This window comes from Sphingomonas sp. PP-CE-3G-477 (genome assembly GCF_003050745.1).
GTDB lineage: Bacteria > Pseudomonadota > Alphaproteobacteria > Sphingomonadales > Sphingomonadaceae > Sphingomonas.
In genome coordinates this window covers 1-55,897 of record NZ_QAOF01000012.1, presented here as the reverse complement: position 1 = coordinate 55,897, position 55,897 = coordinate 1, and the positions used below count along the sequence as shown (strand labels likewise).

57 protein-coding genes are annotated in these 55,897 nt (G+C 66.3%); 26 read left to right on the top strand and 31 right to left on the bottom strand.

Annotated features, from left to right (window positions below; translation table 11 throughout):
- The first annotated feature begins 146 nt into the window (after window positions 1-146).
- The 5 genes from C8J45_RS17135 to C8J45_RS17115 all read left to right on the top strand — a co-directional run bounded on the left by C8J45_RS17135 (window position 147) and on the right by C8J45_RS17115 (window position 5,094).
- The gene (locus C8J45_RS17135; protein WP_056066456.1) at window positions 147-449 is read left to right on the top strand and encodes a YggT family protein; all 303 of its coding nucleotides are present in this window, start codon (window positions 147-149) and stop codon (window positions 447-449) included.
- Window positions 450-560: 111 nt separating this feature from the next.
- The gene (gene crtY / locus C8J45_RS17130) at window positions 561-1,727 is read left to right on the top strand and encodes a lycopene beta-cyclase CrtY (RefSeq protein ID WP_107964322.1); all 1,167 of its coding nucleotides are present in this window, start codon (window positions 561-563) and stop codon (window positions 1,725-1,727) included.
- Window positions 1,724-3,202, top strand: coding sequence for a phytoene desaturase (locus C8J45_RS17125; RefSeq protein WP_056487654.1), 1,479 nt, complete (start codon window positions 1,724-1,726; stop codon window positions 3,200-3,202). The genes crtY and C8J45_RS17125 overlap by 4 nt, the downstream gene beginning before the upstream one ends.
- 196 nt (window positions 3,203-3,398) lie before the next feature.
- Window positions 3,399-3,980, top strand: a complete 582-nt coding sequence (locus C8J45_RS17120; RefSeq protein ID WP_107964321.1) for a TIGR00730 family Rossman fold protein — start codon at window positions 3,399-3,401, stop codon at window positions 3,978-3,980.
- A 166-nt stretch (window positions 3,981-4,146) separates the two neighbouring features.
- Window positions 4,147-5,094 (top strand): phytoene/squalene synthase family protein, encoded by a 948-nt coding sequence (locus C8J45_RS17115; protein ID WP_107964320.1) that lies wholly within the window; start codon window positions 4,147-4,149, stop codon window positions 5,092-5,094.
- Window positions 5,095-5,166: 72 nt separating this feature from the next.
- Here C8J45_RS17115 and C8J45_RS17110 read toward each other — a convergent pair whose 3' ends face one another.
- Window positions 5,167-5,397 (bottom strand): hypothetical protein, encoded by a 231-nt coding sequence (locus tag C8J45_RS17110; protein WP_107964319.1) that lies wholly within the window; start codon window positions 5,395-5,397, stop codon window positions 5,167-5,169.
- A gap of 121 nt (window positions 5,398-5,518) precedes the next feature.
- On the opposite strand from C8J45_RS17110, the gene C8J45_RS17105 reads away from it, so the two are divergent.
- Window positions 5,519-7,348, top strand: a complete 1,830-nt coding sequence (locus C8J45_RS17105) for an ABC transporter ATP-binding protein/permease (RefSeq protein ID WP_107964318.1) — start codon at window positions 5,519-5,521, stop codon at window positions 7,346-7,348.
- Between the two features lie 232 nt (window positions 7,349-7,580).
- Here C8J45_RS17105 and C8J45_RS17100 read toward each other — a convergent pair whose 3' ends face one another.
- On the bottom strand, window positions 7,581-8,552 hold the full coding sequence (locus C8J45_RS17100; RefSeq protein ID WP_107964317.1) for a hypothetical protein: 972 nt from the start codon (window positions 8,550-8,552) through the stop codon (window positions 7,581-7,583).
- 140 nt (window positions 8,553-8,692) lie between these two features.
- On the opposite strand from C8J45_RS17100, the gene recQ reads away from it, so the two are divergent.
- The 4 genes from recQ (at window position 8,693) to C8J45_RS17080 (ending at window position 13,223) form a co-directional block, all read left to right on the top strand.
- Window positions 8,693-10,462, top strand: coding sequence for a DNA helicase RecQ (recQ, locus tag C8J45_RS17095; RefSeq protein ID WP_107964316.1), 1,770 nt, complete (start codon window positions 8,693-8,695; stop codon window positions 10,460-10,462).
- Window positions 10,459-10,887 (top strand): TIGR01244 family sulfur transferase, encoded by a 429-nt coding sequence (locus C8J45_RS17090; RefSeq protein ID WP_056064377.1) that lies wholly within the window; start codon window positions 10,459-10,461, stop codon window positions 10,885-10,887. Before recQ ends, C8J45_RS17090 begins: the two co-directional genes overlap by 4 nt.
- Entirely contained in the window at window positions 10,884-11,282 is a 399-nt protein-coding gene (locus C8J45_RS17085; protein WP_056064374.1) for a hypothetical protein, read from the top strand. The genes C8J45_RS17090 and C8J45_RS17085 overlap by 4 nt, the downstream gene beginning before the upstream one ends.
- Before the next feature lie 84 nt (window positions 11,283-11,366).
- Entirely contained in the window at window positions 11,367-13,223 is a 1,857-nt protein-coding gene (locus C8J45_RS17080) for an AsmA family protein (protein WP_107964315.1), read from the top strand.
- Window positions 13,224-13,314: 91 nt separating this feature from the next.
- Here C8J45_RS17080 and C8J45_RS17075 read toward each other — a convergent pair whose 3' ends face one another.
- The 10 genes from C8J45_RS17075 to C8J45_RS17030 form a co-directional block, all read right to left on the bottom strand.
- Window positions 13,315-13,974 carry a cell wall hydrolase gene (locus tag C8J45_RS17075; RefSeq protein WP_107964314.1) on the bottom strand — a complete coding sequence of 220 codons (660 nt, stop codon included), beginning with the start codon at window positions 13,972-13,974 and terminating at the stop codon, window positions 13,315-13,317.
- Window positions 13,975-14,127: 153 nt separating this feature from the next.
- A complete protein-coding gene (locus C8J45_RS17070; RefSeq protein WP_107964313.1) occupies window positions 14,128-14,454 on the bottom strand; it encodes a DUF1491 family protein in 327 nt (108 codons plus the stop codon).
- Window positions 14,451-14,924 (bottom strand): PaaI family thioesterase, encoded by a 474-nt coding sequence (locus C8J45_RS17065; RefSeq protein WP_107964312.1) that lies wholly within the window; start codon window positions 14,922-14,924, stop codon window positions 14,451-14,453. The genes C8J45_RS17070 and C8J45_RS17065 overlap by 4 nt, the downstream gene beginning before the upstream one ends.
- Window positions 14,914-15,381 carry a PTS sugar transporter subunit IIA gene (locus C8J45_RS17060; protein WP_107964311.1) on the bottom strand — a complete coding sequence of 156 codons (468 nt, stop codon included), beginning with the start codon at window positions 15,379-15,381 and terminating at the stop codon, window positions 14,914-14,916. Before C8J45_RS17060 ends, C8J45_RS17065 begins: the two co-directional genes overlap by 11 nt.
- 101 nt (window positions 15,382-15,482) lie before the next feature.
- Entirely contained in the window at window positions 15,483-16,082 is a 600-nt protein-coding gene (gene hpf / locus C8J45_RS17055; protein ID WP_107964310.1) for a ribosome hibernation-promoting factor, HPF/YfiA family, read from the bottom strand.
- Between the two features lie 61 nt (window positions 16,083-16,143).
- Window positions 16,144-16,836 carry a DNA polymerase III subunit epsilon gene (gene dnaQ / locus C8J45_RS17050; RefSeq protein ID WP_107964309.1) on the bottom strand — a complete coding sequence of 231 codons (693 nt, stop codon included), beginning with the start codon at window positions 16,834-16,836 and terminating at the stop codon, window positions 16,144-16,146.
- A gap of 15 nt (window positions 16,837-16,851) precedes the next feature.
- Complete coding sequence (gene coaE, locus C8J45_RS17045) at window positions 16,852-17,427, bottom strand: dephospho-CoA kinase (protein WP_107964308.1); 576 nt, start codon at window positions 17,425-17,427, stop codon at window positions 16,852-16,854.
- The gene (locus C8J45_RS17040) at window positions 17,424-18,236 is read right to left on the bottom strand and encodes a shikimate dehydrogenase (protein ID WP_107964307.1); all 813 of its coding nucleotides are present in this window, start codon (window positions 18,234-18,236) and stop codon (window positions 17,424-17,426) included. The genes coaE and C8J45_RS17040 overlap by 4 nt, the downstream gene beginning before the upstream one ends.
- 245 nt (window positions 18,237-18,481) lie before the next feature.
- Entirely contained in the window at window positions 18,482-19,072 is a 591-nt protein-coding gene (locus tag C8J45_RS17035; protein WP_107964306.1) for a nucleoside triphosphate pyrophosphatase, read from the bottom strand.
- A complete protein-coding gene (locus tag C8J45_RS17030; protein ID WP_107964305.1) occupies window positions 19,069-19,902 on the bottom strand; it encodes a pyruvate, water dikinase regulatory protein in 834 nt (277 codons plus the stop codon). The genes C8J45_RS17035 and C8J45_RS17030 overlap by 4 nt, the downstream gene beginning before the upstream one ends.
- 340 nt (window positions 19,903-20,242) lie before the next feature.
- Between C8J45_RS17030 and hemE the strand changes: the two genes are divergently transcribed.
- The 4 genes from hemE (at window position 20,243) to C8J45_RS17010 (ending at window position 24,248) form a co-directional block, all read left to right on the top strand.
- Entirely contained in the window at window positions 20,243-21,280 is a 1,038-nt protein-coding gene (gene hemE, locus C8J45_RS17025; protein ID WP_107964304.1) for a uroporphyrinogen decarboxylase, read from the top strand.
- Complete coding sequence (locus C8J45_RS17020) at window positions 21,277-21,738, top strand: CopD family protein (protein WP_107964303.1); 462 nt, start codon at window positions 21,277-21,279, stop codon at window positions 21,736-21,738. Before hemE ends, C8J45_RS17020 begins: the two co-directional genes overlap by 4 nt.
- A 302-nt stretch (window positions 21,739-22,040) precedes the next feature.
- Complete coding sequence (gene rho / locus C8J45_RS17015) at window positions 22,041-23,297, top strand: transcription termination factor Rho (protein ID WP_031395107.1); 1,257 nt, start codon at window positions 22,041-22,043, stop codon at window positions 23,295-23,297.
- Window positions 23,298-23,528: 231 nt separating this feature from the next.
- Window positions 23,529-24,248: a TerC family protein gene (locus C8J45_RS17010; protein WP_181321263.1), complete on the top strand. Its 720-nt coding sequence runs from the start codon at window positions 23,529-23,531 to the stop codon at window positions 24,246-24,248.
- A 182-nt stretch (window positions 24,249-24,430) separates the two neighbouring features.
- On the opposite strand, the gene C8J45_RS17005 is transcribed toward C8J45_RS17010, so the two are convergent.
- Window positions 24,431-25,132, bottom strand: coding sequence for a dienelactone hydrolase family protein (locus tag C8J45_RS17005; RefSeq protein ID WP_107964302.1), 702 nt, complete (start codon window positions 25,130-25,132; stop codon window positions 24,431-24,433).
- On the bottom strand, window positions 25,129-25,599 hold the full coding sequence (locus C8J45_RS17000; RefSeq protein WP_107964301.1) for a methylated-DNA--[protein]-cysteine S-methyltransferase: 471 nt from the start codon (window positions 25,597-25,599) through the stop codon (window positions 25,129-25,131). The genes C8J45_RS17005 and C8J45_RS17000 overlap by 4 nt, the downstream gene beginning before the upstream one ends.
- Before the next feature lie 56 nt (window positions 25,600-25,655).
- Here C8J45_RS17000 and C8J45_RS16995 point away from each other — a divergent pair, with 56 nt between their 5' ends.
- The 6 genes from C8J45_RS16995 to C8J45_RS16970 are packed head-to-tail and all read left to right on the top strand — an operon-like array spanning window position 25,656 to window position 31,356.
- The gene (locus tag C8J45_RS16995) at window positions 25,656-25,889 is read left to right on the top strand and encodes a DUF6489 family protein (protein ID WP_056053820.1); all 234 of its coding nucleotides are present in this window, start codon (window positions 25,656-25,658) and stop codon (window positions 25,887-25,889) included.
- A 7-nt stretch (window positions 25,890-25,896) separates the two neighbouring features.
- Entirely contained in the window at window positions 25,897-27,174 is a 1,278-nt protein-coding gene (gene mnmE / locus C8J45_RS16990) for a tRNA uridine-5-carboxymethylaminomethyl(34) synthesis GTPase MnmE (protein ID WP_107964300.1), read from the top strand.
- A gap of 54 nt (window positions 27,175-27,228) precedes the next feature.
- Complete coding sequence (gene mnmG, locus C8J45_RS16985) at window positions 27,229-29,064, top strand: tRNA uridine-5-carboxymethylaminomethyl(34) synthesis enzyme MnmG (RefSeq protein ID WP_107964299.1); 1,836 nt, start codon at window positions 27,229-27,231, stop codon at window positions 29,062-29,064.
- Window positions 29,061-29,681, top strand: a complete 621-nt coding sequence (gene rsmG, locus C8J45_RS16980; RefSeq protein ID WP_107964298.1) for a 16S rRNA (guanine(527)-N(7))-methyltransferase RsmG — start codon at window positions 29,061-29,063, stop codon at window positions 29,679-29,681. Before mnmG ends, rsmG begins: the two co-directional genes overlap by 4 nt.
- Window positions 29,678-30,460: a ParA family protein gene (locus C8J45_RS16975; protein WP_055874932.1), complete on the top strand. Its 783-nt coding sequence runs from the start codon at window positions 29,678-29,680 to the stop codon at window positions 30,458-30,460. Before rsmG ends, C8J45_RS16975 begins: the two co-directional genes overlap by 4 nt.
- On the top strand, window positions 30,457-31,356 hold the full coding sequence (locus C8J45_RS16970) for a ParB/RepB/Spo0J family partition protein (RefSeq protein WP_107964297.1): 900 nt from the start codon (window positions 30,457-30,459) through the stop codon (window positions 31,354-31,356). Before C8J45_RS16975 ends, C8J45_RS16970 begins: the two co-directional genes overlap by 4 nt.
- 300 nt (window positions 31,357-31,656) lie before the next feature.
- On the opposite strand, the gene holA is transcribed toward C8J45_RS16970, so the two are convergent.
- From holA to C8J45_RS16950, 4 genes are read right to left on the bottom strand one after another with little or no spacing between them, the layout of a single operon-like run.
- Window positions 31,657-32,676 carry a DNA polymerase III subunit delta gene (gene holA / locus C8J45_RS16965; protein WP_056053835.1) on the bottom strand — a complete coding sequence of 340 codons (1,020 nt, stop codon included), beginning with the start codon at window positions 32,674-32,676 and terminating at the stop codon, window positions 31,657-31,659.
- Window positions 32,673-33,203, bottom strand: coding sequence for an LPS assembly lipoprotein LptE (gene lptE / locus C8J45_RS16960; RefSeq protein ID WP_107964296.1), 531 nt, complete (start codon window positions 33,201-33,203; stop codon window positions 32,673-32,675). Before lptE ends, holA begins: the two co-directional genes overlap by 4 nt.
- Window positions 33,200-35,881 carry a leucine--tRNA ligase gene (leuS, locus tag C8J45_RS16955; protein ID WP_107964295.1) on the bottom strand — a complete coding sequence of 894 codons (2,682 nt, stop codon included), beginning with the start codon at window positions 35,879-35,881 and terminating at the stop codon, window positions 33,200-33,202. Before leuS ends, lptE begins: the two co-directional genes overlap by 4 nt.
- Window positions 35,882-35,892: 11 nt before the next feature.
- Window positions 35,893-36,324 carry a DUF3576 domain-containing protein gene (locus tag C8J45_RS16950; protein WP_056053843.1) on the bottom strand — a complete coding sequence of 144 codons (432 nt, stop codon included), beginning with the start codon at window positions 36,322-36,324 and terminating at the stop codon, window positions 35,893-35,895.
- Between the two features lie 291 nt (window positions 36,325-36,615).
- On the opposite strand from C8J45_RS16950, the gene C8J45_RS16945 reads away from it, so the two are divergent.
- Window positions 36,616-37,323, top strand: a complete 708-nt coding sequence (locus tag C8J45_RS16945; protein WP_181321262.1) for a hypothetical protein — start codon at window positions 36,616-36,618, stop codon at window positions 37,321-37,323.
- 80 nt (window positions 37,324-37,403) lie between these two features.
- Here the strand turns inward: C8J45_RS16945 and C8J45_RS16940 are convergent, their stop codons facing one another.
- The gene (locus C8J45_RS16940) at window positions 37,404-37,964 is read right to left on the bottom strand and encodes a thiamine phosphate synthase (protein WP_308811361.1); all 561 of its coding nucleotides are present in this window, start codon (window positions 37,962-37,964) and stop codon (window positions 37,404-37,406) included.
- A 22-nt stretch (window positions 37,965-37,986) separates the two neighbouring features.
- On the opposite strand from C8J45_RS16940, the gene C8J45_RS16935 reads away from it, so the two are divergent.
- Both C8J45_RS16935 and C8J45_RS16930 read left to right on the top strand, forming a co-directional pair.
- Complete coding sequence (locus C8J45_RS16935; RefSeq protein WP_107964293.1) at window positions 37,987-38,661, top strand: YggS family pyridoxal phosphate-dependent enzyme; 675 nt, start codon at window positions 37,987-37,989, stop codon at window positions 38,659-38,661.
- Entirely contained in the window at window positions 38,658-39,338 is a 681-nt protein-coding gene (locus C8J45_RS16930) for an HAD family phosphatase (RefSeq protein WP_107964292.1), read from the top strand. The genes C8J45_RS16935 and C8J45_RS16930 overlap by 4 nt, the downstream gene beginning before the upstream one ends.
- Before the next feature lie 136 nt (window positions 39,339-39,474).
- Here the strand turns inward: C8J45_RS16930 and C8J45_RS16925 are convergent, their stop codons facing one another.
- The 7 genes from C8J45_RS16925 to C8J45_RS16900 all read right to left on the bottom strand — a co-directional run bounded on the left by C8J45_RS16925 (window position 39,475) and on the right by C8J45_RS16900 (window position 46,693).
- Window positions 39,475-39,957, bottom strand: coding sequence for a YdcF family protein (locus tag C8J45_RS16925; protein ID WP_181321261.1), 483 nt, complete (start codon window positions 39,955-39,957; stop codon window positions 39,475-39,477).
- A gap of 29 nt (window positions 39,958-39,986) precedes the next feature.
- Window positions 39,987-41,033, bottom strand: a complete 1,047-nt coding sequence (gene ribA, locus C8J45_RS16920; RefSeq protein WP_107964290.1) for a GTP cyclohydrolase II — start codon at window positions 41,031-41,033, stop codon at window positions 39,987-39,989.
- Window positions 41,030-41,812, bottom strand: coding sequence for an exodeoxyribonuclease III (locus C8J45_RS16915; protein WP_107964289.1), 783 nt, complete (start codon window positions 41,810-41,812; stop codon window positions 41,030-41,032). Before C8J45_RS16915 ends, ribA begins: the two co-directional genes overlap by 4 nt.
- A 344-nt stretch (window positions 41,813-42,156) precedes the next feature.
- Window positions 42,157-42,786: an outer membrane lipoprotein carrier protein LolA gene (locus C8J45_RS16910; RefSeq protein ID WP_107964288.1), complete on the bottom strand. Its 630-nt coding sequence runs from the start codon at window positions 42,784-42,786 to the stop codon at window positions 42,157-42,159.
- Between the two features lie 82 nt (window positions 42,787-42,868).
- Window positions 42,869-43,942, bottom strand: a complete 1,074-nt coding sequence (locus tag C8J45_RS16905) for a carbohydrate porin (protein ID WP_258191512.1) — start codon at window positions 43,940-43,942, stop codon at window positions 42,869-42,871.
- A gap of 25 nt (window positions 43,943-43,967) precedes the next feature.
- A complete protein-coding gene (locus C8J45_RS18970) occupies window positions 43,968-44,180 on the bottom strand; it encodes a hypothetical protein (RefSeq protein ID WP_146168640.1) in 213 nt (70 codons plus the stop codon).
- 200 nt (window positions 44,181-44,380) lie between these two features.
- Window positions 44,381-46,693, bottom strand: a complete 2,313-nt coding sequence (locus tag C8J45_RS16900) for a DNA translocase FtsK (protein ID WP_107964286.1) — start codon at window positions 46,691-46,693, stop codon at window positions 44,381-44,383.
- 143 nt (window positions 46,694-46,836) lie between these two features.
- Here C8J45_RS16900 and C8J45_RS16895 point away from each other — a divergent pair, with 143 nt between their 5' ends.
- On the top strand, window positions 46,837-48,051 hold the full coding sequence (locus tag C8J45_RS16895) for a UbiH/UbiF/VisC/COQ6 family ubiquinone biosynthesis hydroxylase (protein ID WP_107964333.1): 1,215 nt from the start codon (window positions 46,837-46,839) through the stop codon (window positions 48,049-48,051).
- Here C8J45_RS16895 and C8J45_RS16890 read toward each other — a convergent pair.
- The 5 genes from C8J45_RS16890 to C8J45_RS16870 all read right to left on the bottom strand — a co-directional run bounded on the left by C8J45_RS16890 (window position 48,041) and on the right by C8J45_RS16870 (window position 53,504).
- Window positions 48,041-48,655, bottom strand: coding sequence for a DUF2238 domain-containing protein (locus tag C8J45_RS16890; RefSeq protein WP_107964285.1), 615 nt, complete (start codon window positions 48,653-48,655; stop codon window positions 48,041-48,043). The genes C8J45_RS16895 and C8J45_RS16890 overlap by 11 nt on opposite strands.
- Window positions 48,656-48,706: 51 nt before the next feature.
- A complete protein-coding gene (locus C8J45_RS16885; RefSeq protein WP_107964284.1) occupies window positions 48,707-49,366 on the bottom strand; it encodes an alpha/beta fold hydrolase in 660 nt (219 codons plus the stop codon).
- Window positions 49,367-49,406: 40 nt separating this feature from the next.
- A complete protein-coding gene (locus C8J45_RS16880; RefSeq protein WP_107964283.1) occupies window positions 49,407-50,708 on the bottom strand; it encodes a CitMHS family transporter in 1,302 nt (433 codons plus the stop codon).
- A gap of 229 nt (window positions 50,709-50,937) precedes the next feature.
- Window positions 50,938-52,425, bottom strand: coding sequence for an OprO/OprP family phosphate-selective porin (locus C8J45_RS16875; RefSeq protein ID WP_107964282.1), 1,488 nt, complete (start codon window positions 52,423-52,425; stop codon window positions 50,938-50,940).
- Entirely contained in the window at window positions 52,422-53,504 is a 1,083-nt protein-coding gene (locus tag C8J45_RS16870) for an ABC transporter substrate-binding protein (RefSeq protein WP_107964332.1), read from the bottom strand. Before C8J45_RS16870 ends, C8J45_RS16875 begins: the two co-directional genes overlap by 4 nt.
- 110 nt (window positions 53,505-53,614) lie before the next feature.
- Here C8J45_RS16870 and C8J45_RS16865 point away from each other — a divergent pair, with 110 nt between their 5' ends.
- Both C8J45_RS16865 and C8J45_RS16860 read left to right on the top strand, forming a co-directional pair.
- Window positions 53,615-54,280 carry a response regulator transcription factor gene (locus C8J45_RS16865; RefSeq protein ID WP_200912584.1) on the top strand — a complete coding sequence of 222 codons (666 nt, stop codon included), beginning with the start codon at window positions 53,615-53,617 and terminating at the stop codon, window positions 54,278-54,280.
- Complete coding sequence (locus C8J45_RS16860) at window positions 54,270-55,679, top strand: sensor histidine kinase (RefSeq protein ID WP_107964281.1); 1,410 nt, start codon at window positions 54,270-54,272, stop codon at window positions 55,677-55,679. The genes C8J45_RS16865 and C8J45_RS16860 overlap by 11 nt, the downstream gene beginning before the upstream one ends.
- Window positions 55,680-55,897 lie beyond the last annotated feature (218 nt).

Genomic DNA, 55,897 nt, shown 5'->3' with positions numbered 1-55,897 from the left:
ACACCACGCCGTCATTCAAGCGAAAGCTGGGATGACGATCGTTGGTTGGGCACGAGAGAGCGGCGGCGGAAACGAGCCGCATCATAGGGGTTATCGTTCTCTCCCTGCGCCCTTATATCCGGACCACACCAGCGGAGACCCACGCCTTGATCGCCCTTCTTCAGATCGTCCAGTTGCTGCTCACCGTCATCTGGTGGATCATCGTCGTGCAGGCGATCCTGTCATGGCTGATCGCGTTCAACGTCATCAATACGCACAGCGATTTCGTCCGCACCGTGTGGACCGCGCTGCAGCGCATGACCGAGCCGATGTACCGCCCAATCCGCCGCGTGCTTCCGGATTTCGGCGCACTGGACCTGTCGCCGCTCGTCGTGCTGCTGATCCTCTACATCTTGAGCAACATCGTCATTCCGAACATCGCGCAGAACTACCTCGTCGCGACCTATTGAGGTCGGCGTCTGAGGCTTATGTCACCGCCACCGGCAATGCAGGTTGTCTTCGCCCGTGATTGCGCGGGAAAGGCGGTTTTCGGCCGCGTGACTTTGCGCTAGTCCGAGCGGATGGCATCGACGATCTCCTGCGACGTTGCGATCGTTGGCGCGGGTTTGGCCGGCGGGATGATCGCGCTGGCGCTCAAGGCCAAGCACCCGGCGCTCGACGTACGGCTGATCGACTCGGCGTCGGTCGTCGGCGGCAATCATCTCTGGTCGTTCTTCGGGAGCGACGTGGCGCAATATGATCGCTGGATCGTCGCACCGCTCGTGGTGCATGCTTGGCGTGGCTACGATGTGCATTTTCCGGCGCATGCGCGGACGATCGACGCGACCTATTATTCGATCGAGAGCACGCGGCTCGACCGCGAGGTTCGCCGCGTTTTGCCGCCGCATGCTTTGATGCTGGGCCGGAAGGTCTCGGGGGCTAGTGCGACCGCCGTGGTGCTGGCGGATGGCGACCGGATCGAGGCGACCGGCGTGATCGACGCTCGGGGGGCGGGCGACCTGTCTCTGCTCGACCTCGCATGGCAGAAGTTTCTCGGGCGCGAACTGGCGTTGAGCGTGCCGCACGAGGCGCCAAAGCCGATGGTGATGGACGCCACCATTCCGCAGATCGACGGGTATCGCTTCGTCTATTGCCTGCCGTTCAGCGCGGACCGGATGTTCGTCGAGGACACATATTATAGCGACACGCCCGATCTCGATATCCCGGTGCTGGGCGCGCGGATCGATGACTATGTCACGGCGCGCGGCTGGTCGGTCGATAGCGTCGTGCGCGAAGAGTCTGGCGTGCTGCCGGTGGCGATGGGTGGCGATTTCGAGGCGTATTGGCGGTCGGGCGGCGCGCATGTCGCCAAGGCCGGGATGCGCGCGGGGATGTTCCATCCGACCACGGGGTACTCGCTGCCCGATGCGGTGCGGACCGCTTCGATGCTGGCGGGGCTCGATGATTTCTCGGGCGCGAAACTCCATGACGCGACGCATGCGATGGCGCGGGCGACGTGGAAGTCGCGCGGTTTCTACCGGATGCTCGACACGATGTTGTTCCGCGCCGCCGAGCCGGAGGAACGCTACCGCATCCTCGAGCGCTTCTACCGTCTCTCCCCATCGCTCATCGGCCGTTTCTACGCCGGACGCTCGACGCTTTCCGACAAGGCGCGCGTTCTGACCGGCAAGCCCCCCGTCCCCATCGTGCGCGCCGTCCGCGCCATCGCAGGCAGTATGTCATCATGAAGACCGCAATAGTCATCGGCGCAGGTTTCGGCGGGCTGGCGCTCGCGATCCGGCTGCAATCCGCGGGCGTGCAGACGACGATCGTCGAGAGCCGCGACAAGCCGGGCGGGCGCGGGTATTTCTGGGAGCGCGACGGCTTCACGTTCGATGCGGGGCCGACGGTCATCACCGATCCGGATTGCCTGCGGGAGCTGTGGGCGCTGACCGGGCGCGACATGAGCGAGGACGTGACGCTCGATCCGGTACTGCCGTTCTACCGGCTGAACTGGCCCGATGGGACGAATTTCGACTATACCAACGACGACGTGCAGATGCGCGCCGAGATCGAGAAGCTGCATCCGGGCGACTGGGCGGGATACGAGAAGTTCCTGCAATATTCGGCGGGGGTGTTTCACGAGGGCTATGAGAAGCTCGGCCATGTCGCGTTCCTCGACTTCGGGTCGATGATCAAGGCGGCACCGGCGCTGGCGAAATACCAGGCGTGGCGGTCGGTCTATTCGATCGTGTCGAGCTTCGTGAAGTCGGAGAAATTGCGCGAGGCGTTGAGCTTCCATACGCTGCTGGTCGGCGGCAATCCGATGACGACGAGCGCGATCTATGCGCTGATCCACAAGCTGGAGCGCGACGGCGGGGTGTGGTTCGCGCGCGGCGGGACCAATCGTCTGGTGGCGGCGCTGGTGACGCAGTTCGAGCGGCTGGGCGGCGTGTTGCGGCTCGACGATCCGGTGACCTCGATCGAGACCCTGGGCGATCGCGCGACCGGCGTGACGACGGCGAGCGGCTGGTCGGGTCAGGCGGATGCGATCGCGGCGAACAGCGACATCATGCACACGTATCGCGACCTGCTGGCGACGTCGCGCAGTGCGAAGCGCAAGACGGGGTCGCTCGAGCGGAAGAAATATTCGCCGTCGCTGTTCGTGGTGCATTTCGGGATCAAGGGCACGTGGCCGGGTATTCCGCACCACATGATCCTGTTCGGGCCGCGCTATAAGGGGCTGCTCGAGGACATTTACGACCACGGCGTGCTGAGCGAGGACTTTTCGCTGTACCTGCATCATCCGACCGTGACCGATCCTTCGCTGGCGCCGGAGGGGCATTCGACCTTCTATGCGTTGGCGCCGGTGCCGCATCTGGGCAAGTTCCCGGTGGATTGGGACGAGATCGCGCCGATCCTGGAGAAGCGCATCCTCGACGAGATCGGGCGGCGGTTGATCCCGGACATCCACGAGCGGATCGTGACGAAGTTCTCGTACGCGCCGAAGGATTTCGCGGAGGATCTGAATGCGCATCTGGGTAGCGCGTTCTCGCTGGAGCCGGTGTTGACGCAGAGCGCGTATTTCCGGGTGCACAACCGCGACGAGCATATTCCGAACTTGTACTTTGTGGGTGCTGGGACTCATCCGGGGGCGGGCATTCCTGGGGTCGTCGGGAGTGCGAAGGCTACGGCTCGGTTGATGCTGGAAGGCGAGAAGTAAGGTTTGTTCACGCGGAGGCGCGGAGACGCGGAGGTGTCGCGCTTGTCGCGTAGCGAGCGTGTCTCCAACGATTTGCGGAACTTGCGTGAAGACAGCGCGAACGCTATCCGGAACGCAACACCTCCGCGTCTCCGCGTCTCCGCGTGAACCCATTCTTTCCTTGCGGCACCCCGCGCCCTTCCCCTAGCGGTGCGGGATGAAGAGACTTGCTGTGTATTGCGGGTCGGCTACGCCGGCTGATCCCACTTATATCAAAGGCGCTCGGGCGCTGGGGCTGGCTTTTGCCGAGCGGGGGATTGGCCTCGTTTATGGCGGCGGGCGGACCGGGCTGATGGGCGCGATCGCCGATGGGGCACTTGAGGGCGGTGGCGAAGTTATCGGGGTCATTCCGCAGGCGCTGGTCGATGCGGAGGTCGCGCATCGGGGGCTTACCGAGTTGCACGTCGTCAGCGGCATGCATCAGCGCAAGCAGATGTTCACCGATCTTTCCGATGGGTTCGTGACGATCCCGGGGGGCACGGGGACGATGGATGAGCTGTGGGAGGCGCTGAGCTGGGCGCAGCTTGGCTATCATGCGGATCCGGTCGGGTTGCTGAATACCGCTGGGTATTACGATCACCTGATCGCGTTCTGGGCGAAGATGGGCGAGGTCGGGTTCTTGCGGCCGCAGCACCGGGATCTGCTGATCGTGGCGGATACGCTGGACGTGCTGCTCGACCGGATGGGGCGCCACGTCCCGACGCAGCCGATCGTGCGGATGAACGCGTCGGATTTGTGAGCTTCGAACCACACCCCGACACCATGCACCACCCCGGCGGAGGCCGGGGGCCAATTGGGGAACGTGAATTGGTTTGCGTTGCGCGTCGTTACTTCAACCTTTCCAATTGGGCCCCGGCCTTCGCCGGGGTGGGGCCTGCAATGGTGGTAGCGTTGGGGGGCAGGTCGTGAGTCAGCCTCTCCCATCGCGCGAGGCGATCGTGGCTACCGCGCATGAGTCGATCTCGCGCGGGTCGAAGAGCTTTGCCGCTGCCAGCTTGTTGTTCGACAAGCCTACGCGCCAGCGGGCGTGGCTGTTGTATGCGTGGTGCCGGCGGTGCGACGATATCGCCGATGGGCAGGACCATGGCCATGGGATGACCGTGGTCGACGACGCCCCAGCCCGGCTGTTGGCTCTGTCGGCCATGACCGAGCAGGCACTCGCGGGCGAAGTGGTCGGCGAGCCGGCGTTCGATGCGCTGCGGATCTTCGCGGCCGAAACGCGGCTGCCGAAGCGGTATGCGCGCGACCTGGTCGAGGGGTTCGCGCTGGATGCGCGCGAATGGCGGCCGCGGTCGGAGAACGACCTCTACAAATATTGCTACCATGTCGCGGGTGTCGTCGGGTGCATGATGGCGATCGCGATGGGGGTCGATCCCGAGGACGAGGATACGCTTGACCGCGCGTGCGACCTGGGGATGGCGTTCCAGCTTGCCAATATCGCGCGCGATGTCGAGGAGGATGACCGGGTCGGGCGGTGCTATCTGCCCGAGGACTGGCTGGTCGAGATGGACTTTCCGCCGGGGCAGCACATGAAGCCACCGTTTCGCTCGCGCCTTGCGGTGTTGACGAAGCGGATGGCGGATCGGGCGGCGGCGTTCGAGGCTAGCGCGCGGCAGGGGACGCCGGCGCTGTCGTTCCGTTCGGCTTGGGCGGTGCTGTCGGCAGCGGGGATCTATGGGGCGATCGGGCGGACCGTGGCGGCGCGGGGAGAGCATGCGTGGGATCACCGGGTGACGACGTCGGGGATGCAGAAGCTCGGGTTTATCGTGACGGCGGCGCGTGAGGCTGCTCAGCGGGGTACGCTGTATCCGCGGACGGTACGGGATGCACGGTTGTGGACGCGGCCTAGGTAATCATCAACGTTAGCTTGTTCTCCCGCGAAGGCGGGAGTCCAATCTGGGTCCCCGCCTTCGCGGGGAAACAGTTTAACCCTGTGGCTTAGCCTTGCCGGTCTTCGCCATCTGGTTGCCCTGCGCACGGCAGTTAGCGCCGATCATGGGATACGGAACGTCGGTGTTCTGCGCCAGTTGATCGGGAAGCGCTGCACGGCACTGCGCCATCGTCTCATAGCGTGCCGGGATGACCCGTGCCTCGGTGCAATTCAAATTGCCATCACCGCAGCCCATGATGGCCATGACGTAGAACAGCGGTTCCATTTCATTCTCCAGTGGCTCGCGGTGTCCGACGTTGGACACGGTAACAAAAGCGACGAAGTGGCAGGATTGTTCCCCCAACTGCTTTCGCCGGGGCTTGACTGCGCCTACATCGCATCGATCCATGCCACCTGACACCTACACCTCCACCCGCGCGGACCAGCCGTTGCTGCCGACGCTCCGCCGTTTCCTGCCGTTCCTGTGGCCGGCGGGGCAGCCCAAGCTGAAGGCGCGGATCGTCGTCGCGATGCTGCTGGTGATCGCGTCGAAGCTGATCCAGGTTTTCGGCGCGGCGTTCACGTTGAAATACGCGGTCGACCGGATGGCGGGGAACGATCGCGGGGCGCTGACGCTCGTCGTGCTGCTGGTGGTCGGGTACGCGGCGTCGCGGTTCGGGACGACACTGTTCGATAATTTGCGCAATGCGGTGTTCGAGCGTGTCGGGCAGGACGCATCGCGGCGGCTGGCGGCGCAGGTGTTTCGCCATCTGCATGCGCTGAGCCTCGATTTTCACCTGTCCAGGCGGACGGGTGCGGTCACCAAGGTGGTCGAGCGCGGCACCAAGAGCATCGATACGATGCTGTATTTTCTGCTGTTCAATATCGCGCCGACGGTGTTCGAACTGGTGCTGGTACTCGGGCTGTTCTGGACCAAGTTCGGTTGGCCGCTGGTCGTGGCGACCGTGGTGATGGTGGTCGGCTATATCGCGTTCACGCGGATGGTGACCGACTGGCGCAATGCGCTGCGCGCGCGGATGAACGACCTCGATACCGGGGCGGTCGCGCATGCGGTGGATTCGCTGCTGAACTTCGAAACGGTGAAGTATTTCGGCGCGGAGGAGCGCGAGGCGCGGCGCTACGACAGCGCGATCACCGCGTATTCCGAGGCGGCGGTGAAAAGCGAGAATTCGCTCGCCTGGCTCAACCTCGGCCAGGCGCTGATCACCAACGTGATGCTGGCGGGCGGCATGGGGTTCGTAGTGTGGCGGTGGAGCCGCGGCGAGGCGTCGGCGGGCGACGTGGTGTTCGTGTCGACGCTGCTGGCGCAGCTGTTCCGGCCGCTCGATCTGTTGGGGATGGTGTATCGCACGATCCGGCAGGGCGCGCTCGACATGGCGGCAATGTTCGACCTGATCGATACGCCGGCCACGGTCGTCGATGCGCCGGGGGCGCCTGCGCTGGCGGTGAGCGCGGGGCATGTCCGGTTCGAGGGGGTGTCGTTCGGCTATGACGCGGGGCGGCCGATTTTGCGCGACCTGGAGCTGGACGTGCCGGCGGGATCTACGCTGGCGGTGGTGGGGCCGTCGGGTGCGGGCAAGTCGACGCTCGCCCGGTTGCTCTACCGGTTTTACGACCTGACGGGCGGGCGGATTACCGTCGATGGGCAGGATATCGCGCAGGTGCGGCAGGCTTCGCTGCGGGCTGCGATCGGGATCGTGCCGCAGGATACGGTGCTGTTCAACGACACGATCGGGTACAACATCGCCTATGGCCGTGAGGGGGCCGAGATGCCCGAGGTCGAGGTTGCGGCCAAGGGTGCGGCGATCTCGGGGTTCATCGAGCGTCAGCCCCTGGGGTATGAGACGCGCGTCGGCGAGCGTGGGCTGAAGCTGTCGGGCGGCGAGAAGCAGCGTGTGGCGATTGCGCGGACGCTGCTGAAGAACCCGCCGATCCTGATCCTGGACGAGGCTACGTCGGCGCTCGATAGCCGGACCGAGGCGGAAATCCTCGATACGCTGGAGGCGATCGAGCGCGGGCGCACGACGATCGTGATCGCGCACCGGCTCTCCACGGTGGTGCATGCGGACCAGATCGTCGTACTGGAGGCGGGGAGGATCGTCGAGAAGGGGACGCATGCGGACTTGCTGCGGCAGGGCGGCGTGTATGCGGAGATGTGGAACCGGCAGGCGCAGGAGCGGGCTGGTGATGACGATGGGGCGTTGGCGGCGGAGTAGGCACGGGCAGTGCGTCGTCATCGATGATGAACGCTCGCCATAGTTTCTGTGATGTCAGACGCGTTCGGGGCCCCCCTAGATACGGCCCCGGACGAAATCGAAGGACTGCTCAGCCTTCCTTGTTCTCCCGCGAAGGCGGGAGCCCAGTCTGGGTCCCCGCCTTCGCGGGGAAACAAGGTTGGCGACGGCGTCTTAGAAACTTGTGCGTTCCCCCACCATCAACCGACCGAGCCTACCCGCAGGTGAGGCGGATCTGCTTGGCGGGTTTGTCGAAGACGATGGCGGAGCAGCGGTCAAGCAGGTCGGCGCCGATCGTCAGGCGATCGCGGTTGGCGTCGCGCTTGCCCTTGGCGACGACGACGATCTCGTCGGGGTCGGGTGGCGGCGCGTCGGCATCCGGAATCGCGGCGGCGTTGCCGACGTCGGTGGTGCGGACGCCGAGCGACGATAGCGCGAGCGGGCCGACCAACAGCGGGGTGGCGAGCGTCATCATGCGGACAGGTCGGGCGATACCGAAGGCGATCTCGACCGGTGCGGTGAGGCCGGCCAGCGTGCCGCGCTGCGCCTGCGCGATCAGCGTGGCGGCGTTGGCGGTGACGGTCGTGCGTGGATGATAGGGATCGAAGCGGACCCGGATCGGCTGGCCGCCGATCGTGATTTGCGCGAAGGTCCCGGAGAGCTTGCCCAGCAGGCCGCCGCCGTCGACCATCGGCAACGCGACGGTCCGTTCGCCAGCCCGCGGCGCGTTCAGGAGGATTCGTACGACGGGTTCGGGTAGCGACGCCGGGCCGATGGTGCCGTCGCCGACATCGGCATAGGGCCGCCCGACCCAGCGCGGGTCCGCAGCCTTCCCCTTGGTCTCGTGCTTACGGCTCGGAAAGCCGATCCGCCGCTTCACCGCGTTGGTCCCGAACGTCATCGGGCGGACCGTCGTCGCCTGCATCGCGCCTTGCCCGCCGACCGAATAGCCGAGTCCCAGCGCACCGCCCTTCGACGCAAGTCGCTCGGCGACCGCGGTCGTGACGAAGACCAGGCCGGGCGCGGCGGGGTCGACGCGCAGCGTGACGGGCTTGCCGTCGATCGTTGCGGCGATCATCCCGCCGACCGGTACGTCGCGGATGGCCGTGACCGTGTCGCCGGCTAGCGCGACGCTGCTCACGAGCACCGATGCCGCCACGCCGGTTCTCAGGATATTGGCGATCATCGTGAAGTCTCCGGCGTCAGGCGCCGCGATCTTGGCGCGTCATATCGTATTCGCAACGAATTTATGATCGGTAATGATTGGATAACCAATGCAGGCTCGCCTCTCGACGGGCGACTGCGCGACGCCTAGATCGCATGGCAATGGCACTCGACCCCCTTCCCGATCTCCAGCGCATCTTCGGCTTTCCTGATTTTCGTGGCGTGCAGCGCGATGTCGTCGACCGGGTGCTCGCGGGGCAGCGGACGCTGGCGGTGATGCCGACGGGTGCGGGCAAGTCGCTGTGTTACCAGTTGCCGGCGACGATGCTGGAGGGGACGTGCGTGGTCGTGTCGCCGCTGATCGCGTTGATGCATGACCAGTTGCGGGCGGCGACTGCTGTCGGGATCAAGGCGGCGACGCTGACGTCGGTCGATACCAATCGAGAGGAGACGATCGCGCGGTTCCGGGCTGGCGATCTCGATTTGCTGTACGTGGCGCCGGAGCGCGCTTCGAACGAGAGTTTTCGCAATCTTCTGTCGCAGGCCAAGCTCAGCTTGTTTGCGATCGACGAGGCGCATTGCGTCAGCGAGTGGGGGCATGATTTCCGGCCGGACTACCGGTTGCTGCGGCCGTTGCTCGACAGTTTTCCGGATGTGCCGCGCCTCGCGCTGACGGCGACCGCGGATGCGCATACGCGGGCGGATATCCTTGAGCAGTTGGGGATCTCGCAGGAGGGGCTGATCGTGTCGGGGTTCGACCGGCCGAACATCCGCTATGCGATTTCGGGGCGCGACAACGTCAACCGGCAGATCGCGGACATCCTGGAGAAGATTCCGGGGCCGGGGATCGTCTATGCGCAGACGCGCGCGGCGACCGAGAAGCTGGCGGAGGCGCTGGGGCGGAGCGGGCGGCCGACGCGGGCGTATCATGCCGGGCTCGATCCGCAGGTGCGCGCGAAGAACCAGGCGGATTTCGTCGCGAGCGAGGACATGGTGATCTGCGCCACGGTCGCGTTCGGGATGGGGATCGACAAGCCCGACGTGCGGTTCGTGGCGCATGCCGGGCTGCCGAAATCGATCGAGGCCTATTACCAGGAGACCGGCCGCGCGGGGCGTGACGGCGATCCGGCGATCGCGCACCTGTTCTGGGGTGCGGAGGATTTCGCGCGTGCTCGGCAGCGGATCGGCGAGGTCGAGCCCGAGCGGCAGGCGGGCGAGCGGCAGCGGCTGACCGCGATGGGCGGGCTGGTCGAGACGGCCGGGTGCCGGCGGCGGATCCTGCTCAAGCATTTCGGCGAGGAGCAGCTGGAGGATTGCGGCAATTGCGACAATTGCCTTGGTAACGTCGATGCGGTCGACGCGACCGAGACGGCGCGGAAGTTCCTGTCGGCGGTGTTTCGGACCGGGCAGATGTACGGCGTGGGGTATATCGAGGGCATCCTGACGGGGGTGTCGTCGGAGCGGAGCCTGATGAACGGGCACGAGGCGCTGTCGGTGTACGGGATCGTCGAGGGCGACGAGGTGGCGTTGCTGAAACCGGTGTCGCGGGCTTTGATGCTGAAGGATGCGCTGCGCACCAACCCGCATGGCGGGCTGGAGTTCGGGCCGGCGGCGAAGGCGATCCTCAAGGGCGAGGCGGCGGTGTCGATCGTCGTGCCGCCGAAGCGTGAGCGGCGGCGCAAGGGCGCGGTGGGCGTCGTGCCGAACCCCGTGGACGATCCGCTGTTCGAGGCGTTGCGCGTGCGGCGGCGCGATCTGGCGAAGGAAGCGGGCGTTCCACCGTATGTGATCTTCCACGATTCAGTGTTGCGTGACATTGCGCGGCAGCGGCCGGCGTCGCGTGCCGAGCTCAGCTTGTTATCAGGCATTGGCGCGCGCAAGCTCGACGCCTATGGGGATGCCTTCCTCCAGGTCATCCGCGAGTCCGCATGATACGGCAAATAAACGAAAGTATTTCGGTCGCGCCACAGATCGCGGTCGAGCAAGTTGCGGAAATCGCTGCGGCGGGGTTCAAGACGATCGTCAACAACCGACCCGACGACGAGGATGCGGGGCAGCCTTCGGGTGATGCGATCCGCGCCGCGGCGGAAGCGGCCGGGCTGAAATACGTCTCGATTCCGGTGACGCATGCGGGGTTCTCGCATCCACAGATCGACGCGATGACGCAGGCGCTGACGGATTCGGACGGGCCCGTGCTGGCGTATTGCCGGTCGGGGACGCGGAGCTGCAACCTGTGGGCGCTGGCGGCGGCGAAGGCGGGGCGCAACCCGAACCTGTTGCTCGCGCAGGCCGAGGACGCCGGGTATGACCTGCGCGGAATCCGACCGATGCTGGACGCGCTCGCAGGGCCGCGATGACGCCTGCCATCGTCGGCGGCATCGTGGCCGTCGTTGTGCTGCTGCTCGCTGGCCTGGCCTGGGTGGTCGTGCGGATGCGGCGGGTCGTGAAGATCGAGACTCCGGAAGAGGCGGCGGACGCGGCGCAGGCGCAGCTTCGCGGGTTTGCCGTAGCGGGTGCCGTTGTCGGTGCGGATGGGCAGGGCGCGCTGGCGATCGCGGATGACGGGCGTGTCGCTGCGGTGAAGCGGATCGGCAAAACCCTGACGGTCCGCGAGGTATCGTGGCGGACGGTGCGCGCGACGCACGAGGGGATATTGGTCGAGACCGGGGACAAGGCGCTGGGCGCGGTGATGCTCGCGCAGGTCGACGTCCTCGATATCCGCCGGTTGGCGCCGAAGAGCGTGCGGGTCTAGCGAGCCAAACGCGCCGCGGTCATTCTGCGGCAGCGGTCCTGACGCTTGCGGAACGTTTCTCGTTTCGACGCGTCGCCGCAGTAGATGAGAACATGGGTCGCCAAGCGCTGGGTGAAAGTCACCGGCATCGTCGTCGTGGCCGTGATGGCTACGGTCATAATCGGGCTCGCCGTGTTCCCCTGGGGATCGCTGAAAGGCGTGATCGAGCGGCAGCTGACCGCGCGCTTCGGGCGGCCGGTAACGATCGGCGGGATCGAGCGCGTCGACGGGTTCGGTTTCTCGCCGACGATCCGCATCACGCAGGTCCGTATTCCGCAGGCAACATGGGCCGGGAGCGGTGATTTCGTGCGGTTGCGCGAGGCGGAGGCGACGTTCTCCGCGCTGTCGCTGTTAAAGGGCGGGTTCGGGCCGCGCGACGTGAAGGCGTCCGGGCTGTATCTCGCGCTGGTGCGTGACAAGCAGGGGCGGACCAACTGGGATCGGCCGGGCAAGGCCAAGAGCGGCGGCAGTTCGAACGACCTGCAAGGGCTCGTCATCCGCGACAGCGTAGTCTCGTACCGCGATGCCAAGCAGGGGCGGCAAGTCACCGCGCGGTTCTCATCCGATCCGGTTACGGGCATCCGTGCGAACGGCACCGGCACCGTGCGTGGCGCGGCGGTGCGGATCGCGGTCTCGGGGCCGTCGATCGAGCGATCGCAGGGCAAGCCGTGGCCGTTCACCGCGTCGATCGACGGGGACAAGCTGTCGATCTCGGCGAAGGGCGTGATGGACCGGCCGCTCGATACCGACGCGATGACGCTCGACGTGACGGCGCGCGCGACCGACCTGAAGCTGATCGATGCGGTGATCGAGGCGGGGCTGTTCCGGACGCAGCCGGTGTCGTTTAGCGCGCACGTCCGCCACGATGCGCCGAAATGGACCATCACGCAGCTGAAGGGCGTGGTCGGGCGGTCGGACTTTGCGGGTCACGTGACCGTCGACAAGCGGGACGAACGGAGCAAGGTGAAAGGCGATATCGTGTCACGCCAGTTCGACTTCGCGGACCTGTCGTCGGACGAGACGCAGGCCAAGGGCGCTGCGCTGGAGCGGGCGATCGGGCCGAGACTGGTGCCGAATACGCGGATCGACATCGGCAAGATCGACAGCACCGACGCCGAGTTCGGGTTCCGCATCCAGCATATCGTCGCCGCCAAGGGCAAGTCGCCGATCGTCTCCGCCAAGGGGACGATCGCGATCGATCACCAGCTGCTGACGCTGGATCAGCTGGTCGCGAGGCTGCCGCAGGGGACCGTTACGGGCAAGGTCACGGTCGACCAGCGAGGCGATCGCAAAACGCCGACCGTTGCGATCGATCTGCGGTTGCGGGGTAGCAGCGTGCAGGCGCTGGCGGGCGGAAGCGGCGACTTCAGCGGGAATGTGAGTGCACGGGTAAGACTGAAGGGGCCGGGGGAGACGATCCGGGCTGCGGTAGGGAATGCCGATGGCAGCATCGGGTTCGTCGCGCGGGACGGGCAGTTGCCGCAGGGGATCGCCGCGGCTTTGGGGTTCGATGCGGCGCGGGCGTTGCTGGCGAAGGATGGCGAGCGCGCGGGTCTGCGCTGCGTGGTGGTGAAACTCGCCGTGACGCAGGGGCGAGGGCGCGTCGATCCGATGATCGTCGATACCACCGCCAGCCAGTTGCGCGGGCAGGGGAGCGTGGTGTTTCCGTCCGAAGCGCTCAACATTCGGCTGAGTGGGTCGCCGAAGCAGCACGCGCTGCTGCAATTGCCGGGATCGGCGTACATGACCGGGACGATCCAGCAGCCGCACGTGACGATCCCGCCGGAGGTGAAATCGGTGGGGAATATCTTCAAGGCGATCGGGCGTGCTATCACCGGCAAGCAGGGTCCGACGGCTAGCGATGCGGACTGTTCGGGGTTGGCGGCGCGGGTGCTGCGATAGGCCAAGGCGATAGACTGGGCGTTGGCGGATATGAGAAACCCCGCCCCGCTGGGTGCGGGACGGGGTCGGACTTCAGCGATATCCGGGGATATCAGCGATAGAAGATGTGGTTGCCGATCGAGGCGACCTTGATCGCGCGGACGCTGGGGCGGCGATCGGGGGTGTTGAAGTAGAGCGCCTTGTCGGCCGGGCTGTTCCACGCATCGGCGAGGGCGACCTTGGCGACTGCGATCGCGGTGCGGTAGGCGGTGCCGGCGTTGATGTTGGGGATTTGGCCACCGCGGACGAAGCTGAACTGGCCGCGCTGCTTGACGACGGCGCAGACGTTGGCGGGGAAGCGACCCGACTTGGCGCGATTGATGATGACTTCGGCGACGGCAAGCTGGCCGGTCAGCGGCTCACCCTTGGATTCGAAATAGATCGCGCCGGCAAGGCACTGGAGCGCTTCGTCGGCGGCGGCGCTATCCTGCGCGGCAACGGCCTGGGCGAGCGTGTCGAATTCTTCGGCTTCTGCGACGGCAGGGCTGACTGCGGTGTTCTCGGCGTTCGTCTCGACAGGTGCGACGGTGGTGGCAACTGGAGCGATCTGCGGAACATTCTGCGGCGAGAGCGCGTTTAGATTGGCGAGAGCAGTGAGATTGGTGGTCGAGCGATCAATACCGGTTGCCTGACCGGGAGCGCTGTTGCCGAGCAGGCCGGCGAGAGAAAACGTCATGACCGCGATCGTCGCAGCCCGCTGAAGAATCGTCATTCAAACTTATTCAGATGCGGTTGGACCACGGAACCAATCGTACTAGCCGATCGTCCGGGCATCCCCCCGACTGCGTAACCGATCCGGATCGCACCCGTCCCAGCACAACGCCAATCAATGTTGCAATTCCCCTCTATGGGGGGGGCTTTCGAGTCAATCGTCGAGGATCGTTTCAGCGGCGAACCGTTCCACCGCTGCGATGTCCACCTCAATTACCCATAGATCCGGGTCGCTTGCGCGGCGACGACGCCAATATCCGTCGAGGTCCTCAAGCGGGGTGGAGTCGATCAGCGCGGTCCGGCCGTCGGGTCCGATGCCGCGTTCCAGCAGTCGGGGAGGGGCGCCCTTGTCGACCGCGATGACCAGGATCGCGCCACCTTGCGGGTCGCCTTTCGCCATCACCGCGCCGAAGCCGCCGGCGTCGTTGATGCGTCGCAACAGCGCGCTGACGAGGACTCCGCTGGGGAGACGACCGCTCATGCCGCGCTGCGGTATCCGGGGAGGCCGGCGAGCGCGATCCGCGAGCGCATGAACGTACCGGTGCCTCTTGCCGCTTCTTCGCCGTCCGCATCGATCAGTCGCGCGTCCGCGACGAAGACGCGTCGCTTGCCGCTGATCCAGCGTCCCTCGGCGATCACGGGGCCGATCTTCAGCGGGCGCGTGAGAAGGAGATTGAACGCGGTGGTGAGCAGGAAGCGGTCGGTGACTAGGCTGTTGCAGGCGTAGAAAGCGGCGTCGTCGAGCATCTTGAAATAGCTCGTGCCGTGCGCGGCGCCGCCGGCGTGGTAATGGCGCTCGTCGATCGTGAAATGGATGCGCGCGACGCCGGCTTCGGGGATTTCGAGCGAGGAGTCGAAGAAGCGGTTGATCGGCGCTTGAGCATATAGCGACACCAGCGCGCGGAAATGCGCGTCTGCGCCTGCCGAGTTAGGGGCCGACTCAGGCTGCATCGCGGACCTCGTCGGCGGTGAACAGCGCGTAGACCGCATCGGGCGAACCACCGCCGCGCAGTTTTTCCAGGAACGCCTTGTCGCGCAGCCGTCGCGAGACGCGAGCGAGCGCCTTCAAATGAACCGCGCCGGCGTCGGTGGGGGACAGCAGCATGAACACGAGGTCGACAGGGAGATCGTCGACCGCCTGGAAATCGACCGGCTGCGCGAGCCGTGCGAAGACACCGGTTACCTGCGCAAGCCCTTCGAGCTTGGCATGCGGGATTGCGACACCGCCACCGAACCCGGTCGAGCCGAGCTTTTCCCGCGCGGCCAGCCGGTCGGCGACCATCTTTGGGTCGGAATCGAGTATCTCCGACGCGATCGTGGCGAGATGCTGGAACACCGCCTTCTTGTTGGTGGCGATCACGCCCGTCTGCACTGCGTCGGGACGCAGCATATCGCTGAAATCAGTCATTGTGTTCAATGTCTCAAGCGCCCCCGCGCGCGTCCGCCTTAGCGGGTTGCGCGGGGGCGTAAAGGCGCGGCCTTGAGACCCGCGCCTTTATGGACCCTTCGTTACTGGTGAGGGGGGGCCGCCACGCGCTGTGGCTCGACCCAGCCGATCGTGCCGTCACCGCGCTTATACACCATGTTGTGCGCGCCGGTGCCCGCATTCATGAACAGCAACGCGGCGGTGTTGCGCAGATCGAGCATCATCACCGCGTCGGACACGCTCGCCTCGGGAATATCGACCCGCGTCTCGGCGATGATCAGCGGTGCGTCCGCGACGTCGTCTTCCTCGATGCTTTCCTGGAACAGCGTGTAGCCGGCATTGTCGTAGCCGTTGCTCTCGGCGATCGCGACCGCTTCGCCAGCGTGGCGATCCTTCAGGCGGCGCATGTAGCGGCGGAGTTGCGTCTCGATCTTGGCGGCGGCGGCATCGAATGCGGCGCGCGCGTCATAGGCATCGCCATGCCCCTTGATCACGAGGCCCTTCATCACGTGCGAGACGATGTCGCATTTGAAGCCGGCGTCGTGCGGGCCCTTGCCGAACGTGACTTCGGCCGAGATGGCGCGCGAGAAATACTTGTCGGCGATACCCTGGAGTCGGTCTTCCACGTGGCTGTTGAGTGCTTCGCCAGTGTCAACCTGATGACCAGAAATCCGGATATCCATTGTCGTCTCCTTGTCGGCGTTACAGTCTTCGGGCGGTCCTATTGGCTCCACCCTGCCAGCGTCATCCGGACGCCACGGCCCCCCAGATCGGATCCTTGATCCCCTTCATAAACGCAGCATGAGCCGCAAGGTCTCCCTCGCTCACCGCGAAAACGCGCGCTGGGCGAACGACCCGAGGCGCCTGTGCGACGATCGGAGTCGCGGCGGTGCTGCCGGTATCGCCGAGCAGGCCGAGGCCGATCTGGCGACCGCCCATCAGCTCGACATAGACCTGCGCGAGCAACTGCGCGTCGAGCAGCGCGCCGTGCAGGACGCGGTGGCTGCGATCGATTCCGAAGCGCGAGCACAGCGCGTCGAGCGAATGCTTGGCGCCGGGGTGACGGCTACGCGCGATCTGCAGCGTGTCGACCATCCGCTTCATGTGGATGATCTGGCGGCCGCACTTGGTCAGCTCGCCGTTGAGGAACGAGAAGTCGAAGCCGGCATTGTGCGCGATCATCGGCGCGTCGCCGACGAATTCGAGCAGGTCCTCGACCGCGTCGGCGAACTTCGGCTTGTCGGAGAGGAATGCCTGGCTCAGCCCGTGGACGTTGAACGCCTCGACCGGCATGTCGCGTTCGGGGTGGTAATAGGCGTGGAAGGTGCGGCCGGTCTCGACCCGGTTGAGCATCTCGACGCACCCGATTTCGACCATGCGGTCGCCGCCGGAAAAACTGAGGCCGGTGGTTTCGGTATCGAAGACGATCTCACGCATCCCGATGGTATCGGCTCAGATTTCCAATGATGCAAGCACCGCCCGGACTTGCGCGCGCGTTGCGTCGAAGCTGGTGTCGGTGTTGATGACGTGATCCGCGCGGGCGCGTTTTTCGGCGTCAGGGGTCTGGCGAGCAAGGATCGCGGCGAACTTGTCCGCGGTCATGCCGGGACGGGCGAGGACGCGGGCGCGCTGGACGTCGGGGGCGGCGGAGACGACGACGATCAGGTCGACGTTGCGGTCGCCGCCGGTCTCGAACAGCAGGGGGACGTCGAAGACGACTCGCTTTCCCGTGTGCTTGGCGAGGAAGGCGGCGCGTTCTTCGCCGACGGCGGGGTGGACGATCGCTTCGAGTCGCTTGATCGCGGCGTCGTCGCCGAACACCGCTGCGCCCAGTTTCGTGCGGTCGACTGCGCCATTGGCGGTGGTGCCGGGGAAGGCAGTTTCAATTGCGGGGACCAGTCGCCCGCCGATGCCTTGCAGTCGGTGGACGGTTGCGTCGGCGTCGAACACGGGGACGGCCTCGTCGGCGAACATCGCAGCGACAGCGGATTTGCCCATGCCGATCGAGCCGGTGAGGCCGATGATCATTTGACCAGCGACGCGCGGAGGTCTTCGTCGCGATCGCGCGGTGGTTCCACGTGGAACAATATCTCGAACGCGACGGCGGCTTGGCCGATCAACATCTCCAGGCCATCGACGGTTTCGAGATCGCGCGCGCGCGCCGCTTTGAGCAGACCGGTTTCGAGCGGGGAGTAGACGATGTCGTAGACCAGCGAGTCGGGTTCGAGCGCGCCGAGATCGATGTAGAGCGGTGGTTGGCCGGCCATGCCGAGTACACTGGCGTTGACGAGCAGGCGCGATGGCGGGGCGGCGGGGCCGATCGGGAGCGCCTGACCCTTGAGGCCGAACGTTGACAGCAGCGCCGCGCCCTTCAGCGGATTGCGGTTCAGGATCGTGACGGGGCCGACGCCCATTCGCGACAGCGCGAACAGGATCGCGCGGGCGGCACCCCCGGCGCCGATTACGGTGACGGGCTGGCCGGCGATGTCGAGGTCGTCGATTGGCGCCCAGAATCCGGCGGCGTCGGTGTTGGTGCCGACGCAGTCGCCCGCCTGGTTGCGGAACACGGTGTTGATCGCGCCGATCGTCCCGCGGACGTTGCCGGGGTCGGAGACGTGGTCGAGTGCTGCGAGCTTGTGCGGCATCGTGATGTTGCACCCTCGCCATGCGGGGTCGGCTTTGCGTTCGGCGAAGTACGCGGGGAGGGCGTCCGGGGTGACGAGCTTGTGGCGGTACTCCGCGTCGATCCCGAGCGCGTCTAGCCAGAAGCCGTGGATCAGCGGCGATTTCGACTGCGCGATCGGATCGCCGATCACTTCTGCATAGGGGCGGGTCATTCGAAGCTCCGTGTTTCCCCGCGGGGGCGGGGATCCAGTCTGGGCACCCGCCTTCGCGGGTGAACGGGATTTAGTCTAGCGCGAGTGAATGCGCGAAGGTGCATTCAATCCTTCCCCGCAAGGGGGAGGTGGCGCCGAAGGTGACGGAGGGGGAGGATACGGAACAGCGGTTGTCCCTTACCTCCCCCTCCGTCTGGCAATCGCCAGCCACCTCCCCCTGGCGGGGGAGGATTGAGCGCTTCGAATTACGTCGGCAACTCGCCACGTACGCGGAGGAAATCGAGGACGTTGAGTAGCGGCATGCCGAGTACCGTGAACTGGCTTCCTTCGATCTTGGCGAAGAGTTGCGCGCCGGGGCCCTCGATTCTGTAGCACCCGACACAGCCGGCAATCGCCGGCCACTCCGCATCGAGATACGTCTCGATGAACGCCTCCGACAGCGGCCGCACGTGCATCTTCGCGCGTTCGACGTGGCGCCAGATCGCCTGGCCGTTCTCAGCGACGACCGCGGCACTCCAGAGGTCGTGTCGCTTGCCCGACATCAACCGCAGATGCGCCGCCGCATCGTCTCGGTCCACGGGCTTGTCGAGGATACTGCCGTCTTCCAGTGCGACCAGCGAGTCACTGCCGAGGACGAGATAACCGGGCATCCTTGCGGAAACCTTGAGCGCCTTCAGTTCGGCCAGCGCATCGGCGAGATCGCGCGGCGGCAGGTCGCGAAGCGCCGCCTTCGCCGCATCCTCGTCGACGCCGGCAAAGGTCGCCTCGAACGGTACGCCGGCGGCGGTCAGCATCGCGCGACGCGAGGCGCTTTGCGAGGCGAGGATCAAGCTCATAATTCGACCTTCGGAGCGGCGTCGGCGCGGCGCTGGTTGCACAAGGCGATGATCGCCGCCGCGGTTTCCTCGATCGAACGCCTGGTGACGTCGATCACCGACCAGCCATTGTCGGCGAACATCCGGCGCGCAAAGGCTAGTTCGCGCATCACCGCTTCTTCCTCGACATACGACGTGTCGGGCTGCTGGTTGAGCGACAGCAGGCGATTGCGGCGGACCTGGATCAGGCGGTCGGCGCTGGTCGTGAGGCCGACGATCAGTGGGTTCTTAAGCCCGTAGAGGATCTTCGGCGGCGGGCTTTCGACCACTATCGGGATGTTGGCGGTCTTGTAGCCGCGGTTGGCGAGATAGATCGAGGTCGGCGTCTTCGACGAGCGCGACACGCCCGCGAGGACGATATCGGCCTCCTCCCATTCCTCCCACGCGATCCCGTCGTCATGCGCGATCGTCCACTGGATCGCGTCGACGCGCGCGAAATACGCGGCATCGAGCACGTGCTGGCGTCCCGGCCGCGCCTTCGCCTGCTGCCCGAGCAACCCGGACAGCGCGTCGTTGACCGGGTCGAGCGGGGCTACCGCGGGCAGCCCCAACGCGAGGCACCGTTGCTCAAGAATCCGGCGCGTTGCGGGGTTCACCAGCGTGAAGACAACCAGCCCCGGGTTCTGCGCGATCTCCTGGAGAATGCGCTCGAGATGCGCCTCGGTCCGGACCATCGGCCAGAAATGGCGGACCGTCTCGACGTCGTCATATTGCGCCAGCGCCGCCTTCGCGATGTTCTCCAGCGTCTCGCCGGTTGAATCCGACAACAAATGAAGGTGGAGCCGCATCATCGGCGTTTTATCCCCAGCGGGCGGGCCTGTGGGCGTGAATCTGTGGATAACATGGGGAGAACGGCTAGCGTAACTCGTCCGCCTCGCCAAGCGAGGGGTGTGCCGTGGATAACACCGATTCTATCCACACCGCCACGCACAGGGGCGGATTTTATCCACAGGCTGTGGGTAACGGGGAGCCTTGAATCGAATCAGCGCGTTTGTGGCGGTGCGCGAGGGTCAAGCTGTTGGCAATTTGGGGATCACCGCATAAGTCCCGGGTTCAACCGCCCAACCACTGCAACAACCTATTTCTTGAATCTTCTTATAGTAGAAGAAGGGTGCTCCGCTGACCGATCCGATCCCCAACTCGCCTCCCATCAAGCCTCTCCTGGCGACTCTTCGCGGAGAGCGTCAGGCCGTACCGCCGCTATGGCTCATGCGGCAGGCGGGGCGGTATCTCGCCGAATACCGCGAACTGCGTGCGGAGAAGGGCGGGTTCCTCGCGCTCGCCACCGATCCTGACGCGGCGGCCGAAGTCACGCTCCAGCCCATCCGTCGGTTCGGGTTCGACGGATCCATCCTGTTCTCGGACATCCTGATGATCCCCTGGGCACTCGGGCAGGATTTGAGCTTCGGGGTCGGCGAGGGGCCACGGCTCGAGCCGGCGTTGGTTGACCATGCGCTCGATCGGTTGCAGCCGGTGATGGGGCGGCTGGAGCCGGTCTACGGCACCGTCGCGAAGGTCGCGGCTGCACTGCCTCCCGAGACGACGTTCCTGGGCTTTGCGGGGTCTCCCTGGACGGTCGCGACCTATATGGTGGCGGGGAAGGGCTCGAAGGACCAGTCCGAGACGCGGCGTTTCGCGTATCGTGACCCCGAGGCGTTCGGTGCGATCATCGATGCGATTGCGGACAATACGGTCGAGTATCTCGCGCGACAGGTCGAGGCCGGTGTCGATGTGGTGCAACTGTTCGACAGCTGGTCGGGGTCGCTATCGCCTGCGCAGTTCGAGCGCTGGGTGATCGCGCCGACCGCGTCGATCGTCGAGCGCCTCCACGCGCGGTGCCCCGGCGTGCCGATCATCGGCTTTCCGAAGGGGGCAGGGGGCAAGTTGCCGGCCTATGCGCGCGAGACGGGGGTCGATGCGATCGGGCTGGACGAGACGGTCGATCCGGTCTGGGCGCACGCGTCGTTGCCCGTGGACATGCCGGTGCAGGGCAATCTCGATCCGCTCGCGTTGATCGCGGGCGGGGCGGATCTCGATGCGGCGATCGACCGGATCCTGGCGGCGTTCGTCGAGCGTCCGCACGTCTTCAACCTAGGCCATGGCATCCTGCCCGACACGCCCATCGCGCATGTCGAGCAGCTGATCGCCCGCGTAAGGAGCACGACATGAGCGGATTTCTGGGCGCTGCGTACGACTGGGTGAAGGCGGCGCATCTGATCTTCGTGATCTTCTGGATGGCGGGGCTGTTCATGCTGCCGCGCTATCTCGTGTATCATCAGGAGGCGCTGGCGGCCGGCAACACGAGCGAGGCGGCGAACTGGATCGAGCGCGAGAGCAAGATCCGCCACATCATCCTGACACCGGCGATGATCGTCGTCTGGGTGCTGGGGATCGCGCTGGCGCTGAACCTGGGGCTGGCGGACGGCGCGCCGGGGTTGGGGTGGCTGCACCTGAAGCTGCTGATCGTATTTCTGCTGACGGGATATCACGGCTGGGCGGTCGGCTATGCGAAGAAGCTCGCCGCGGGGAAGCCGACGCTGGCGGGGAAGCAGTTGCGGATGCTGAACGAGGTGCCTGCGCTGGCGGTGACGCTGATCGTCGTGCTTGTGATCGTTAAGCCGTTCTGACTTCCTGATCCTCCCCCGCCAGGGGGAGGTGTCGCCGGAGGTGACGGAGGGGGAGGAACGCGCAACAACCGTTGTCCTTTCCTCCCCCTCCGTCTGGCAAGTGCCAGCCACCTCCCCCTGGCGGGGGAGGATTGAAGGGGCCGCTTGACTAACCCGCCCCCCAATTCTAACCCCTTCTCCCAACACGGCCTCCTGGCGTCCTGCCCGGTCGTGGGTTCCAGCAGACTCGTCTCGCCCAGTTCCGCTTCCCAAGCGCACCGCCGACCGAGCGTTCTCCCGTTGATTGCTATCCGGAAATCCCCATGCATCTCAAAGACCTGAAGAAAAAGAAACCCGCCGAGCTGGTCCAGCTGGCCGAGGAACTGGGGGTCGAGAGCGCCTCGACGCTGCGCAAGCAGGACCTGCTGTTCGCGATCCTGAAGGTTCAGGCGGACAATGGCGACCAGATCATGGGGCTCGGCACGATCGAAGTGCTGCCCGACGGCTTCGGCTTCCTGCGCTCGCCGGAATCGAACTATCTGGCGGGGCCGGACGACATCTACATCTCGCCGAACCAGGTCCGTAAGTTCGGCCTGCGCACCGGTGATACGGTCGAGGGCGAGATCCGCGGGCCGAAGGACGGCGAACGCTATTTCTCGCTGGTGAAGCTCACGGCCGTCAATTTCGATGACCCCGACGTTGTCCGCCACCGCGTCAATTTCGACAACCTCACGCCGCTCTACCCCGAGAGCAAGCTGACGCTCGATCCCGCCGATCCGACCGTCAAGGACAAGTCGGCGCGCGTGATCGACATCGTCTCGCCGCAGGGCAAGGGCCAGCGTACGCTGATCGTCGCGCCGCCGCGCGTCGGCAAGACGGTCATGTTGCAGAACATGGCCAAGGCGATCACCGACAATCACCCCGAGGTGTTCCTGATCGTCCTGCTGATCGACGAGCGGCCTGAGGAAGTCACCGACATGCAGCGCAGCGTGAAGGGCGAGGTGGTCAGCTCGACCTTCGACGAACCCGCGCAGCGCCACGTGCAAGTCGCTGAAATGGTGATCGAAAAGGCCAAGCGCCTGGTCGAGCACAAGAAGGACGTGGTGATCCTGCTCGACTCGATCACGCGTCTGGGGCGCGCCTACAACACCGTCGTGCCGTCGTCGGGCAAGGTCCTGACCGGCGGTGTCGATGCGAACGCGCTGCAGCGTCCGAAGCGCTTCTTCGGCGCCGCACGCAACATCGAGGAGGGCGGTTCGCTCTCGATCATCGCGACCGCGCTGATCGATACGGGCAGCCGCATGGACGAGGTGATCTTCGAGGAGTTCAAGGGCACCGGCAACTCGGAAATCGTGCTCGATCGCAAGGTCGCGGACAAGCGCATCTTCCCGGCGCTGGACGTCGGCAAGTCGGGTACCCGCAAGGAAGAACTGCTGGTCGACAAGGCCAAGCTCAGCAAAATGTGGGTCCTGCGTCGCATCCTGATGCAGATGGGCACGATCGACGCGATGGAATTCCTGCTCGACAAGATGAAGGATTCGAAGACCAACGAGAATTTCTTCGATTCCATGAATCAGTGATCGAACGAGTCCCGCCGCAGGCTGCAGCGGGACTCGCATCGATCCGGCCGGCGGGGCAGGGCCCCGACCGACGACATGGGCTTTGCCCATGTCCGCCAAGCAGACCAAAGCGGCACGCGAGAGCAATGGCTTTCGCGTGCCGTTTCGCTATTAAACGCCCTATAATCCGTCACCATCGCTCGCCGCTGGTGACCCACGTCACCGGGAGCTGACATCTTGAGTATCATCGCCATGCTGGCCGCCGCCGCATCGAGCACCGCGGGCCCCGGCTCGCCGCTGGAAATCTGGCAGCATATCGTCGCCGACTTCTCCAACCTCGGCGACCCGAAGGCGCTCGCCGCGTTCGGATCGGTCCTGATGATCGACCTCGTCCTGGCGGGCGACAACGCGATCGTCGTCGGCGCACTCGCCGCTGGCCTCCCCGCCGACCAGCGCAAGAAGGTCATCCTGATCGGCATCGGCGCCGCGCTGGTGCTGCGCATCTTCTTCGCGTTGATCGTGACGTGGCTGATGGGCATCGTCGGGCTGATCTTCGCGGGCGGTCTGCTGCTGCTCTGGGTAAGCTGGAAGTTCTGGCGCGAAATCCGCGAGGGCGCGGAGAACGCAGGCTCCGAGGAGATCCAGGGCGACGAGCGTTCGGGTATCCGCTCGTCCAAGGGTTTCGCGAGCGCGGCCTGGGCCGTCGCGGTCGCCGACGTCTCGATGAGCCTCGACAACGTCCTGGCGGTCGCCGGCGCGGCGCGCGAGCATCCCGGCATCCTCGTCATCGGCCTGCTGCTGTCGGTCGCGATGATGGGCTTGGCGGCGAACTATATCGCGCGCGTCATCAACAAGTATCGCTGGATCGCATATATCGGCCTCGCGGTGATCCTCGTGGTCGCGCTGAAGATGATCTACGAGGGCTGGGTCGGCACCGGCGAGACGCTCGGGATCATCTCGCTGCTGCGCTGATCGCGGTGCGAGTGGGATAAGGAAAAGGCCTCGCCGGGATCGTCCGGCGAGGCCTTTTTCATGTCTCCGTCCATACCCCCGTCATGCCGGGCTGGTTCCGGCATCCACCGTTCCGCACGCTCGATAGTCGTGAGTACGCGGAACCGTGGACCCCGGAACTAGTCCGGGGTGACGGAGGGGTTTTAGGCGAGATTCTCTGCGAAGAACTTGGCCGTCCGCTCGTCCGCCAGCTTGGCCGACGCATCCGAGCGACGCTCGCCGAACTCGGTCGCGAAGCCGTGATCCTCGCCCGCGTAATCGTAGATCGTCACCTTCGGATGATCGTCGAGTCCTGCGTGCATCGCTGCCTGCGCGTCCTTGTCGACGAAGTGATCCTCCTCCGGCACGTGCAGCAGCACCGGGTGTGCGATCGCATGCTTTTCGCCCAGCAGACCGTCGATCCCGACGCCGTAATAGCCGACGCTCGCATCGACGTCGGTACGTGCCGCGGTCATGAACGCCAGGCGCCCGCCGAGGCAGTAGCCGACCACGCCGACCTTTGTGTCGTCACCGAGTTCCGACCGGACCGCGCGGATGCTCGCCTCGATATCGGCGATACCCTTGTCCTGGTCGAACTGGCCCATCAGTTCGAGCGCACGGTCGAACTCGGGCTTGATGTCAGGATCGAGCTCAATGCCGGGCTCCAGCCGCCAGAACAGGTCGGGCGCGATTGCGAGATAGCCGGCCTCGGCGAGCGTATCGCACTTGCGGCGGATCCCTGCGTTCACGCCGAAAATCTCCTGGATCACGACGATCGCCGCCTTTGGCGTGCCTGCCGGAGTCGCGCGATACGCGATGAATTCGCCATCGCCCGCGAGCGTGGCGATCTTGGTAGTGTTCGTCATAGCAGTCCTCCTGGCGGCCGCTCATGGTCGAGCAGCCGGGATTTGGTGATCGGGCCTTCCCCCGCGGAGTACGCACCAAGCGCTCCGCCGGCTCCAAGGATTCGGTGGCAGGGGACGATGATCGGAAAGGGATTGCGTGCGCACGCCTGGCCGATCGCGCGCGGGCTGGAGCTGATCGCCTTGGCGAGTTCGCCGTAACTGGCCGTCGTGCCGTAGGCGATGTCGACGATTGCCTGGCGGAGGTCGGCACCGCGCGGGGTAGGCGAGGGCGCTAGTGGCAGATCGAACTCGGTCAGCCGTCCGGCGAAATATGCGTCGATCTGGCGGAGTGCTTCCACGATCGCGGGGGCATCGCTGGTCGAACCATTATCCACGCCGATATCGATCGCGTCGATCCGGTCCCCGGTGCCGGTCACGCGGACCAGACCGATAGGCGTTGCGATCGAGGCGGCATCGCGCGCATACATTCCCCCGCTATGCAGCGCCGCGATGGACCGCTCAAGCGTCATCGAGGGTGCGTCACATGAAGATGAATATCGAGATCGAATGCACCCCCGAAGAAGCGCGCCGCGCGGTCGGGCTGCCCGACCTGACGCCGATCCACGACCGCTATATCGCAATGATGATGGAGGCGATCCCGGACGGCCAGATGAAGCCCGAGATGCTCGAATCGATGATGCGCGGCTGGCAGCCGATGGGCGAGGCGGGGATGGCGATGTGGAAACGCCTGTTCGACAGCGCGACGAAAAGCGGCTGAGTTTCCCGTGAAGACGATTTTCGCGGTATCGAGCGGACGGCCGCCAGCGGCGATCGCTGTCGTTCGGGTGAGTGGGCCCCAGGCATTTGCTGCGGCCGAGGCGCTGGCGCGACCTTTGCCGGCACCGCGCCATGCCAGCCTCCGGGGACTGCGGGACACCGATGGGGCGCTTCTCGATCGCGCGTTGGTCATCGTGTTTCCCGGACCCGCGACGGCTACCGGCGAAGATCTTGTCGAGTTTCACTGCCACGGTGGTCGGGCAGTGATTGCGGCGGTGGAGCGTGCGTTGTCGGGGATGCCCGGCCTTCGTCATGCCGAGCCGGGCGAGTTCACGCGTCGCGCGCTGACCAATGGCCGCATCGACCTGACCGAAGCCGAAGGGCTTGCCGATCTTCTCGAAGCCGAGACCGAGAGCCAGCGGGTAGCGGCGATGACTGCGGCGGAGGGGCGGGTGAGCCAGGCGGTTCGTGGCTGGATGGACTCGGTCGCGATGCTGTCCGCGCGGATCGAGGCGATGCTCGACTTCGCCGACGAGGATGACGTCGCGAGCGATACCGCGGCGTTCGATGCGATCGTCTCGGAGATCGCTGCGCTCGCGGCGCAGATCGAGGCAGTGGTCGACGCCCCGCCGGTCGAGCGGCTGAAGGATGGGCTGCGGGTCGTCATTGGCGGCCCACCCAACAGCGGCAAGTCGACGTTGCTCAACCTGCTCGGCGAGCGCGATGCGGCGATCGTTTCGCCGATCTCGGGAACGACGCGCGACCGGATCGACGTTCCGGTGACGCGGAACGGTGTCGCCTATGTGCTGACCGATACCGCGGGTCTGATCGATACGCTCGACCCGATCGAGGCGATCGGTGTCACGCGGGCGGAAGGTGCGCTCGCCGCAGCGGACATCGTGATGTGGCTGGCCGATACCGCGCCGTCCCGCGCCGATGCGATCTGGATTCATGCGCGCGCGGATCTGCCGGGGCGGCGAGAGTTGCCGTCTGGTCGGACATTGGCGGTCTCGCAGAACGACCGGGAATCGCTCGATTTCCTGTGGGGTGAACTGCATCAGCGGGCGATTGCGATGCTGCCGCGTGGCGATGAGATCGCATTGAAACAACACCAGCGTCGGCAGTGCGCTTCGGCGGTAGAGGCGCTTCGGTATCGAAGCTCGGACGCGCTTATCGTCGCGGAACACCTCCGACAGGCTCGCGCGATTCTTGCTGGCGTGCTGGGGCTCGACGCGACCGGGGAAATGCTCGACGCGCTGTTCGGACGTTTCTGCATCGGGAAATGATGTTCCACGTGGAACATCTTTGACGCGTCGGTCGCGGCGTTCTACGGCCGTGACATGTTCGATGTAGTGGTGGTTGGCGGTGGCCATGCCGGAACCGAAGCCGCAGCCGCGGCGGCGCGGAGGGGCGCGCGTACTGCGATCGTGTCGTTCGACGCGCGGCATATTGGCGCGATGTCGTGCAATCCGGCGATAGGCGGCCTGGGCAAAGGGCACATGGTTCGCGAAGTCGACGCATTCGACGGGCTGATCGGACGCGCCGCCGATGCGGCTGCAATCCACTATCGCATGCTCAATCGCAGCAAGGGTTCGGCGGTGCAGGGGCCTCGGATCCAAGCCGATCGCCGTCTCTATTCCGGTGCGATCCAGGCGATGCTTGCGGCCACGGAAGGGCTGTCGATCGTCGAGGGCGAGGCGACGGCGTTGCATTTCGACGGCGATCGCGTGGCGGGTGTCGTGCTGGCGGATGGCGCGATCGTGGCGGCCCGAGCGGTCGTGCTAGCGACCGGCACGTTCCTCGGCGGACGGATTTTCCGGGGGGATGACCGCGAGGAAGGGGGCCGGATTGGCGAGCGTGCGGCCAAGCCACTCGCCGACCAGTTGCGCGTGCGGGACCTGCCGATGGCGCGGCTCAAGACGGGGACGCCACCGCGGCTCGATGGTCGGACGATTGACTGGGGTGCGCTTGCGGAACAGCCGTCGGACCTCGATCCCTGGACGATGTCGCCGATGACTCGCGCGCGCCCGCTTCCGCAGATCGCGTGCGCCATCACCCGCACGACCGACCGGACGCATGTGATCATCCGCGAGGCATTCCATCGGTCGCCCCTGTTCACCGGTGCGATCGAGGCGGCGGGGCCGCGTTACTGTCCGTCGATCGAGGACAAGGTTCATCGGTTCGGTGACCGCGACGGGCACCAGGTTTTCCTCGAACCCGAGGGCCTCGACGATGCGACAGTTTATCCAAATGGGCTGTCGACGTCGCTGCCGGTCGAGGCTCAGGCGGCGATGCTGGCTAGCATTCCGGGGCTCGAGCGCGTGACGATGACCATGCCCGGCTATGCGGTGGAGTATGATTATATCGACCCGCGGGCGCTCGATACGCGGCTTGCGCTGGGTGCGATCGAGGGCGTGTTTTGCGCGGGGCAGATCAACGGTACGACCGGGTATGAGGAAGCGGCGGGGCAGGGGTTGGTCGCTGGGCTCAACGCGGCGGCACATGCGTGCGATCTGGCGCCGGTGATCCTCGATCGCGCGTCGAGTTATCTTGGGGTGATGATCGACGACCTCACGCTGCAAGGGGTGACCGAGCCGTATCGGATGCTGACCGCACGCGCCGAGTTTCGGCTGTCGTTGCGTGCGGACAATGCCGAGACGCGGCTGGGTGGAATTGCGGAGGCGGCGGGGTGTCTTGGACCCGAACGGTTGGCACATCAGCATGCACTGGCCGAAGACCGTGCCCGCTTCCGGTCGGCGCTCGATTGTGAGCGGACCGCTACCGAGGTTGCCGATCAGGGCGTTGCGATCGGTCGAGATGGTGCGTGGCGGACGGCGTTCGACTGGCTCCGGTTTGAGGGGGTCAAGCTCGCGCACGTCGCGCCGGACGCGGCGGAAGGCATCCCGGCGGCAGTCGTTGACGAAGTGTTAGAGGACGCGCGCTACGCACCGTATATCGAACGGCAGGCGCAGGAGGTCGCGCGGTTGCGGGCCGACGAGGCGATCCGTTTGCCCGAGGACCTTGCCTATGACCGCGTGCCGGGTCTGTCGAACGAGATGATCGACCGCCTGAGCGCGGCGCGGCCGACGTCGCTGGCGGCAGCGGCGCGGGTGCGTGGGATCACACCGGCGGCGTTGTCCGCGGTATTATTGCATACGAAACGAGTGCCAGCATGACCGAAGACGACGCACAGAGCTGGACCACCGAACGGTTCGGGGCGGAGGCTACCGAGCGGTTGACCGCATTCGTGGCGATGGTCGTCGAGGAAGCGCCGCACCAGAATCTGATCGCACCGTCGACGATCCCGACGATCTGGGATCGGCATGTGGTCGATTCGCTTCAGCTTGTCGCTCTCGCAGGGGCGGATACCTCGTCGAAGCGCTGGCTCGATATCGGCACTGGCGGGGGGTTTCCCGGCATGGTCGTCGCGCTGGTTCGCGAGGGGCCGGTCGATCTGGTCGAGCCTCGGCGTCGTCGTGCGGACTTCCTCCAATTGTGTGTCGCTCGACTTGGGCTCGGCGAACAGGTCCGCGTTCACGCCTCGAAGGTGGAGAATGCCACGGCCGACGCATCGATCATTTCCGCCCGCGCGGTCGCGTCATTGCAAAACCTTTTGCGTGGTGCGGCGCACTGCGCCACAACGGAGACGCGGTGGTTGCTTCCTCGGGGGCGTTTTGACGAGGAGGAGCTGGCCGCGCTCAAGCAGCATTGGCGGTTTATGTTCCACGTGGAACAAAGCGTCACGAACCCGGAGTCGTCGATCGTGGTTCTGGATCGGGTAAGCGCGCGATGATCACCATCGCGGTCGCCAATCAAAAGGGTGGGGTGGGCAAGACCACCAGCGCCATCAACCTCGCGACCGCGCTCGCGGCAACGGGCATGCGCGTGCTGCTGGTCGATCTCGATCCACAGGGCAATGCGTCGACCGGACTCGGCATCGGCCATTCACAGCGCGAGCGGTCGAGCTACGACGTGCTGGTCGGCGAGACGTCGATCGAGGAAGCGGTGGTGCATACGCGCGTGCCGCGGCTCGATATCGTGCCGGCTACGGTCGACCTGTCGGGCGCGGAGATCGAGCTGGTCGATTTCGATGCGCGCACGCACCGGCTCGATCGCGCCGTGAAGGCGGCGCAGGGGCCGTGGGATATCGCGCTGATCGATTGCCCGCCATCGCTCGGGCTGCTGACGATCAACGCGATGGTCGCGGCGGACTCGCTGCTGGTGCCGCTGCAATGCGAATTTTTCGCGCTCGAGGGGTTGTCGCAGTTGTTGAGTACGGTCGAGCGCATCCGCCAGCGGTTCAATCCTGGGTTGTCGATCCTCGGTGTCGCGCTGACGATGTTCGATCGGCGAAATCGGCTGACCGACCAGGTTTCGGCGGATGTCCGCGCGGTGCTCGGCAAGGTCGTGTTCGAGACGGTGATCCCGCGCAACGTGCGGCTGTCGGAGGCGCCAAGCCACGGGTTGCCCGCGCTGATCTACGATCACCGGTGTTCGGGGTCGCAGGCGTATATCGCACTCGCGCGTGAGTTGATCGGCCGGCTCCCCGCTACCGCGCAGGCTGCGGCATGAGCGAGAACAAGCGCGGCCGGCCGGGGCTGGGCAGGGGCCTCAACGCGCTGCTCGGCGAGATGGCGCGCGAGACGCCGGTGTCCGCCGATGGCGCGTCGGCCCCGCAGTCGTCGGGTGTGAGGATGCTGCCGGTCAGTTCGCTGTCGCCGCATCCCGATCAGCCGAGGCGGCATTTCGACGAGGCGATGCTCGACGAGCTGGCCGCGTCGATCGCATCGCGCGGGTTGATCCAGCCGATCGTCGTCCGGCCGCATGGGCATGACTTCCAGATCGTCGCGGGTGAGCGGCGCTGGCGGGCGGCGCAGCGTGCGCGGCTGCACGAGGTGCCGGTCGTCGTCCGCGACTTCGACGATGCCGAGACGCTCGAGATTGCGCTGATCGAGAATATCCAACGCGAGGATCTCAACGCGATCGAAGAGGCTCAGGCGTATCAGCGGCTGGCGGGCGAGTATGGGCATACGCAGGAGGTGCTCGCCAAGATCGTCCACAAGTCGCGCAGTCATGTCGCGAACCTGCTGCGGCTGCTGGAGCTGCCGGCGCAGGTGCAGTCGCAGGTGGTCGATGGATCGCTGTCGATGGGGCATGCTCGGGCTTTGCTCGGGTCACCCGACGTGGAATCGCTGGCGGACCAGGTCGTGGCGCGGGGGCTGTCGGTGCGCGAGACCGAGAAGCTGGCGCGCGATGCGAAGCCTGGGCGGAGCCGTGGCGGCGGTGGGGCGTCCGAGCCTCGGGTGCCGGATGCGGATATTGCGGCGTTGGAGCGGCAGTTGGCGGACTTGTTGGGGTTGCAGGTGAAGGTGGCGCATTCCGAGACTGGGGGAACGCTGACGTTGAATTACTCGACGTTGGACCAGCTCGATATGGTTTGTCAGCGGTTGACGGGTGGGGCGATCTAGGGCGCAGGCTCACGCTGAGCCAATCGCACCCCGCCCGTTCGTGCTGAGCGAAGTCGAAGCACCTGCCTCCCGGACCATCCTTCGACTTCGCTCAGGACGAACGGGGGATAGGAGGGCGTGAAGGGTGGAGGATGGACCACAATCTCCGTCATCCCGGCGGAAGCCGGGACCCACGGTTGCGGTGCGCTTCATGAGCCAATGTCCCGCGTCCATGGGTCCCGGCGTGCGCCGGGATGACGGAAGGTGGGAGGTCGGGAAGAGGGAAGCGGATGCAGACGCAGACGCAGACGCGGGTGCGCGTTAGTTCCGCCGGGCGATCGCTTGGGATAGCGCCACCACTGCTGCCTCCGCCACCACACCGCCAGCATTCCCCGACGCCATGATCGCCCGCTCGGCGGTTCGGACGCGCTGGATCGCGGTGGCGAGCATTACCGGCGACCAGCGGCGTAACGACCTAGCCGTGCTGGCCTCTTCCTTGAAGAACACGCGATGGCGTTTCATCACAGCGTCGACCGCTTCGCCGCGGTCGATTTCGCCGCGCATGTCGGCGAGCGCGATCAGGCGGCGGACGAGTTGGCGGAGCCACGGGATCGGCGACGTGCCGGCTTCTTCGAGCACGGCGAGTTCGGCGCCGAGATCGTCGACCCGGCCTTCGATGACGGCATCGATCGCACGGCTCATCTCCGCATCGCCGAGGTCTGCACCGACTGCATCGAGCGCGTGATGATCAAGGTCCGCCGGCCGATCGGGCGCGGCGTCGAGGTATAGCGCGAGCTTCTCTATCTCGCGAGAGATGACGGCGCGATCGCCTCCGGTCGTATCGACCAGGCGGCGGGCGACGCCGGGGGCGGGTCGAAGGCCGTTCTCGTTGGCGATCGTCGTGGCGAGGCGTTCGGCGTCCTGCGCGGTCGGGGCGTAGCAGGCGAACGCCATCGCGCGCGGGGAGTCGATCGCGAGCTTGACGATCTTGGCGGTCGATTTGACGGTCGGGGCGATCGCGACGACCGGGTTGCCGACGCGTTCAGCCGCGAGCAGGTTGGTGAACGCTTCGAGGCTTTCCTCGCCGGCCGACGCGACGCGGACGAACCGGGCCCCGGCGAACAAGGATAGCGACGCGGCTTCGTCGGTCAGCCGGCCGGGGTCGCTCTTGAGCGTCGACCCGTCGAGATCGACGCGTTCGGCATCCGCGCCCATCGCCTTGGCCAGTACGCGGGCAAGGTCGCTTGCGCCGGCCTCGTCGGGGCCGTGGAGCAGGTACAGGCGGATGTCGCCGCCCGGCTTGGCCAGCGCACCGCGGATCTGGCCGGCGCTGGCCTTCACTTGGCGGGCGAAGTGGCCTGCGCCGCGGCGACCGTAGGCGTGTTGCGTGCATACAGCGCAACGCGCGCGACGATCTGGTCGGCGACGATCTGCGACAGGCGTTCGAGCGCGGTGTTCTCCGCCGCGATCGTCGCATATTCGGAGCGGACGACGTCGATGCCGGCGTCGGAGCCGGCGGTCGCGTCGAGCAGCACCGAATTGTCGCCGATCCGCACGAGTTGATAACGCGCGCGCAACGTGCGGCGTTCGCGCGAGACGCTGTCGTCGGTGCGGACGCCGAGGCCGCTGATCGTGTCGTCGAGACGGATGTCGATCCGGTAGAGCGCCGGTGCGCCGTTCGAGGGCAGGCGATCGCGCAGCGCGGTGGCCATCAGCCAGCCGTTCTTCCCCGCGATCGGTGCGATCTCGACCTGACCGAGCGCACCCGCGACCGGACCGCTGCTGCCGCCTGCATAGAGCGGATGCAGGCCGCAGCCGGATAGTGCGGGGGCCAGCGCGAGCGCGCCGAGGATCGCTAGGCGCTTCATACGACGATGTTCACGAGACGGTCGGGCACGACGATCACTTTCCGGGGCAGCTTGCCCTCGAGCAGGCGGACGATCTTTTCGGAGGCGAGCGCGGCGGCTTCGACCTCGTCCTTCGGTGCGCCCTTCGGGAAGACGAGCGTGTCGCGCAGCTTGCCGTTGACCTGCACCGCGATCGTGACCTCGTCGTCGACCAGCATCGCCGGGTCGACGATCGGCCACGCGGCGTCGGCGATCAGGCCGTCATTGCCAGCGGTCGCCCATGCTTCCTCGGCGACGTGCGGGACCATCGGGCTGACGAGCAGCAGCAACGTGTGGATCGCCTGTTCGCGGTCTGCGGAGGGCGCTGCCTTCTCGATCGCGCTGCACAGCGAGTAGAGGCGTGCAACGGCCTTGTTGAACTGCAAGGCGTTGATATCGCTCTCGATACCTACCGTCGTGCGGTGGCAGAGTTTGCGTAAGGCGATGTCGTCGCCCTCGGCCTTGGCGGCGTCGTCGGACTCGATCAGGCGCCAGAGACGCTGGACGAACCGCCACGCGCCTTCGATGCCGGACTCGCTCCAGGGGAGATCGCGCTCGGGGGGCGAGTCGGAGAGCACGAACCAGCGCACCGCGTCTGCGCCGTACTGATCGACGATCGGCTCGGGATCGACGGTGTTCTTCTTCGACTTCGACATCTTCGTGACGCGACCGACCGTCACGGGGCCGCCGGTCGCGATCTCGATATACCCTGCATCGGTCTTGCGGACCTCGTCGGGAGACAGCCACTTCGTCTTCACCGGCGCGTCGCTCGAATCGTCGTCGTCGGTGTCGGCCTCCGGCTGCGCGTCGCCGGCGTCGCCTCGGCTATACGTCTCGTGCGTGACCATCCCTTGCGTGAACAGCCCGGCGAATGGCTCGGCGATGTCGAGCATGCCGATATGCTTCAGCGCGCGCGTCCAGAAGCGGGCATAAAGCAGGTGCAGGATCGCATGCTCTACGCCGCCGATATACTGATTGACCGGCAGCCACTTCTCCGCGCCCGACCGGTCGAACGGTTTAGCGTCCGGCTGGCTGGCGAAGCGGATGAAATACCACGACGAATCGACGAACGTGTCGAGCGTATCGGTCTCGCGGCGGGCAGGGCCTGCGCAAGACGGGCAGGGGACGTGCTTCCAGGTCGGATGACGATCGAGCGGGTTGCCTGGGACGTCAAAGCTAACGTCCTCAGGCAGGACGATCGGCAACTGGTCCTTGGGCACCGGCACCGCGCCGCACGCGTCGCAGTGGATGATCGGGATCGGCGTGCCCCAGTAACGCTGGCGGCTGACGCCCCAGTCGCGCAGGCGGAACACGGTCGTGCCCTTGCCCCAGCCTTCGCCCTCGGCGCGCTCGATCACGACGCGCTTGGCGTCCTCGATGTCCATGCCATTGAGGAAGTGCGAGTTCACGATGGTGCCCGCGCCGGTCCAGGCGGTGTCGCCGGCGAACACGGGGGCTTCGTCATCGCCTTCGCTGACGACGCGCTTGACGGGCAGATCGTATTTGCGCGCGAAATCGAGATCGCGCTGGTCGTGCGCGGGCACGCCGAACACAGCGCCGGTGCCGTATTCCATCAGCACGAAGTTCGCGATGTAGACGGGGAGGTGCCATTTCTTGTCGAGCGGATGCACCGCGCGGAGGCCGGTGTCGAAGCCGAGCTTTTCCTGCGTATCGAGCTCGGCCGCAGTGGTGCCGCCACGCTTGCACAGTTCGATGAAGGCCGCGGCGTAGGGGTTCGTATTGGCGATCGCGCGCGCGATCGGGTGATCGGCGGCGACGGCGACGAAGCTGGAGCCGAACATCGTGTCGGGGCGGGTGGTAAAGACCTCGACGCTATCTATTCCCCTTCCGCTTGCGGGAGGGGTTAGGGGAGGGGAGGCATCCTCGGACGCTGCCGCCGCGTTCGTGTCAGGCCCTCCCCCGACCCCTCCCGCGAGCGGGAGGGGAGCAGTGAGGTCGAACTTGAACTGCAGGCCCTGGCTGCGGCCGATCCAGTTCTCCTGCATCAGCTTGACCTTGTCGGGCCAATGCTCGAGCGCGCCCAACCCGTCGACCAGCTCGTCGGCGAAGTCGGTGATCTTCAGGAACCACTGCGACAGTTTCCGGCGCTCGACCAGCGCGCCGGAGCGCCAACCGCGACCGTCGATCACCTGCTCGTTGGCGAGCACGGTCATGTCGACCGGATCCCAGTTCACCGCCGATTCCTTGCGGTACACAAGGCCCGCCGCGAACAGGTCGAGGAACAGCGCCTGCTCGTGGCCGTAATATTCAGGCTCGCACGTCGCCAGTTCGCGCGTCCAGTCGAGCGCGAAGCCGAGGCGCTTCAGCTGCGCCTTCATCGTCGCGATATTGGCGCGCGTCCAGGTACCCGGATGCACGCCCTTTTCCATCGCCGCGTTCTCCGCGGGCATGCCGAACGCATCCCAGCCCATCGGATGGAGCACTTCCATGCCCTTCATCCGACGGAACCGCGCGAGCACGTCGCCCATCGTGTAGTTCCGGACATGCCCCATGTGGATGCGCCCCGACGGATAGGGGAACATCTCGAGCACGTACGAACGCGGCTTGGTCGACAGATCGTCGGCGGCGAACGTCTTGCGCTCGTCCCAGACCTTCTGCCACGCCGCGTCCGCCTTCAACGCATTGAAACGCGACGCCATTATATCAGTCCTCAGCCCGCGATCGAGGCGCGGCGCAGGTCGCGGGCCTTGGTCAGGATGATGTCCTCAAGCTTCTGCGTGGTCGCGGCCTGCACCGGCGACGAGACCCACTGGCCGTTGCGGTTGACTTCGCGGAGGGCGGCGACGCGCAGCGCATCGGCGCGCAGATCCTGGTCGAGGATCGACACGGTGACCTTCATGCGCTCGGTCGGGGTCTGCGGATTGATGTACCAGTCGGTGACGATCACGCCGCCGTTGGAGTCGGTCTGCAGCAGCGGCATGAAGCCCAGCGTGTCGAGGCTCGCGCGCCACAGATAGCTGTTCACACCGATCGTGGTGATCTTCGACGCGGCGAGATCCGCCTTGGGACGCGCCGATCCGCCGCCGCAAGCGACGAGAGGCAGGGCAAACAGCACGACTGCGATACGCGAGCGGCGGAACATGGGCATCATCCTGGCAAGAAAATCAGCCCTTGCTCTACAGGCGTGCCCGCGCGCCCGCAAGCAGACGCCGGCGTGCGCGACGAGCGTATGCGCGGAGGGCTGGCCCGACCGTGAGAGCAATCGATTCGGTAGCGCTATCGCGGCGATCTGTGTGCTGATTGCAACACTGTCCGACAATTCGGCGACGAAGGGTGGGAATGGGCGGTTCTGCGGCCTTTGCTGTGGATCAATTCATGTTAGATGAGGTTTAACAGGATCCGATTACGGGATTCGAAGGACAGATTCGTTGTGATGACGCGTGGGGGAATAGTTGGGGTGGTTGCCGGGGCGCTTGTCGCCACCGCCGCAATCGTCGCGCCTGCCTTCGGCGCCAGCGAACAGCCCGCCCGGATCGCCAAGCATAACGCCGCTGCGGTCCGCGGTATCGGATCGTTCACTCCCGCCGCCGCCGACCCCCGCCTTGCCGCGATGTTCGCGCGCGGTGGCTTCGACGCTGGCAGCTTCCGCTTCACGCCCGCCGAAACGCGGCAGGACAACCGTGCGGTGACCGTCGCGGTCCGTGCGCAGACCAACCGCGGTGTTGCGAACACGGCCAGCCTCGCTTCGACCACGCCGACCGTCGGTATTGCGCCAATCGCCTACAACCTCGGCATGTCGGTGGGCTGGAAGCGGTTCGCGATCTCGGGCGACGTGAACAAGCTCGATCTCGGCGCAATGCCGGGTGGGCGTGAGGCGGCTGACCTTGCGGTGAGCTACAGCGCCAAGCGGTTCAGCGGGACGGTGAAGGCTGCGGCAGATCGTCCGCTGTCGAGCGCACCACGCCTCGTCGAGGATGCGCCGAGCTATTCGGTCGATCTTGGCGGGTCTTACGCTCTGACGCGTAGCCTCGCGGTGACCGCGGGCGTGCGGTACCGGTCGGACCGCGAGCGCTTCGTAAAGGTCGATGACGACCGCCGCGACAGCCAGGCCGTGTATCTGGGCACCGCCTTCCGCTTCTAGGCGTCAGGCGGAGCGATGCTCGGCTTTCCTTCCCGTCATCCTGACGAACGTCAGGACCCAGAGTTACTGATCGCTGCGTCTCATGGGACTGGATCCTGACTTTCGTCAGGATGACGGCGTATTTTAGGCATCCAGGCGTCTATCGCGGCCCAGCCGTCGAAGCCGAACCGCTGGATGCGCCGCCAGCGCGACTCGGTCATTCCGCCGAGCGCGATCACCGGTATCCCAAGCCCTCGTCCGATTCGTACGGCCTGCGCCGGGCCTATGCTGGCCGTACCTTGGTGCGACCGGGTAACGTGGATCGGCGACACAAATAGAGCATCGGCTCCCGCGCGCGTTCCGGCCAGGGCCTCGACGCGTGAATGCGCGGGCCAAGTTCTGATCCCGCGAGTCCGTGCCCGACCATGCACGCCGTCGGCCGCGATCGTAGAGGCTCCGGCCACCACCACGACCAACTTGCGCGCCTGGGCCAAGCGCATAATCCGCCGCAGCAGCGCACGGCGTTCCCGCGCAGACGTAGCATAATGGCGAAACACCACGCCCGATCCCAGCGGCAATCGCCTTAGCGCGGGCCACAGGGCATCGCCCATCCGCTCGTCGGTCATCAGCCAGCGCGCGGGAATGGGGTTACGACGAGCCACGCCGCTGCCTATAGCGCGCCGCATGATTGCTGACGACACCACCAAATTGCAGGCCATCCGCACCCAGATCGCCAAGGCCGCAGAGATCGCCGATCGCCGGATCACAGACGTGACGCTGATCGCGGTCTCCAAGACGCATCCGGTCGAGGCGATGGAGCCGCTGCTCGCCGAGGGCCAGCGCGTGTTCGGCGAGAACCGCGTGCAGGAAGCGTCCGAGAAATGGCCGGCGTTGCGCGAGAAATATCCCGACGTCGAACTGCACCTGATCGGCCAGCTCCAGTCGAACAAGGCGGCCGAGGCGGTGGCGTTGTTCGACTGCATCCACGCGGTCGATCGCCCGTCGCTGGTCGCCGCGCTGGGCAAGGCGATGGAGGCAAGCGATCGTCGGCCGGACTGTTTCCTCCAGGTCAACATCGGCGACGAGCCGCAAAAGGGCGGCTGCGCAATCGCGGACCTGCCTGCGCTGGTGGAACAGGCGCGCGCCGCCGGTTTGCCGATCGCGGGGCTGATGTGCCTGCCGCCCGCGGACATCGAGCCGGCGCCGTATTTCGCGCTGCTGGCAAAGCTCGCGCGCGATCACGGGCTGACCGGGCTCAGCATGGGCATGTCGGACGATTTCGAGACGGCGGTGACGATCGGCGCGACTCACGTCCGGATCGGCAGCGCGTTGTTCGGTGCGCGGGGGACGGGCGCATGAGCATACCGGTTCGGTTCGACGCACTGCTGTTCGACTTCGACGGCGTGCTGATCGACAGCGAAGCCGTGGGCAACCGGCACATCGCCGAATGGCTGACCGCCGCGGGGCACCCGACCAGCGCTGAAGATTCGATGGCGAACTTTATGGGGCTTGCCGGGCCTCAGTTCATCGACGCGGTCGAACGCTGGATCGACCGGCCTCTCCCCGACGATTTCTACGCCGCGCGCAAAGCTGAAGACGAGCGTGTGATGGCGGCCGGTGTCAATGCGATCGAGGGCGCAGTAGCGTTCGTCCGCTCGCTTCCTGCCGACTTGCCCAAGGCTATCGTCTCGTCGAGCCCGGTTTCGTGGATCGCGCGGCATCTGGAGCATATCGGGCTGCGCGATGCGTTCGGCGACCACCTCTATAGCGGGCGGGAGCATGTGACGAACGGCAAGCCCGCACCCGACCTGTATCTGTTTGGCGCGCGGCAGTTGGGCGTCGATATTGCACGGACAGCGATCCTCGAGGATTCGCCTGTGGGGGCGACTGGGGCGGTAGCGTCAGGCGGCTATGTCATTGGTTTGTCGGCGGGGTCGCATTGCAATGCCGAGCATGGTGCGCGGCTGAAGGCGATCGGTGTTGATGCGCTGGCGGAGAGCTTCGCCGACGTGACCCGGTTGATTGGAAGCATTTGATCGGAGCCTGGGAGTCTCCTGCCTCCTTGTTCTCCCGCGAAGGCGGGAGCCCAGTCTGGGTCCCCGCCTTCGCTGGGAAACAAACTAGACGACGGGCAAGGGTGCTCCGTTCGACCAGCGTGGAGGCGATGGTCGCTTAGCCCGCCCGCTTCCGTCGCCAGATCGCGCCGATACCTGCAACCAGATCATACGGAATCGCCGCCGCTTCCCGCGACCGCATCTTGAGCTGGTACCGCCGGCTCCCGCCATGCGGCACGTGGATGGCGCTCGCGGGCATACCGAGCATCGCGAACAGCATGCGAATGCGGGGCTGGTGGTAGCCGTCGGTGCAGATCATGCACTGCGCATACTGCCCCGCGCGCGCGAACGCGGTCGCGGCGACGACGCTCTGCAACGTATCCACGCTGGCCTCGTCGAGATGGATCCGCGATCGATCGACCGTCTCGGCCAGCACATTCGCCATCACCGACGCTTCCGAGGGCCCGTGCGTCCCCTTGGCGCCTGAGCAGAACAGGTCCGCGTCGACGTAGCGCGCCGCCGCGGCGGCCGCGAACGCTATGCGGCGGGCAAGAGTCGGGCTCGGGCTGCCATCGGGACGAACGGCCGCGCCGAACACCACGATCAGGCGCCTGGAAGGTGGAATGTCGGTCAGAACTGATGACCCGTGCGGTCGCGCTTGGTCGCGAGGTATTGTGCGTTGTGCGGATTGGCGGGCAGGAAGTGCGGCACGCGTTCGATCACCGTGACGCCAGCCGCATCGAGCCCGGCGACCTTGGCGGGGTTGTTGGTCAGCAACCGCACCTCGCGCTGGCCGAGCAGGGTCAGCATCCGTGCCGCCACCCCGAAATCGCGCGCGTCGACCGCAAAGCCGAGCCGCGTGTTCGCGTCGACCGTGTCGAACCCCTGATCCTGCAACGCATAGGCCCGCAGTTTGTTGACCAGCCCGATCCCGCGCCCCTCCTGACGCAGATATAGCAGGATACCCCAGCCGCTATGCTGGATCGCGTGGATCGCGGCGTGCAGTTGTGGCCCGCAGTCACATTTGAGACTGCCCAGCACGTCGCCCGTCAGGCACTCGCTGTGCAGCCGGACGAGCGGCGGCTGTCCGTCGGGCTGGCCGATCAGCAGCGCGATATGCTCGTCCGCGCTCTCGGGACTGCGGAACGCGACGATCTCCGCATCCTCCGCGCCCTCGACGGGGAGGCGTGCGCGCGTTGCGAGCGTCAGGCGGGTCGCATCCTCGTGCGCGTCTATATCAACGGCGCTTATGCTGACTTCGGGCTCGCCGGTGCCGAGGAAGAAGGCGGGGAGCAGTCCGGCAATCCGCGCAAGGCGTAGCGCCGCGGCGGCCGCTTCGGGATCGCTCACCGGGAGCGTGCGGAACGGACCCTTCAACGGAGTCGCCAAGTCGAATTGCGGATCGGCCATCGCGGTGGCCCCGGCGAAGTCGATCCACGGGGCGCGATCGACAAGCACGGGCTCGGTGGGATCCGCTGCCGCAAGCTGGTTCGCAAGCTTCAACGTCGCCGCACGACCCGACGAGATCAGCACGCCGCCATTCGCGTCTGGATCGAACGCTGCCAACCGCTCGGCATCCGCCGTCTCGACCGCGAGCAGGACAAGCCCGTCGATCGCGATCGGCCAGCCACGCCGTAGAGCGTCCACCGCGCGTGCCGCTGCGCGAGGATTACTCAAAACGCGAACTCGGTCATGATCGGGACGTGGTCGGACGGCTTGAGCCAGCTTCGGCAACGTTCATAGACGTGATGAGACACCGCGGCTTCGGCGGCGGCACCGGTTGCCCACATGTGATCGAGCCGGCGGCCACGGTCCGACGCCGCCCAGTCCTTGGCGCGGTAGCTCCACCAGGTGAACAGGCGCGCGGGGGCGGGGTGGAAGCGGCGGCCGAGATCGACCCAGTCGCCGGCCGCCTGCAACTTGCCGAGCGCCTCGACTTCGATCGGCGTGTGGCTGACGACGTCGAGCAACTGCTTGTGGCTCCAGACGTCCGATTCGAGCGGGGCGATGTTGAAGTCGCCAACCAGGATGGTGGGGCCTGGCAGCGTCTCGGACCAGGTCGTCATGCGCTCGATGAAGTCGAGTTTCTGGCCGAACTTGGGGTTCACCTCGCGGTCGGGGACATCGCCGCCGGCGGGGACGTAGACGTTCTCAAGCCGTACGCCGTTCTCCAGCCGGACGCCGATGTGGCGCGCCTCGCTGTTCGCCTGCCAGTCGAAGCGGTCGTCCTCGACGATCGGGACTCGGCTGAGGATCGCGACGCCGTGGTGCATGCGCTGGCCGTGCAGGACGGTGTGCTCGTAACCAAGCGCGCGGAATGCCGCCAAGGGGAAGTCGCCGTCGATGACCTTGGTCTCCTGCAGGCACAGGATGTCGGGCTGCTCGTCGCGCAGAAACTGTTCGACGATGGCGATCCGGAAGCGGACCGAGTTGATGTTCCAGGAGACGATCTTCACGAGCGCGATGTAGCGTTGCGGGGGGGTGGGGACAAGGAACGCTGCTGGGGGTGCGGAAGAAGCAGAAGGTAAGAAGTCGCCATCGGCAAAGCCGCTGTCGTCGACCGGGCTTTGCCCGTCGGCCGCGCTTGAGCGAGTCATGAAGACGCAGTCTTCTTGCCGCTCTACGCGAAAGACCCCCGCTCCGGGGGCATGGAGCGAGGGCCAACTCAGCGTTCGTCACGCAGGCAAGAAATGGGGAAACCATCCGGGCAACAGGGGGAAAAATCCCGAATGCCCCACATCTGCGAGCCACTCTCTAGGGGGCCGAACCTGTCGCTTGCATGAATGACACCGATTTAATGTTACTTTCTTACACCCGTCCGGCGCGGATCGTTCCAGCGGAAGGTATTGTCGCTGACCGCTTCGCCGAACTTCTGGTTGGTCAGGCGAATCGTCGTCCGGTTGTTCTGGCTATCGAGCGCGACCCAGCCCTGCAACATAAGGCCGCCCGGCGCGCCGGCACTGCGGACGAACACCAGCGTGATTCGGCCATATTCCGGGTGCTTCGGATCGTTCGCCTCGACCGACACGATCCGCTGGTCATAGCCGGGGACGAGCTTTGCATAACGCGTGATGTCGCGGGTCGGATCGAGCAGCACGCCCAGCGGCGAGTTCTTGATCGGCCAGCGCTGCACCTGCTTTACCGAATAATCGATGAAGGTCAGCGCGCCGCCCTCCGCGACGATCAGGATCGGCACGCCCTTCTCATACTGAAAACGCAGCTTGCCGGGCTTCTTCAGCGTCAGCACGCCGGTCAGCACCTTGCCGTTGCGATCCGCCTGCGAGAAATTCGCGGTCATCGTCTCGACCGATTGCAGGTGCTTCTGCACGGCGGCCAGGTCACCGGTCGCCTGCGCGGCGATCGGCGAGGGCACGGCGGCGACAGACAGAGCGGCGATCGTCGCGATCACCGCGGGGCGGGTATTGAACATCGAAATCTCCTCAAGGCGCGACCGTTGCCCGCCCGCGCTTGAACCGCCACTGAATTCGGCGGGTTCCGCCAGAGCGTGCCGACTACAGTGTGATCGCACCCTTCAGGCCGAGCACCGCGACGTCGTTCGCGTCGTGTACGCCGCCGGGGTTGTGGACCCACTGCACGTTCGGGCGCAGTTCCAGCCACTTGGTGGGGTGGACGCTGTAATAGATTTCCGACGCGTATTCGGCATCCTGCACCGCGGGCCGCGTTGGGTCGAGTTCCTGGCCCCTTGCCACGCGCCCGTTGACGTTGGTCCGCGCCACGCCGAAGCCGAGGATGTCGTTCGGCCGCCACGGCACCAGCCCCTTGTAGAACAGCCCCGCGGCAATCTGGTTGTCGGTGGTCGAGGTCGCGCGATCGGCTTGCGTCGCGTTGAGGAACACGCTGAGCCCGGTGACCGACTTGCCGTCCTTGGAGGTGCCAGTGACCTGTTGCTGGATGTTGAAATACACCCCGTAGCGCGCGCTGCGGCGGAGCGGTTCGAGCCCGGTGATCGCGATCGGCCGGCGGTTCAGATCGTAGAACACGTCGTCGCCGTTCGACGTGTTGACCCAGCCGCTGACCTTGTACGCGCCGACTCGACCGTCATCATAGCCACGTCGCCATTCGGCCTCGACCGGGATCAGCGCGCCGGTCGCACCGTGGAAATGGCCGATCACGAAGTCGTTATCGAGGTTGCGCGGGTTCACTTCGTAGGCGGCGGTCTTCAGTGTGAGATGATCGTTGACGTCGTAGCGCAGCCGCGCGCCCCATTGGCTGATCGGCCAGTTCTGCCAGTAATCGCCGTTCAGATTGCCCGGCGGCGCACCGCAGAAGCTGAGGTTCTGGAAATAGCACGAGAAGGACGCGAAATCCTCGCCCGGATTGGTCCGGCCGATCTTCAGTTCGAGCTTTTCGCCGAGCATTTGCTCGTACCAGAATTGCGTCAGCCGGACGGTCTGGCCGCGGCCGTACACTTCCTGGACCTGTTGCAGCACGCCAAGGTTGGCGTCCGCACCCAGATCGCGGCCACGGCGGTAGGTGACGGTCGCCTGGAATGCACCGCCCCGCAGCCCGACGACCTTGTCAAGATCAAGCAGCACGCCAACGTCGAACTGACCGGTCTCGCGCAACAGCTTCCGGTCGCCGCCCGAGAAATTATACGCGCTTTCCGAGGCATAGCGCGCGCTGCGTATCCGCGGTCAGCGCAGAGGGCGAGAGATCGCTGTCACGGCGTACGCCGGAACGAGGGCGGTGCTGGGTATCGGTGGCGCTACTGCCGGGGGTCTGCTTGGCGGTATCCTGCGCGGAGACCTGACCGGACATGGCGAGCGCCACCGCTGCCGCTGCACAGAACCGCCGATACCCCATTACGCCCACCTGTTCTTCGTAACTTGTATCAACCCCGTATACCGGGCGTCGGCTGATCGAAACCCTGATGTGAGTGAGTGCGCCCTCTTCCAGTTCTCCCGTGAAGGCGGGAGCCCAGGGTTCCAGACGACATCGGTCTTGGTTCCTGGATCCCCGCGTTCGCGAGGGAACAGCGAGGGCGAACAACCGCGCGGGCAGCGCTAGATCGCATGCCCCTCGGTATCGCGCAGCACTTCGCGGCGGCCGACATGATCGGGGCGACCGACGATGCCGTCCTTCTCCATCCGCTCGATCAACCGTGCGGCCGAGTTGTAGCCGATCCGCAACTGGCGCTGGAGCCACGAGGTCGACGCCTTCTGCGACTCGCACACCAGCTGGATCGCCTGGCGATATTGCTGGTCCTCCGCGGAGTCCTCACCCGTCGGTGAGCCCTCAAGCGCGAAGCTCTCCTCAGGCTCCTCGGTCACCGACGAGATGTAATCCGGCAGCCCCTGCGAGCGCCAGTGATCCGCCACCAGCCGCACTTCGTCATCGGTCACGAACGGCCCGTGGACGCGGACGATGCCCTTGCCGCCGGGCATGTAGAGCATGTCGCCCTTGCCGAGCAGCTGCTCCGCGCCCTGCTCGCCGAGGATGGTGCGCGAATCGATCTTCGACGTGACGTGGAAGCTGATCCGGGTCGGCAAATTGGCCTTGATAACGCCGGTGATGACGTCAACCGACGGCCGCTGCGTCGCCATGATCAGGTGGATGCCCGCCGCGCGGGCCTTCTGCGCGAGCCGCTGGATGAGGAACTCGACCTCCTTGCCCGCGGTCATCATCAGGTCGGCAAGCTCGTCGACGATCACCACGATCTGCGGCAGCACGTCGTATTCGAGCTTCTCTTCCTCGTACATCGGCGCGCCGGTGTCGGGATGATACCCCGTCTGGACCTTGCGCCCGAGCGGCTGACCCTTGGCCTTGGCGCCACGCACCTTGTCGTTGAAACCCGCGAGGCTCCGAACGCCGACGGAGGACATCTGGCGATAGCGATCCTCCATCGTCTCGACCGCCCATTTCAGCGCGCGCACCGCCTTGGCGGGATCGGTGACGACCGGCGACAACAGATGCGGAATGTCGTCGTACATGCTCAGTTCGAGCATCTTCGGATCGATCATGATCATGCGGCACTGGTTCGGCGTCAGCTTGTAGAGCAGCGACAGGATCATGCTGTTCAGCCCGACCGACTTGCCCGAACCGGTCGTGCCCGCGACCAGCAGATGCGGCATCGGCGCGAGATCGGCGATCACCGAATCGCCCGCGATGTTCTTGCCGAGGATGATCGGCAACTGCGCCGACTGATCCTCGAACGTCTGGCTGCCGACGAGTTCGTGCAGACTGACCGCCTCGCGCCGCGCATTCGGCAGCTCGATGCCGATGACGTTGCGCCCCGGGATCACCGCGACGCGTGCCGAAATGGCGGACATGTTGCGCGCGATATCGTCAGCGAGCGCGATCACGCGGCTTGCCTTGATGCCGGGCGCGGGCTCGAGTTCGTACATCGTCACGACCGGGCCCGGCCGGACTTCGATGATCGAGCCCTTGACGTGGAAATCGTCGAGCACGTTCTCCAGCAGCCGTGCGTTGCGCTCGAGCCCCGCCTTGTCGATCACATTGCCCTGGCTCGGCGGCGACGGCGTGAGCAGGTCGAGGCTCGGCAGCGTGAAATTGTCGCGCAGGTCGAGCGACGACTGGCGCTCCTTGGGCTTGGCCTGCGACGGCGCGTTCTGGCGATCGGCGATGACCGGGGCAGGGCGCTGGTCGGGCTCGGCAACCGCCCGGGGCTCGACCGGTTTCCGCGTCAACGTCAGTGGCTCGTTGTCGTCCTCGTCGATCTCCGCGAAGCCGTCATAGCCGAGCGCCTCGGTCCGATTGCGGCGGGGGAGGCGCCATTTGCGCTCGCCGAGATCGATCTCGATGCTCTTGCCCCAGACGATCGCGCCGGCAATCGCCGCGACCAGCCCGATCGCGCGCGCGGACCAGAGTTCGGCGACCGGCTGGCCGATGAAGCTCAACGCCCAATGCACTGCGCTGGAGACCGACAGGCCGATCACGCCGCCCCAGCCGGCGGGGAGCGCGAGCACCGATGTGCCCGATACGAATGCCAGCGCGCTCGCCATCAGCGCGACGCCGATCGCCGCGCCGCGCACCATTCGCAGCCAATGCCCGAGCGGCGCGTCACGCCACAGTCGCATGCCGAGAATCGGTCCGATCGGGAGCAACAGCGCGACCGCGGGTCCGAACAGCGTGAGCGCGATATCGGCGAACCATGCACCCGGCGGCCCGACCAGGTTGGCGGGGTCGCCGCCCGATGCGGTGTTGAGCGCGGGGTCGCTCGGGTGATAGCTCGCCAGCGCCAGCGCCATCAGCAGCGTGCCGACGAACAGCGCGATCGCCGCGATCAGCGCGCCGCTGCGGACGGCACCCGCCTTCACCGTCTCACGCCACAAGGCTGGCTGCGCGCGGCTGGCCATGACCCGTATTCTCCAGTTGCAGTATAATGCGGAAATGCATCGCGCCGGGCGGCCTCAACGTCAAGGTAACCACGCGACAACACGTGTTAAGCTGCGCCCGGATCGTCGTTGGCAGCGACCGGCTACCGGGATACAGCGCGACCATGGACACAGATGTAATCATCCTCGGTGGCGGGCTGGTCGGCGCGACGCTCGCCGTGGCGCTCGACGTGCACGGCATCTCGACGATCGTGATCGACCCCGCCGACCCCGCGGTGACGCTGGCACCCGGCTTCGACGGCCGCGCGTCGGCAGTCGCGAGCGCGAGCCACCGCATGCTCGACGCGATCGGCATCGGCGCGACGCTGGCGGGGCAGGGTTGTGCAATCCGGCAGATTCGGGTCAGCGATGGCCTCGAACCCGGCGCGCTCGATTTCGTCCCCGCCGCGGACGACGGCGCGCTCGGCACGATGTACGAGAACAAGCTGCTCCGCCGCACGCTGTTCGACGCCGCGACCGCCGCGCCGCATGTCGATCTCCGCATGCAGACACGTGCGACGTCGGTCGACCGCGCCGAATCGGGCGTCACCGCCACGCTGGACTCGGGCGACGTCATTCGCGCGCCGCTGTTGATCGCCGCGGAGGGCCGCAACTCGCCGACGCGCGAGGCCTCCGGGATCACGATCGCCCGCTGGTCGTACGAGCACACCGCGATCATCGCCGCGTTTCATCACGAACGGTCGCACGAGGACGTCGCGTACGAGATCTTCTACGCGAGCGGCCCATTCGCGCTGCTCCCGCTCCCCGACGATGCGGATGGTCACCGCTCGGCGATCGTCTGGACCGTCGACGCGAAGAACGCGCCCGGCATGCTCAAGCTAGGCGACCGCGCGTTCCTGGCAGAAGCGGAAAAGAGCATGGGCGGCTTCCTCGGCGCGCTGTCGATGGCGACGCCGCGGTCGAGCTACCCGCTTGGCTTCCACCACGCCGCGCGCATTACCGATCAGCGTCTCGCATTGGTCGGCGACGCCGGCCACGGCATCCACCCGATCGCCGGGCAGGGCCTCAACCTAGGCTTCCGCGACGTCGCGACGCTCGCCGAAGTGCTGGTCGAGGGCAAGCGGCTCGGCCTCGACCTCGGCGACGCGGCACTGCTCGCGCGCTACCAGCGCTGGCGCGGACTCGACACGTTCATGACCGCCGCCGCCACCGACACGCTCACCCGCCTGTTCGGCCTCCCCGGCAAGACCGCCAGCGCGGTGCGTCGTTTCGGCATCAGCGCCGTCAACGCGATCCCGCCGCTGAAAGACCGCTTCATGGCGGAAGCACGCGGTGAATCGGGTGACCTGCCCAAGCTGTTACAGGGCCTCAAGGTCTGAGGCGGGCAATCTGCCTGTCGTGAACGCGGAATAGCAGGAGCAACGCGAGTATGGCGCCAACCAGGCACATCAGCATGTCCCACTGCGTATCCCACGGGTCGCCCTGCGTCCCGAGAAACGCGTCCGCGCCCTGGCCGAGTGCGACGGCGGCGCCGAACTCGATCAGTTCGTACAAGGCGCTGACGGACAGGCAGTAGGCGAGGACGGTGACGATCAGGAGCCGACTGGACGCGATGCTGCCGGTCCGGACAAGGATCTCGCGCAGCACGATCGCGGGCACGAAGCCCTGCATCAGATGGCCGAACCGATCATAGGGATTGCGGGCGAGATGCAGCCAGTCCTGCACCGCGAAACCGATCGGTACGCGCGCATAGGTGTAGGCGCCGCCCAGCATGAGAACGAGGCCGTGGAGCGCGATCAGCACGAGGGCAAGCGTCGTGAACGCGAAGCTGCGTCGCAGAGCGACCAATATGGGAAAGGCGATGAGGACGGGTGCGATCTCCATCGACCACGTCGCGCGGTCGGCGGGGGCCCAGCCGGATGCCACGAGCCCGATCGACCACAGGATTGCCAATATGGGAAGCCGGCGATCGGTCGAGGTCATGATGCGCTTTCGTCGAAGGGCAGGGTCCTTGTAAGGGGCCCTCCTAATCGATCAGCCGGTCTTCAGCCACTGGCGGAGCAGCGCGGTGACTTCGCCGGGACGCTCCATCGGTGCGAGGTGGCCGCAGGAGCGCAGCATGTGAAACCGCGAGCCCTCGATCCGCGCACTCAGCGCGCGTGCGTCGTCGGGGGTGCAGATCAGGTCCCGGTCGCCCACGGCTACCAGCGTCGGGACGTGGATCGCGGCGATCGCCTCGCTGATGTCAGGGCGTGCGAGCAGCGCGCGTTGCTGGCGTTCGAAGACGGTCTGGCCGACGCGCTCCGCCATCGCCTGTGCGGGGCCGGCGACGATCGCGGTCAGGCGCGGGTCGGCGTGTGGTGCGGTGGCGAGCAGGCCCTGGCCGACGACGGTGCGCGGGCGTACCTCCATCGACGCGCGCGTGCCGAACAGCGCGATCCGCTCGATCCGGTCGGGGGCTTGCCGCACCATCTCCATCGCGACGTAGCCGCCGAGGCTGACGCCGGCGACCGCGAACCGCGGCGGTGCGCTGGCGAGAACGCGCGCGGCCATTTCGGACAGCGTGTCGTCCTGCGAGAGGTCGCCGAACTCGACCTGTGCAATACCCGCAAGATCGACGATCTGGCGGGCCCAGAGCTGGCCGTCGCAGCCCATCGCGGGGAGCAGCATCAACGGTGTACGCGGTCGGACCATGCGAAATCTCCGGTAGCGGCGGGTTGCGGGGATGCTCACCTCAGGCGACGAACGGGAAGGCGAGCGCGATCATGCCGACGATCGTCATCACCGCACAGACGGCGATCGCGGGCACGAGCGTGAAGCGCTGGTGATCGGCGAGGTCGATCCCGACCAGGCTGACCAGCAGATAGGTCGACGGCACCAGCGGGCTGAGCAGGTGGACCGGCTGGCCCATCAGCGACGCGCGGGCGATCGCCTCGGGTGCGACGCCGTAATGCGCGCCGGCCTCGGCGAGGATCGGCAGCATCCCGAAATAGAACGCGTCGTTCGAGATGAAGAAGGTGAACGGCATGCTCAGCACCGCGGTGATCGGCGCCATGTACGGCCCGAGCGCGGGCGGGATCACGCCGACCACCGCCTTGCTCATCGCCTCGACCATGCCGGTCCCGCCGAGGATCCCGGTGAAGATACCCGCCGCGAAGATCAGCGAGACGACCGCGAGCACGTTGCCGGCATGCGCGGAGATGCGCTCCTTCTGGTCGGCGACGCCGGGATAGTTGACGATCATCGCGATCGCGAACGCCAGCATCATCAGCACCGACAAGGGGAGAATGCCCCACACCAGCAGCGTCAACAGCGTGATGACGAGGGCTGCGTTGAACCAGATCAGCTTCGGGCGGCGTGCCTCGGGATACTGCGAGACGGCCATGCCGGTGAACTCGGTGTCCGCGGTGATCCCCGCTTCACCCATCCGGACGCGCTCCTTGCGCCCGAAATACACGGCGAGCCCGATCAGGAAGGCGAGGCCGGCGATCATGCCGGGGATCAGCGGCAGGAACAGCGTCGCGGGATCGAGCTTCAGCGCACTCGCCGCGCGCGCGGTCGGCCCGCCCCACGGCGTCAGGTTCATGATCCCGCTCGTCGTCATCAACAGGCAGACGAGGTACAGCCGGTTCATGTTGAAGCGCTTGTAGAGCGGCAGCAGCGCGGCGATCGTGATGATGTATGTGGTGGAACCGTCGCCATCGAGGCTGACGAGCGCGCATAGCACGACCGTCCCGATCAGGATCCGCATCGGATCGCCGTGGACCATCCGGATCAGCCGTCCGACCAGCGGATCGAAGAGGCCCGTGTCGGTCATCGTCGAGAAGAACAGGATCGCGAACAACAGCATGACGCCGGTCGGCGCGAGGTTCTTGATGCCGTCGATCATCATCGGGCCGAGACCCGCGGCCTCGCCCGCGAACACGCCGAAGATCGACGGGATCACGATGAGCGCGACCAGCGGCGTCATCTTCTTGGTCATGATCAACGTCATGAACGTGGCGACCATCAGGAAGCCGAGCAGGGCAAGGTTCATCGCATCGTCCTAGAAAAGGGCGTGAAAAAGGGGGTGGGGGTGGCAGACGTCGCCGCCGTTACTGTCGCGGGAGCCGCCACACGGGCAGCCGCAAGCACCCCGTCATCCTGACGAAAGTCAGGATCCAGGGTTACCGAGCGTGGTCCCTTGTGGCTCTGGATACTGACTTTCGTCAGGATGACGGAGCGGTGGGGCTGGGCCGTCGTGGCAGATCGCATGCTGGCCAGCATCAGAAGGTGACGCCGACGCGGGCGCTGAGGGTCTGGCCGCTGTCGTTGCCGACATAGTCGCCGGCGCGGTTGTCGGTGTTCCACTGGATCGCGTTCACCTGGAAGCGGGTGAAGCTGTTCAGGTACCAGTTGACGCCGACGGTCGCCGCCCAGCCGTCGCCGCCGGTCAGCAGATTGTCGAAATCGAGGCTTTCGTAGCGCGCGGTGAGTTCGATCGCGCCGACGCCGCCGTCGAACGTCGGCTTCAACACCTTGGGCTGGCCGAAGCTGCCGAGCCGCGGGTTGTACGGCGGCAGGTCGCCGGTCAGGAACAGACCGCCCGAGACGCTCCACGCCTTGCTGACGAAATCAGGGCGCCCGCCGTCGAGCCGCGCGTTGCGGCGGCCCGCTTCGCCCATCACCCACAATGGCCCGCGATAGCCGCCGAGCTCGACGCCGTAGCCGGTCGTGCCGGTGCCGCCGATCAGCGGCCCGGTCGATACGCGCAACGCACCGTTGAAGCGGCCGCCGATCACCGTGTTGCGAGTCAGCGTGCCGGCGACCGACGACAGCGATTCGTCGAAGCCCCACGCGCCGATATGCAGCACGCCGGTATCGGACTTGATCGGGTTCCAGTGTGCGCGGCCCAGCACCGTGCGGCTGTCGCCGACGGTCTGCGTGCCGTCGATCCGGTCGCCCGTGATCGTCACCGATGCGTGACCGGTCTTCCAGAAGATGCGCGGCATCACGCCGATGCCGTAGAAGCCACGCTGCGGGATGATCGCGGTGGCGACCGTGGTGCGCTCCAGGAACGGGGTCGAATCCGAGCCGGTCGAGCCTTCGAAGCCGCGATCGTTGAACAGGTGCCCCGCGCGGACGTCGTAATCGAGACCTGGCTTGATCTTGTTGCGCCAGCCGACGAACGCGGTGACGACGTCGACCTCGTTCTCCGAGAAGTCGCTCTCGAACTGGTAGAAGAAGTGCGTGCCGACGCCGCCTTCGAGGCCGAGGCGCAGCGCGCGCATGCCCGTCGTCGTGATGTTGCGGCCGTCGTACTTCGAGCCGAGGCTGGAGCTGACGTCGGTCAGGATGCGGCCGCGCGGCTTGAACGTGTAGACCCCGTCCGCCGAGTGGAAGACGGGCAGGCCGGCGCCCCATTCGGTGGTCACGCCCGACGGATTGTCGCGCGCGGCGACCGCCTGCGCGACGCTGCGATCGGCGGGGCCAGGAGGCGCGAGCTGCGGCGCGAACGGTACCGTGCGGCGCGGTTCGGTGTTCTGCGCGACCGCCTGCGGAGGCGCGACTGCTTGTGGCGGGGCGACCGGAGCAGAGGCCTGCGCGACGGCGGCGTTGTTCTCCAGCCGGTCGAGCCGCGACTTCAGCGCGGCGATCTCGGCGGCCTGCGCACGGACCAGTGCGGCAAGGTCGGCGTCGCTCGGAGTCTGGGCCAGCGCCGGCGTTGCGGCGATCAGCGCGAGTGCGGCGCACCCGGTACGGAAGAGAGTCATTGTTGGGCTCCGGTGGCGAGAATCGCGGTCCAGTCGCGCAGGAAACGTTGGCGCTTGACGCGGTCGAGGTTGACGAGAAGTTGCGGGCCCACGCGGATCGGCCGCGCCTGGGCTTGGGGAAGACGGCGGGCGGGGACGTCGGTGCGAACCGGCCACAGGCTGCGCTTGGCGAGCAGCGACTGGCCCTCGCGCGACAGCAGGAAATCGAGGAACAGCTTCGCCGCCGCCGGGTGCGCGGCCTCGCGTGCGATGAACGCAATCCGCGAGGTGACGATCGTATAGTCCTGAAGGAACGCGACGCCGATGCGGGGATCGGTCCGCGCCCGTTCCACCGCGTACGAGCCGATCACGTTGTACGCGATCGCCTGCCGCCCCTCGGCGACCCCGCGCAGCATCGGCTCGCTGGTCCGCGACAGCACGGGCTTTGTCGCGGCGATCGCCTCGAGCAACGACCGCGTGTCGCGCGTGATCGCGAGATCCTCAGACAGGTACAGATAGCCGACATTCGAGCGCGCCGGATCGAACGTCGTCACGCGCCCAGTCAGGGCGCGCGCATTCTTCCGCAGCCATGTCTCCAGCGCGGCGTGCGTGCGCGGCACCTGAGCGGGCGGCACGAGGCGCTTGTTGTAGACGATCCCGATCGGCTCCGCGGTGACGCCGAAGCCCATGTTCTTCCACACCGACACCGGCGGCAGCGCGGGCTTTTCGGGGCTCGCATAGCCTTGCGCGAAGCCGTCGTTGATCAGCTTCACCTGGAGGTCCATCGCCGACGACCAGACGAGGTCGGCGGACATGCGGCGCGCGCGCGTCTCGGTGACGAAGCGGCGATACATCTCGGTCGAGCCGATGTCCGCGTAGAGCACGGTGACGCCGGGGTAGCGCTTGCGGAACGCGGCGACCACCGGCAGCAATTCGGCGCGGTCGGCATTGCCGTAGATCCGCACCTGGCGTTCGGCGCGCGCATCGCTGATCAACTGGTCGTAGGAACGCGGGTAGCCGGTCGGACGCTGCGCGACGGCGGGAACGGCGGACGCGACGAGGCCGGTGAGCAGCGCGATCCTCAGAAATATATGGGCCATCATCACCTCTCCTCGCCTTCCGCCTCGCTGTTCGGATAGACTGCAGTCGTGGAGTACGAACCGAACCTGTCACCAACCTTTCACGCCGGTCGGGCGAGGGATGAACCGTTTTGCGCATCCTGCTGATCGAGGACGACGCCGCGCTCGCGCGCAGTATCGCGGCATTGTTGCGCGCGGGCGGCAACGCGGTCGACCACGTCGCGACCGGTGAGGAGGCGCTGTCGGTGGTTGCCGGCGAACCCTATGCGCTGGTGATCCTCGATGTCGGGCTGCCCGGGATCGACGGCTTCTCGGTGCTCGAAACGCTGCGGCGGCGCGGCGAGCGGGTGCCGGTGCTGATGCTGACCGCACGCGATGCGCTCGACGACCGCGTGCGCGGGCTCGATCTCGGCGCCGACGATTATCTGCGCAAACCGTTCGAGCCCGAGGAGCTGGAGGCGCGTGTCCGGGCGCTCGGCCGGCGGCGTGGCGGCGATCCGCTGCCGGTGCTCAGCGTCGGTACGCTGACGATCAACCGCTCGACCGGCGACGCGGACATCGCTGGCCGTGCGCTCGACCTGCGTCGGCGCGAACGCGCAGTGCTGGAGGCGCTCGCTACCCGAGCCGGCCGGGTGGTCCCGCGCGCGCTGCTGATCGGCGAGGTGTTCGGGTTCGACGAGCCGGTCGGCGACAACGCGATAGAGGTCCATGTCACGCGGTTGAGGACCAAGCTCGCCCCCGACGGCCCCGGCATCCGCACCGTCCGCGGGGTCGGCTATATGCTCGATGCCGGCTGAGACCGTAGTTACCGATCGGGGCACGCCAGCGCTGCGCACCCGCCTGCTGGTCGCGGTGCTCGGGCCGTTGCTGGCGGCGGCGATCCTGATCGGCGTGGTCGGTGCGACGCTGATCGCCGACGTCGTCCGCCGCACGAATGACCGCGTGCTCGGCGGTGCGCTCGGCGCGATCGCCGAGACGGTGCAGGTCGAACGCGGCGAGGTGACGCTCGACCTTCCGTCCGCCGCGTTCGGGATGCTGGAGAATACCGAACGCGACAACGTCTATTACCGCGTCGCCGTCGGCCCGGACCTGCTCACCGGCTACGCGGATCTGCCAGCGCCCGATCCCGCCACGCTCTCCATCGACGTGCCGCGCTACCGCTTCGCGCGCTACCGCGGCCAGCAGATCCGCATCGCCGAAGTCCGCCGCTCGCTCCCCCGGATCGACAAGCCCGTGATCGTCCAAATCGCCGAGACGCTCGACAACCGCGGTGCGCTCACCCGCCGGCTGATGCTCGCGCTGCTGATCGGCGAATGCGTCCTCGTCGGCGCCGCCGCGCTGCTGCTGCGACCGGCGTTAGGCTGGAGCCTCCGTCCGCTCGCCCGCCTCCGCGACGCGGTGGAGGCACGCGACGAACGCGCGCGTCCCGATTTCTCGCCGCTCGATACCGGCCCGCTCCCCAGCGAACTCCGCCCGCTCGCCGGCGCGTTCGACCGACTCCTCGCGCAGCTCGACACCGCGACCGTCGGCGTGCGCCGCTTCACCGCCGACGCCTCGCACCAGATGCGCACGCCCCTGTCGGTGTTGAAGGTCCAGGTCGCGCTCGCCCGCCGCGGCTCTGGCCCCGAACGCAGCGTCGCGCTCGACGAGATCGCTGACGCGGTGATACGCCTCGAACGCTTGGTGACGCAGTTGCTGGCATTGGCGCGCGCCGAAGAGGCCGGCGTGTCCGCCCCGCTCGAAGCGGTCGACCTGCGCGAAGTGGCGGCCGCGGTCATCACGCGCCAGATCAAAAGCGCGATCGAAGCCGGCATCGACCTGACCATAGAAGGCGACCCCGAGGTTGGCCACGTCGTCCCCGGCCACCGCACGCTGATCTTCGAGATCGTGTCGAACCTGATCGACAACGGCATCCGCTACAACCGGCGCGGCGGCACCGTCTCGGTCAGGCTCCAGACGACGCCATCGCAAACGTCGATCGCGGTCGTCGACGATGGTCCGGGCATCGCGCCCGAGCACCGCGACGCCGCATTCGATCGGTTCGTCCGGCTGGATGCTGCCGGCAGCCCGGAGGGGAGCGGTCTCGGCTTGGCGATCGTGCGCTCGGCGGCGACCCGCCTCAACGCGGACGTCGCATTCGGCGATGCGGACACCGGTACCACGATAATCTTGAGATTCGCGCGCACCAAAGGATGATGATCGCGCCATGCGGATAGGGCGAAGGCGCTGGCATGAAGGATTTGCCGGCGATCGATGATGGATCACGATGACGCTGAACCGTCGTTTCGACGGTGTGTCAGTATCCCAACGATTGGGAAAACTGGAGCGGGCGAAGGGAACTCGCCTACGCCGTTTCGGGCACCATCTTGGGAAGCCTCGGTTGACGCTGTTTCGATCACCTTCGAGCGTTGGTT

Coding starts and splice junctions, on each gene's coding strand:
- crtY (WP_107964322.1), top strand. CDS start 561: ATGGCATCGACGATCTCCTGCGACGTTGCGATCGTTGGCGCGGGTTTG.
- C8J45_RS17125 (WP_056487654.1), top strand. CDS start 1,724: ATGAAGACCGCAATAGTCATCGGCGCAGGTTTCGGCGGGCTGGCGCTC.
- C8J45_RS17120 (WP_107964321.1), top strand. CDS start 3,399: ATGAAGAGACTTGCTGTGTATTGCGGGTCGGCTACGCCGGCTGATCCC.
- C8J45_RS17110 (WP_107964319.1), bottom strand. CDS start 5,397: ATGGAACCGCTGTTCTACGTCATGGCCATCATGGGCTGCGGTGATGGC.
- C8J45_RS17105 (WP_107964318.1), top strand. CDS start 5,519: ATGCCACCTGACACCTACACCTCCACCCGCGCGGACCAGCCGTTGCTG.
- C8J45_RS17100 (WP_107964317.1), bottom strand. CDS start 8,552: ATGATCGCCAATATCCTGAGAACCGGCGTGGCGGCATCGGTGCTCGTG.
- recQ (WP_107964316.1), top strand. CDS start 8,693: ATGGCACTCGACCCCCTTCCCGATCTCCAGCGCATCTTCGGCTTTCCT.
- C8J45_RS17090 (WP_056064377.1), top strand. CDS start 10,459: ATGATACGGCAAATAAACGAAAGTATTTCGGTCGCGCCACAGATCGCG.
- C8J45_RS17085 (WP_056064374.1), top strand. CDS start 10,884: ATGACGCCTGCCATCGTCGGCGGCATCGTGGCCGTCGTTGTGCTGCTG.
- C8J45_RS17080 (WP_107964315.1), top strand. CDS start 11,367: ATGAGAACATGGGTCGCCAAGCGCTGGGTGAAAGTCACCGGCATCGTC.
- C8J45_RS17075 (WP_107964314.1), bottom strand. CDS start 13,974: ATGACGATTCTTCAGCGGGCTGCGACGATCGCGGTCATGACGTTTTCT.
- C8J45_RS17070 (WP_107964313.1), bottom strand. CDS start 14,454: ATGAGCGGTCGTCTCCCCAGCGGAGTCCTCGTCAGCGCGCTGTTGCGA.
- C8J45_RS17065 (WP_107964312.1), bottom strand. CDS start 14,924: ATGCAGCCTGAGTCGGCCCCTAACTCGGCAGGCGCAGACGCGCATTTC.
- C8J45_RS17060 (WP_107964311.1), bottom strand. CDS start 15,381: ATGACTGATTTCAGCGATATGCTGCGTCCCGACGCAGTGCAGACGGGC.
- hpf (WP_107964310.1), bottom strand. CDS start 16,082: ATGGATATCCGGATTTCTGGTCATCAGGTTGACACTGGCGAAGCACTC.
- dnaQ (WP_107964309.1), bottom strand. CDS start 16,836: ATGCGTGAGATCGTCTTCGATACCGAAACCACCGGCCTCAGTTTTTCC.
- coaE (WP_107964308.1), bottom strand. CDS start 17,427: ATGATCATCGGCCTCACCGGCTCGATCGGCATGGGCAAATCCGCTGTC.
- C8J45_RS17040 (WP_107964307.1), bottom strand. CDS start 18,236: ATGACCCGCCCCTATGCAGAAGTGATCGGCGATCCGATCGCGCAGTCG.
- C8J45_RS17035 (WP_107964306.1), bottom strand. CDS start 19,072: ATGAGCTTGATCCTCGCCTCGCAAAGCGCCTCGCGTCGCGCGATGCTG.
- C8J45_RS17030 (WP_107964305.1), bottom strand. CDS start 19,902: ATGATGCGGCTCCACCTTCATTTGTTGTCGGATTCAACCGGCGAGACG.
- C8J45_RS17020 (WP_107964303.1), top strand. CDS start 21,277: ATGAGCGGATTTCTGGGCGCTGCGTACGACTGGGTGAAGGCGGCGCAT.
- rho (WP_031395107.1), top strand. CDS start 22,041: ATGCATCTCAAAGACCTGAAGAAAAAGAAACCCGCCGAGCTGGTCCAG.
- C8J45_RS17010 (WP_181321263.1), top strand. CDS start 23,529: ATGCTGGCCGCCGCCGCATCGAGCACCGCGGGCCCCGGCTCGCCGCTG.
- C8J45_RS17005 (WP_107964302.1), bottom strand. CDS start 25,132: ATGACGAACACTACCAAGATCGCCACGCTCGCGGGCGATGGCGAATTC.
- C8J45_RS17000 (WP_107964301.1), bottom strand. CDS start 25,599: ATGTATGCGCGCGATGCCGCCTCGATCGCAACGCCTATCGGTCTGGTC.
- C8J45_RS16995 (WP_056053820.1), top strand. CDS start 25,656: ATGAAGATGAATATCGAGATCGAATGCACCCCCGAAGAAGCGCGCCGC.
- mnmG (WP_107964299.1), top strand. CDS start 27,229: ATGTTCGATGTAGTGGTGGTTGGCGGTGGCCATGCCGGAACCGAAGCC.
- rsmG (WP_107964298.1), top strand. CDS start 29,061: ATGACCGAAGACGACGCACAGAGCTGGACCACCGAACGGTTCGGGGCG.
- C8J45_RS16975 (WP_055874932.1), top strand. CDS start 29,678: ATGATCACCATCGCGGTCGCCAATCAAAAGGGTGGGGTGGGCAAGACC.
- C8J45_RS16970 (WP_107964297.1), top strand. CDS start 30,457: ATGAGCGAGAACAAGCGCGGCCGGCCGGGGCTGGGCAGGGGCCTCAAC.
- lptE (WP_107964296.1), bottom strand. CDS start 33,203: ATGAAGCGCCTAGCGATCCTCGGCGCGCTCGCGCTGGCCCCCGCACTA.
- leuS (WP_107964295.1), bottom strand. CDS start 35,881: ATGGCGTCGCGTTTCAATGCGTTGAAGGCGGACGCGGCGTGGCAGAAG.
- C8J45_RS16950 (WP_056053843.1), bottom strand. CDS start 36,324: ATGTTCCGCCGCTCGCGTATCGCAGTCGTGCTGTTTGCCCTGCCTCTC.
- C8J45_RS16945 (WP_181321262.1), top strand. CDS start 36,616: ATGACGCGTGGGGGAATAGTTGGGGTGGTTGCCGGGGCGCTTGTCGCC.
- C8J45_RS16935 (WP_107964293.1), top strand. CDS start 37,987: ATGATTGCTGACGACACCACCAAATTGCAGGCCATCCGCACCCAGATC.
- C8J45_RS16930 (WP_107964292.1), top strand. CDS start 38,658: ATGAGCATACCGGTTCGGTTCGACGCACTGCTGTTCGACTTCGACGGC.
- C8J45_RS16910 (WP_107964288.1), bottom strand. CDS start 42,786: ATGTTCAATACCCGCCCCGCGGTGATCGCGACGATCGCCGCTCTGTCT.
- C8J45_RS18970 (WP_146168640.1), bottom strand. CDS start 44,180: ATGGGGTATCGGCGGTTCTGTGCAGCGGCAGCGGTGGCGCTCGCCATG.
- C8J45_RS16900 (WP_107964286.1), bottom strand. CDS start 46,693: ATGGCCAGCCGCGCGCAGCCAGCCTTGTGGCGTGAGACGGTGAAGGCG.
- C8J45_RS16895 (WP_107964333.1), top strand. CDS start 46,837: ATGGACACAGATGTAATCATCCTCGGTGGCGGGCTGGTCGGCGCGACG.
- C8J45_RS16890 (WP_107964285.1), bottom strand. CDS start 48,655: ATGACCTCGACCGATCGCCGGCTTCCCATATTGGCAATCCTGTGGTCG.
- C8J45_RS16885 (WP_107964284.1), bottom strand. CDS start 49,366: ATGGTCCGACCGCGTACACCGTTGATGCTGCTCCCCGCGATGGGCTGC.
- C8J45_RS16880 (WP_107964283.1), bottom strand. CDS start 50,708: ATGAACCTTGCCCTGCTCGGCTTCCTGATGGTCGCCACGTTCATGACG.
- C8J45_RS16875 (WP_107964282.1), bottom strand. CDS start 52,425: ATGACTCTCTTCCGTACCGGGTGCGCCGCACTCGCGCTGATCGCCGCA.
- C8J45_RS16870 (WP_107964332.1), bottom strand. CDS start 53,504: ATGGCCCATATATTTCTGAGGATCGCGCTGCTCACCGGCCTCGTCGCG.
- C8J45_RS16860 (WP_107964281.1), top strand. CDS start 54,270: ATGCCGGCTGAGACCGTAGTTACCGATCGGGGCACGCCAGCGCTGCGC.